Genomic DNA, 54,561 nt, shown 5'->3' on the forward strand with positions numbered 1-54,561 from the left:
TGACGGGGCAGGCTCGCGCCGAGGGCGTCGCGGTCGAGGTCCAGGTCGTGATGACCGACCGTGCACTGCTCGACGGCGCCGACGATCCCGCCACCGTCGCCGGCTACGGCACGGTGCCCGCCGGCTGGGCGCGGCGGCTGCTCGCCGACCTTGCTACCGGGGACAACCCGACCCGGCTCTGGTCGCGGCGGCTCTTCACCGCGCCGGCGAGCGGCCAGCTCGTGGCCATGGAGTCACGGCGGCGCACCGTGCCGCCCGGGCTGGCCCGCTTCATCGACATCCGGGACCAGACCTGCGCCACACCGTGGTGCGACGCCCCCATCCGGCACCACGACCACGTTGTCCCCGCCGCCGACGGCGGACCCACCTCGGCCCACAACCTCAAGGGGCTCTGCGAGGCATGCAACTACGCCAAGCAGGCACCCGGGTGGCGTGAGCGTGCCGGTCCGGAGGACGGGCCACGGCTGGTGACGACGCGGACGCCGACGGGCCACGAGTACCGTTCCGCGGCCCCCGCGCTCCCCGAGCACCGGCACGAACGTGCCGGTCCGGAGGACGACAGCCCCCTCGAGCGGTGGATGGTCGACGTGCGGTACGCGGCCTGAGGGGCCGGCCACCGTCCGAACCCGCCGCCTGCCCGGGCTCGCGGTCCAGGCTCGCCACCGGGAAGTTCATCAGATCAACTAGTTCATCCGATGTTACGGTGACGGTACCCGCCAGCCGCTCAGCCGACAGGACCGCACCCCTTGATGAACGACGCCGCCATGCCCTACGACGCCCTGCTGCTCTGCTCGTTCGGAGGCCCGAACGCCACCGAGGACGTCGTGCCGTTCCTCCGGAACGTCGTGCGCGGCAAGGGCGTGCCGGAGGAACGGCTCGAGGCGGTGGGGGAGCACTACTTCGCGTTCGGCGGCAAGAGTCCGATCAACGAGCAGAACATCGCGCTGCGCGACGCACTCGAGGCCGAGCTCGCCCGTCGCGGCGCCCGCCTACCGGTGGTGTGGGGCAACCGGAACTGGCACCCGTACACGACCGACACGCTGCGCGACGCCCACGCGTTCGGTGCCCGGCGGATCCTCGTGCTGGTCACCAGCGCGTACGCCTCGTACTCCGGCAGCCGGCAGTACCGCGAGCACCTCGCCGCCAGCCTGGCCGAGCTCGGCCAGGCCGGGGACGAGCTGGAGCTGGACGTGGTCCGGCCGTTCTTCAACGACCCCGGCTTCCTCACCGCCAACCTCGACGCGATCCGCGCCGCGGCCCAGGGTCTGCCCGGCGGCCTCGACGGCGCGCACATCGCCTACGTCACCCACTCCATCCCGACGACGATGCAGGACGCCTCGGCGGCCACCGGGCCCGGGTACCGCGAGCAGCACGAAGACGTGCGCGCGGTCCTCGACGCCGGTCTCCGCGCCGGCGGCGCGGCCGTGACGTCGACCTTGTCGTACTGCTCCCGCTCCGGCTCGCCGCACACCCCGTGGCTGGAGCCGGACATCAACCACCACCTCGACGAGCTCGCCGAGGTCGGCGTGACCAAGGTGGTCATCGCCCCGATCGGGTTCATCTCCGACCACATGGAGGTGGTGTGGGACCTCGACACCGAGGCCGCCGGCACCGCCCGCGAGCTCGGCCTTGACGTCGCCCGCGCGGCCACCGCGGGGATCGCCGAGCCGTTCGTCGCCGGCCTCGTGGACCTCGTCCTCGAGCGGGCCGCCCGCGAACGTGGCGAGGAGCCGGAGGTCCGGGTACGCGGCGAGCTCGGCGCGTTCCCCGACGACGCCCCGCCCGGCAGCCACCGGATGCGCCACGGCGAGGTCACCGGCATCCCGGTCGTCGCCGGCCGCGCCGACTAGCCCCGCCCCGACAGCAGACTTGTCCGCGACAGCAGACTTGTCCACGCCGCATCACCAGCCGACACCGACCCAGGAGCCACCGATGCACGACGTCGACACCGACTCGATCAACACCCAGTCCGCCTACCTCATGTACAGCGTGTTCCAGGCCTCGGCGCACCTGCCGGCCGACGACGCCGACCGCGCCGCGCTGGTCGACGACGTGCTCCGCCGGCTCGAGGGGCTCGACGGCCTGACGGTGCGCGGCTGGTACGACGTCTCGGGCTTCCGCGCCGACGCGGACCTCATGGTGTGGTGGTGGGCGCCGAGCGTCGAGACGCTCCAGGCGGCCTACCACCTGCTCCTCGGCAGCGCGCTGGGCGCGCACCTCACCCCGGTGTGGTCACAGGTGGGCATCCACCGGCCGGCGGAGTTCAACCGGTCCCACGTACCGGCGTTCCTCATGGGCACCGAGCCGGGGGACTACCTGTGCGTCTACCCGTTCGTCCGCAGCTACGAGTGGTACCTGCTGCCCGACGCCGAGCGCAGCACGATGCTGCGCGACCACGGCCTCGCGGCACGTGACTACCCCGACGTGCTGGCCAACACCGTCGCCGCCTTCGCGCTGGGCGACTACGAGTGGCTGCTCGGCTTCGAGGCGGGCGACCTCGGCCGGATCGTCGACCTCATGCGCGAGCTGCGCGCCACCGAGGCGCGCCGCCACGTGCGCGACGAGGTGCCGTTCTACACCGGGCCGCGTGCCCCGCTGGGGGAGATCGTGGACCGGCTGCCCCGGGCGTAGGGGCCGCAGCGGTGGGCGGCCACGGCGTCGTCGGTGCACGTCGTGGGAGAGTGTGCCGCGATGACCTCGACGCCGCGGTTCCCGCCCCCTGACCACAACGCGCCCGACGGCGTCGCTGCTGTGCCGCAGGGAGCCCGGCCTGCGGGCTCCCCGCCCGGGACGGGGCAGCGGTCGCCCGAACGGCGCCGGTCTGGTGGTCGAGGGATACCGGTAGTGGTGGCGGCGCTCGCACTCGTCGTCGGTATCGGCGCCGGGCTACTGCTCCACGACCCGCTGTTCGGGAGCTCGGGCGGGGGCAACGTCGACCTCGCCACCACCTGCGACTACGTCGAGCAGATCCCGGTACCGGTCACCGCTGACGACATCGAGATCGACGGGCCGCTGCTCTGGCAGCTGCAGGCGCTCGCCGGCCTCGCTGTCGCCGCCCACTACAGCGGTGCCGAGGAGGCCTTCATGGACGCCGGTCTCGACGTGATGGCAGGCCTCCAGCGCGTCGACGAGGACCTGCTCAACGAGGGGCTCGACGGTGTCCGGGCGGGGTGCCGGGCGCGGTAGGGCATGCACAGGCCGCGCGCGACACACGGTGACGCATCTCCCCCGACGGGTTCGGCACAGATGTCGCTGATCAGGCATACTGGGCTGGTGACCGCGTGACTTTCCGCGCCGTCCAGTCGTCGAGCTATGTGGGCAACACACGTGTTGCCAGCCCTGCAGCGGCGAGCTCCGATTCACCAGATGCCTGAAAGGCTCCCTTGACTTCTTTCGCTAGCTTCAATCTGCCTGCCCCCGTCCTTGCCGCACTCGAGGCGGACGGCAAGACCGAGGCCTTCCCCATCCAGTCCGCGACGCTCACGGACACCCTCGAGGGCCGCGACGTCCTCGGCCGCGGCCGCACCGGCTCCGGCAAGACGCTCGCGTTCTCGCTGCCGATGGTCGCCCGCCTCGCCGGTGGTCGCCGTCGCGCCTCCCGGCCCCGCGGGCTCGTGCTCGTGCCGACCCGTGAGCTCGCCAACCAGGTCGAGTCCGTTCTCGCTCCGATGGCCCAGAGCATGGGCCTGGTGAGCACCGTCATCTTCGGTGGCGTCAACCAGGCGCGCCAGGAGCGTGCGCTGTCCGCCGGCGTCGACATCGTCGTCGCCTGCCCCGGCCGCCTCGAGGACCTGCTCAACCAGCGTGTCCTGTCCCTCGACGACGTCGAGGTCACCGTGCTCGACGAGGCCGACCACATGGCCGACCTCGGCTTCCTGCCCGGCGTCAAGCGGATCATGGACCGCACCCCGGCCACCGGCCAGCGGCTGCTGTTCTCCGCGACGCTGGACAACGGCGTCGACATCCTCGTCAAGCGCTACTTGCACAACCCGCTGAGCCACTCGGTCGACAGTGCAGAGTCGCCGGTCGCCGCGATGACCCACCACGTCTTCATGCTCAACGGCGCCGACGACAAGAAGGACATCGTCAACGAGCTCGCGTCCGGCACTGCCAAGCGGCTGCTGTTCATGCGTACTAAGCACCAGGCGCGCAAGCTCGCCCGGCAGCTGACCGCCTCCGGGATCCCCGCCGTCGACCTGCACGGCAACCTCAGCCAGCCGGCTCGGGAGCGCAACCTCGCCGCCTTCCACAGCGGCGAGGCACGCGTCATGGTCGCCACCGACATCGCGGCGCGCGGCATCCACGTCGACGACGTCGAGCTCGTCGTCCACGTCGACCCGCCCGCCGAGCACAAGGCGTACCTGCACCGCTCCGGCCGCACCGCCCGCGCCGGCTCGGCCGGTGACGTCGTCACCCTCGTGCTGCCCGAGCAGGCGGCAGACATGAAGGTCCTCGCCCGCCGGGCCAAGATCAGCGCCGCCCCGGTGCGGATCCGCCCCGGCGACGCCGTGCTGACGCCGCTCATCGGCGACGTGGCACCGTACGTGACGCCCGCGCCGGTGCAGGTGGCACCGCAGGGTGGCGGCGGTGGCCGCAACCGTGGTCGTGGCAACGGCGGTGGCGGCGGTCGCGGCGGCAACGGCCGTGGCGCCTCGCAGGGCACCGGCGGACGCCAGTCGGCCGGCGGCACCGGTGGTCGCAACGGCTCCTCGGCCGGCGCACCCGGCGGCACCGGCGGCGGTCGCAACCGCCGCTCGCGCGGCCGTCGGCCCGCGAACGCCTGATGATCTGACACGGCCCCGGACAGTCCTCGACTGTCCGGGGCTTCGTCGTCCCCGCCGCTTTCGCCGCGCGGGCCTCGGCTGGTCGGTACCGTGGCTGATGGACACTCGACGACGAACCAAGGAGCAGCCGTGCATCCCACCGCCATGAGACCGCTGATCTGGGGGATCGTGCTGCTCCTCGTTGGGGCGCTCCTCGTGGCGTTCGGGCTGGAGATCCACACCTGGCTCGCCGGCACCGTCGGGAGCCCGGCCACCGACGTCGTCCTTCGGCTGGTGTCGACGGCCTCCTACGCGCTCACGCCACTCGGTGCTGCCCTCGTCGGTGCCGCCGTCGTCATCACCGCGCTGGCCCCACGGGTGCGGCAGCCCGCCGACGCGACCTGGCCATCGGCGGAGTAGCTACTCCTCGAGCGTCCGGATCACCCGCGCCGGGTTGCCCACGGCGACGACGTTCGCCGGCAGGTCCTTGACGACGACGGCGCCCGCGCCGACGACCGTGTTCTCCCCGATGCTCACGCCGGGGCAGACGATGACCCCGCCGCCCAGCCACACGTTGTCCCCGATGGTGATCGGCTCGGCTGCCTCCCACTTCTCGCGCCGCGGGCCGGGCTCCACCGGGTGGGTGGGGGTGAGCAGCTGGACGTTCGGGCCGATCTGGACGTCGTCGCCGATGGTGATCGTCGCGACGTCGAGCGCGGTGAGGCTGAGCTCGGCGAGCTCGTCGTCGTCGGCGATGTAGAGGTCGCCCGCGAGCATCCGTTCGCGCATCGTCCGGTGGTCGGTCGGGTCAGTCATCTGCGTCCTCCGTTGTGCTGGTCGCGTCGAGCCAGGCTTCGTCGACGGCGATGATCCGGTCGTCGTCTGGGGCGGGATCGCCGCGGAAGGTGTTGCTGGTCAGCAGCCACAGCCGGCCGTCCGGGGCGACCTCCACCGCCCGCAGCCGCCCGTAGTCGGTCTCGAGCAGCCGCTGCGGCTCGCCGACGCCGTCGGCCGCCAGCGGCACCCGCCACAGCGACTCCCCGCGCAGCGCCGCGACGTAGACGGCCTCCTCGCTGACCGCGAGCCCGCTGGGGGAGGCCTCGGCCGGGCGCCACTGCACGAGCGGGTCGACGAACCCGCCGGCGTCTGCGACCCCCTCGACCTGCGGCCAGCCGTAGTTCGCCCCCGCCTCGATGAGGTTGAGCTCGTCCCAGGTGTCCTGCCCGAACTCCGAGGCGAACATCCGCCCGTCGGCCGCCCAGCCGAGGCCCTGGACGTTGCGGTGGCCCGCCGACCACACCGGTGAGCCCTCGGTCGGGTTGCCCGGGGCCGGCGCGCCGTCCTCGTCCACCCGCAGGATCTTGCCGCCGAGCGAGTCTGGGTCCTGCGACACCGACGGCACCGCGGCGTCACCGGTCGCGACGTAGAGGTAGCAGTCCGGCCCGAACTCGATCCGGCCGCCGGAGTGGTAGGTCTCGCGCGGGATGCCGTCGAGGACGACGACGTCGGCACGCAGCTCGTCGCCGTCGCCGTCGAGCACCATCCGCAGCACCCGGTTGTCCGACGCCGTCGTCAGGTAGACGAAGACGTGGCCGTTCTCCGCGACGTCGGGGGAGACTGCGATGCCCAGCAGGCCGGACTCGTTCTCCGCGGCGACGCCGGGGACCGTGCCGAGCGCGTGCGGCTCCTCGCCGGGCACCAGTCGCAGCACCCGCGCGGTGTCCCGCTCGGTGACCAGGGCCGCGCCGTCGGGCAGGAAGCCCAGGCCCCACGGCACGTCGAGCCCGGTGAACAGCACCTCCGGCTCCTGGGCCTCGGTGTGCTCGTCGGTGGGCTCGGACGTCGGTTGCATCGCCGTGGGTGACGGCGCGGGCGTGGTGGCCGCCGCCGGCGTCGTGGTCGCTTCGGGCTCGTCGCCGCTGTCGCACGCGCCCAGGAGGACGACGACGCCGAGCAGCCACGCGTTCGCCCTCACGCGCGCCATGGCCGCTCCGTTCCGAAGACCGGCGTGTCGCCGGTGACGCCCACGACCGTACCCGAGACGTCGCAAGCGTCGTCGCTCGCGAGGAGTAGCGACGCGCGCCCTCCCTTCCGGCTCCGCTGTTCAGAGCCCGAAGCAGAACATGAGCGTTGCCAGGCAGATGAGGAACATCAACGTCGCGTTGAGGAAGAGGTTGCGACCGAAGTCGCGGGCGCGCACGTGCGCCGAGATGGCGAGCACGAAGTAGAGCACCAGGCAGGCGGACGCGGCGAGCCCGATGCCTGGTATCCAGATTCCGGCGATGAGTCCCGCGGCGGCCGCGAACTTGATCGGTGGCATCCACCGCCAGTATCGGTGCGGCAGGCCTACGTCGTCGAAGCAGTCGGCGATGAACTGCACCGGTTTGAGGCAGAGCACGCCGTCGACGACGCAGATCACGGCCAGCACGACGACGGGCCAGATCGGGTCAGGGAGGAGCGCCATCCCCTCACCGTACCATGCGGTATGGTGTGGTCATGGCAGCAAAGGATCGATGGATCGATGAAGGAATGACTGCGCTCACCGAGAGCGGCGTGGCCGGCGTCACGGTCGACGGGATCGCCGCGCGACTCGGCCTGACGAAAGGGTCGTTCCATCACCACTTCGAGGGCGTCGCGGACTACCGTGGGCAGCTTCTCGCGCGCTTCGAGTCCGACGCGGGCATCGCGCTCGAGCAGGCGATGTCCGCTGAGGAGTCGCTCACGCCTGAGGCGGTCATCGTGACGATCCCGGCTCGACACCCCTTCGATCGCCGACGCGAGGCAGCCGTCCGGGCCTGGGCGCTCCACGACCCCGAGGCTCACGAGACCCTTGCGCGAGTCGACACGGCGCGACTCGCGGCGCTGACGACGCTGTGGGAGCGGGTGATCGACGACGCCGACGACGCGTCAACGGCGGCCATGATTCCGTACCTCGTAGCCATCGGCGCGTCGATGGCTACGCCGCCGCCATCGGAACGAGCGCTGCTCAGGGTCTTCGCACTGCTCGCGGCGCTCGTCCCTGCGGTCGGCGAGGCCTCGGTGGTGCGGTCCGGTCAGAAGACCGGCTTGCCGCCGGTCACTCCCACCACGGTGCCGGAGACGTAGCTGGCGTCGTCGGTCGCGAGGAACACGAACGCGGGCGCGACCTCGATCGGTTGGCCGGCGCGGCCGAGCGGGGTGTCGGCGCCGAAGCTCGGCATCGACTCCGCCGGCTTGGTCGCCGGCTGCAGCGGCGTCCAGATCGGGCCGGGGGCCACCGCGTTGACGCGGATCCCGCGCGGGCCGAGCTCAGCGGCGAGGTTGACGGTGAGGTTGTTGATCGCCGCCTTGGTCGCGGCGTAGTCGATCAGCGTCTCCGAGGGCTGGAAGGCCTGGATCGAGGAGCAGTTGATGACGCTGGCGCCCTCGCCGAGGTCGTCGAGCAGCGCCTTGGTCAGCCACATCAGCGCGAAGACGTTGGTCTCGAAGGTCTGCCGGAGCTGGTCGGCGCTGATGTCGGCCAGCGACTCCTGCGCCATCTGGAACCCGGAGTTGTTGACCAGCACGTCGATCCCGCCGAGACCCTCGACCGCCGTGCGGGCCAGCTCGATGTTGGCCTCCTCGGTGCGCTGGTCGGTCGGGACGAGCACGCAGGTGCGGCCGGCGGCCTCGACGTGCTTGCGGGTCTCCTGGGCGTCGTCCTCCTCCTCGGGCAGGTAAGCGATCGCGACGTCGGCGCCCTCCTTGGCGAAGGCGATCGCGGTGGCCCGGCCGATGCCGGAGTCACCACCGGTGACGAGCGCACGCTTGCCCTCGAGGCGGCCGCGGCCGATGTAGCTCTCCTCGCCATGGTCCGGCCGTGGATCGAGCTCGTCGGTCCGGCCGGGCCAGCGCTGGCTCTGCTCGGGGATGTCCGTCATATCCTGCGTGTTGATGTCCATGTCCCCATGGTTCGGCAGGTGCGTGCGGCCCGCATCCCGGGCAGACGGCCGCGCCCCCGCCCGGGTGGACCGAGCGGGGGCGCAGTGGGTTGCTCACCGGCGGCACGGGTGCGGCTCACCCGCGGCGAGGGCGGGCGGTCGAGCCGAGCGACACGATCACCGTGATGCCCACCGCCACGTGCATCGCGGCGAGGCTGACGGCCGCAGCGGTTCCGGTGGCCTGGCCGAACGGCCCGACGAGCGAGAGCACGAGCACGGTGCCGGCGAGGGTGGTCCACACGCCACGGACGTGCTTGGTCAGCCGCTCGAGCAGTGCCAGCGAGGCCCAGCCGGCGAGCCCGGCGAGCAGGCCGGCGAACGCGACCGCCGCCGGCCCCACGAGCAGGACGCTCGTGCCGCTCCGGGCGGTCAGCTCGACGCCCAGCACGGGCACGGCGAGCACCCAGACGACAAGACCCGCGGCGATGGCCCCGACGACGCGCAGCGCCCGGTGGTCAGCCGCTCCGACGGTGCCGCGGCGGGCGGTGGTTGTGGTGTGTGAGGTAGTCATCTCTCCTCCTTCTGCGGTTCGGACGTCACTACCGTCGTGCCTCCCGGGTGCCTGGGGCATCGGCCGGTCGGCCACGGCTGCGAGCCGTCCGGACCGCCGCCACCTACTTTGGTCGGTACCGGCGCCGCGGCCCGCTCTCTACCCTCGGTGCCATGCCAGTCCTGCTCCCGAACCGACCACCTGCCGCCCGCTGGCGTCCCACGGTGTGGGCGATCATCGGCACCACCGGCGCGATGGCGGTGCTGAGCGCCCTGGCCCTCGTCGGTCAGCTCAGCTCCGCCTCGCCGGACGCCGCGCCGGTCGCCGTCGACGTCGTCGTCGCGGTCGTGGCGGTCGCCCTCGTCCCGCTGCTGTTCCGCCAGCCGGTGACGGCCGCGGTCCCGCTCGCCCTCCTCGCCGCCGTTGCACCGACCGCGACGCCGGCGGCGACGGCGGGCACCCTCGTCGTCGCCCGGACCGTCCGGTTCCCGACCGCCGTCGCGGTCGCCGTCCTGGGCGCCGCCGGGCACGTCGTCCGTGGGCTGTGGCGCCCGCAGCCGGGGCTCTCCTTCGGCTGGTGGGTCGTGCTCGTGCTCGTCGCGCACGCGGCGCTGCTCGCGTGGGGTGCGCTGTCGCAGTCGCGGACCGAGGTGCTGCTGGCGCTGGCCGAGCGTGCCCGGCGCGCCGAGGCGGACCGTGATCTCGTCGTCGCCGAGGCGCTCGCGGCAGAACGCGCCCGGATCGCCCGCGAGATGCACGACGTCCTCGCGCACCGGCTCTCGCTGCTCGCCACCTACGCCGGGGCGCTGGAGTACCGGCCCGACGCCGCGCCGCAGGATGTCACGCGGGCTGCCGGGGTGGTCCGATCCGGCGTCCACCAGGCCCTCGAGGAGCTGCGCGACGTCGTCGAGGTGCTGCGCGAGGATCCGGGTGACGGCGGTGTCCCGCCGCCGGCGCCCGGGATCGACCGGCTCGCCGACCTCGTCGGGGAGAGCCGCGCCGCCGGCACCGCCGTCGAGCTGGTCGTCGCGCTCGACGGCGCACCGACCGGGATCGTCGGCCGCACCGTCTACCGGGTGGTGCAGGAGGGGCTGACCAACGCGCGAAAGCATGCACCCGGGAGCCCGGTCCGCGTGAGGATCGCGGGCGCGCCGGGCAGCGGCGTCGAGGTCACCGTGACCAACCCGCGCGCCGCTGGGCCGGCCGACGTCTTGCCCGGCTCGGGGACCGGGCTGATCGGTCTGGCGGAGCGGGTGCGGATCGTCGGCGGCCGCCTCTCGCACCGGTCCGACGGCGCGGAGTTCCGGCTGGCCGCCTGGCTACCATGGCAGCCATGAGCGAGCCGGTCCGTGTCGCCGTCGTCGATGACGACGCCCTCGTCCGGTCGGCGCTGGTGATGATGCTCGACGGCGCCGACGGGATCTCGGTCGTGGCCGAGGCGGCCGACGGCGGCGAGGTGCCGGGGATGCTCGACCAGCACCCGGTCGACGTCGTACTCATGGACCTGCGGATGCCGCGGGTCGACGGCGTCACCGCCACCGCGCGGCTGCGCGCCCGGCCCGGTGCGCCGCAGGTGCTCGTGCTCACCACCTTCGACACCGACGAGGAGATCCTCGGGGCGCTGCGCGCCGGTGCCGGTGGCTACCTCCTCAAGGACACCCCGCCGCCGCGGATCGCCGAGGCGGTGCGCCGTGCGGCGGCAGGGGAGCCGACGCTCTCACCGTCGGTCCTGCGCCGGCTCGTCGAGCACGCCGTCGACCACGCCGGCACCGCGGACGCCGCCCGTGCGCGGCTGGCCCGGCTCAGCGACCGGGAGCGCGAGATCGTCGCGGCCGTCGGCCGGGGCCTGACGAACGCACAGATCGCCGCCGAGCTCTACGTCTCGGTGGCGACCGTCAAGGCCCACGTCTCGCAGGTGCTCACCACCCTCGACCTCGGCAACCGCACCCAGGTCGCGCTGCTCGCCCACGACGCCGGCCTGACCTAGCCACCCCCCGCACTCTTGCCGAGATACCCGATCTCGGCGAAAAACAGCCCGTTGGAGCCCTCGTTCCGCCCAGATCGGGTATCTCGGCGCAACGTGGGGAGGGGGTCAGGCTAGGCCGGCGGGTACCTCGTCGTCGGGGGCATCGGTGCCGCCGCCGGTCTGGCCCTCGAAGAGGCCGATGGCGTTGCCGTCCGGGTCCTCGAACACTGCCCACCAGCTCGTGGCGTCGATCTGCGACCTGGGGATGAGGGTCCGGCCGCCCTGCTCCTCCACCCGCCCGAGGGTCTCGTCGATCGAGTCGACCTCGACGTAGCTGCGCGGGGCCTCGAAGCCGTCGCCACGCGGCGCCAGCCCACCGCCGCTGATCTTGTTCGGTGCCTGCCACATCGGGTAGCCCTCGAAGCCCGGAATCTCCTGGATGTCCCAGCCGAACAGGGCGCCGTAGAAGGAGCTCGCCCGCGTCGTGTCGCTGACCGGGATGTCGATGTGGGTGATGTCGCCGTGTGCCATGGCACTGCTCCTCGTCGTCGACTGTCCCGCCCGGACGGTGGGCTCGGTGCCCAGCGTAGGAGGGTGTGGCCGCGCCGGGAAGAGGTGGGCCGCCACGGTTCGTGGGCGCGGGCTCAGAGCGCTCGGCGGCGCGCTCCCAGGGCCGCGAGCCCCAGGACGAGGAGCAGCGCCACGGCGCCGACGCTCGAGCCCAGGCCAGCCCCGGTGGCCGGGAGCTCACCCGACGGCGCTGCCGGTGCGGCGGTCGGCGGTGGCGTCGTGGCCGGCTCCGTCGGGCTGGGTTCCGTCGGGTCGGCGTCCGACGTCGGCTCCTCGGTCGGCAGGTCGGTCGGCGCGTCCGTCGGCAGCTCCAGCGGGGTGCTCACCAGGCGCCAGTTCTCGACGAAGAAGTCCGCCGGGTCGATGACGCCGCGGTCGGCGGCCCAGGCGACGAGCAGCTCGCGGATGTCGGTGTCGCCGGTGTGCAGCACCGGCGCCTGCGCCACGTGGGGGTAGCCGCCGGAGCCGGTGCGGCGGAAGTCGTTGAGCGCGAGGACGAAGCGGTCGTCGTCGGCCACGTCGATGCCGTCGCGATGGCGGAGCAGGACGATCCGCTCGCCGGCCGGCCGGCTGATGTCGATGACGTACTCGACGCCGGAGATCGCGTCGTAGTTGTAGTCGCCGATCCCGTCGGCGTTGGTGCCCGTCGCCGGGTCGAGCTCGGCCCCGGGTGCTACCTGGACGAAGTACCGGGCGGCGTTCTCGAGGTAGTCGCGCAGCTGAGTCCCGGTGACCTCCACGGCGTCGAGGGTGTTGGCGTAGATGTAGAGGCCCGCAATGTGCCCGGTGGTCACCATCCCCTCGGGGAAGACGGCGGTGCGCGTCAGCGGCGACGCCTGGGAGACGATCGGCAGGTCGGCCGCGGCCGTGCCGGCGATCGCGGCGCGCACCGCCTCGGTCTGGACGTGGTTGACGAAGTCGAGGATCGCGGTGTCCTCGTACCGGCTCGTGCGCGAGCGCATGAGCTCCGTCGACGGCGCCACCGGCTCGTAGATCCGCTCGACGTAGGCGATCGCCGCCTCGTGCGCCGCGGACAGCGCCGCGACGAAACCGGCATCGGCCCCGGCTGCCTCGTGGGCGTACCGGGCGCGGGCGGTCGGCTCGTTCCCCGCCGACCAGTCCACGGCCCAGTCCTCGCCGTCGGGCCGGAGCGTGAGGCTGACCTCGCTGAGGCCGCGCGCCCAGTAGTAGGGCTGCGTGACGATCACCCGGCCGCCGTCGGGCGCGTCATAGACCCGTGACGGCATGTCCCGGTGGGTGTGGCCCTGGACGATGACGTCGATGCCCGGGACGAGGGTGGCCAGGTTGCTGACGACGTCCTCGTTGCGGTCGGCCGGGTCGTACGACGAGCTCGGCACGGTGCCCTCGCCGGAGTGCGCGAGGACGACGACGACGTCGGCCCCGGCCTCGCGGACCGCCGGCACCCACTCCTGGGCGGCGGCGACGACGTCGGTCAGCTCCAGCCGACCGGCGAGCTCGTCGACCGCGAAGGTCTGCAGCGCCGGCGTCACCAGCCCCAGCACCCCGACCGTCACCTCCTCGCCGTCGATGGTGCGGTCGATGAGGGTGTAGGGCTGGTGGTACGGCTCGCCGGTCGCTAGGTCGATGACGTTGGCGCCGAGCAGGGGTGCCACCAGGTCCTCGGAGTAGGCCTCGAGGAGGTCGAGCCCGTAGTCGTACTCGTGGTTCCCGACCACCTGGGCGTCGTAGCCCAGGTAGTTGAACGCCGTCGCCATCGGGTGCTCCACCCCGGACTCCGTCACCGGCTCCGCCAAGCCGTAGAGCTCGGTCAGCGGCGTGCCCTGGATGGCGTCGCCATTGTCGAGCAGCACCACGGACTCGGCGCCCTCGGCGGCCCGGACCTCCTCGATCGTGCTCGCGAGCAGGCTCAGGCCCAGGGTGTCCTCGGGGATGTCGCCGGGCGTCTGGGCGAAGTAGTCCCAGTCGAGCACCCGGCCGTGGACGTCCGACGTCGCCAGCAGCGTGAGCTCGACGCCGGGCTCGTCGGTCGCCGCCGTGGCGGGAAGCGCGCCACCCCCGGCGCCGGCGAGGAGAAGAACCATGACGGCCAAGGCGGGGACGGTGCGACGCATGATGCTCCTCGAGCAGGACGACGGGAACGCCTCGATGCTAGGGCGCGGCGGACGCCCGGACCAGGGCCTGGCAGGATCGGTCTCATGCCGGTCCCCGAGTTCGTCACCGAGCTGCGCTCGCACGTCGGGACCGCGCCGCTGTGGCTGTCCGGGGTGAGCGCCGTCGTCCTCGACCCGAGTGACCGGGTGCTGCTCGGCCGGCGCAGCGACAACGGGCTGTGGTCGGTCATCAGCGGGATCCTCGACCCGGGGGAGCAGCCCGCGCCCGCCGCCGTCCGCGAGGTGCTCGAGGAGACCGGGGTGGTGGCCCGCGTCGTCGCGCTAGCGTCGGTGTTCAGCGGTGGCCCCGTGGCGTACCCCAACGGTGACCAGGCCCAGTACCTGTCGCTCACCTTCCTCTGTGAGTACGTGTCAGGGACCGCCCGCGTGGCCGACGACGAGTCGCTCGACGTCGGCTGGTTCGCCACTGACGCGCTGCCGCAGCCGCACTCGCCGTCCTCGGCCGACAGGATCGCCGACGCGCTCGCGGCACGCGCCGACCCGGGTACGGGGCCGAGGTTCGTGCGCTGAGCGCGGCGTGCCCGTCTGGCGCGGCCCGGGCCAGTCAGCCCTCGGCGGTCGCCGGCGGGAGCGTCGCGCCGACTGCCTCGGCCATCGACATCTCGTAGGTGCGCTCGCGGTCCCACGGCAGGGTCCAGCCGAGGAGGTCGAAGGTGTGGTCGAGGAGGTTCCCGGTGAAGCCCCACACCCAGCCGCCCTGGGCGGCGAAGCCCGCGCTGCCGTGGTCGTGGATGGTCACCGTCGCGCGCGATGCCGGGTCGAGCAGCGAGCTCACCGGCAGCCGCAGCGTGTGCAGCACCTCGCCGGCGTCGACGTCCTCGAGCCCGGCCGCGTCCCACGCCCAGCCGAGCACCGGTGTGACGACGAAGCTGCTCACCGGCACCGCCATCTCCGGCAGCCGGCCGAGCACCTCCACCCGCTCCGGCGGTAGGCCGATCTCCTCGTGGGTCTCGCGCAGCGCCGCGGCCTCGATGCCGGCGTCCGTCGGGTCGACGCGGCCGCCGGGCAGCGCGATCTGGCCGGGGTGGTGGCGCAGCAGCGGGGAGCGCTGCACGAGGAAGAGGTCGACCCCCGGGTCGCCCGGGACCGTCGACGGGGTGAAGAGCAGGAGGACGGCGGCGCTCCGGTAGCCGGCCACGGTCGTGGGATCGAGCCGGTGGATCGTGGCGACCGGCGGCAGCTGGCCGAGGGCCGCGCGATGAGCTAGGCCACGCAGCGCGGTACGCACCGGTTCGAGCGTCGAGGTCACCGCCCCACCATAGGCCGGTGCTGCGTGCCGCTCGGTGGGCGTGCCGCGACGAGCGTCGTCGTCGTCCGCGCTACGCTCGCGCGCCATGGAGCCATTCGTGCTGGGCGACGGGGACCTCGAGCTGAGCATCCCGACGGCGGCGGACATCGACCGGATCACCGACCTGTGCCAGGACCCGGACATCCAGCGGTGGACGACGGTCCCCTCGCCCTACGCCCGCGTGGACGCGGAGCGGTTCGTCCACGACGCCGTCGTCGCGGGCTGGCATCGCGGCGTCCCGACGTGGGCCGTCCGCCGCCGTGACGACGACGGCGGGACGCTGCTGGTCGGCATGATCGACCTCCACGGCGCCGAGCACGGCGGCGCGGAGGTCGGCTACTGGCTCGCGCCGGACGCCCGTGGGGCGGGCGTCATGCACCGCGCGGTGGGCCTGGTGCTCGACGCCGGCTTCGACCGGCTCGGCCTCGAGGTGGTGCAGTGGCGCGCCGACGTCGGCAACTGGGCCTCGTGGCGGGTGGTGTGGCGCCACGGCTTCCGCAAGGAGGGCACGGTCCGCCGGCTCGGGCTGAGCCGGGGGCGGACCGTCGACCAGTGGATCGGCACCCTGCTGCCCGGCGACCCCCGCGAGCCGGCCGCGCCGTGGGACGGCCCGGGGGCGGCTGGCGGGGCGCTGTCCGACTCGCCCGGCCGTGACCCGTGGGCCCTGGTCCGCGAGTTCCACGAGGTGTTCTCGGTCCCGGTCGCCGACGACGGCCCGAGCGTCGACCGCGACCGGGTCGCGCTGCGGATGGCGCTCATCGGGGAGGAGCTCGCGGAGCTGGTCACCGCCGTCTACGGCGCGCGGGCGGGCGAGATCGTCGAGTCCGCCGTCGCCGAGGCGGTCGCCGCCGACGACGGCACGCGCGACGTCGTCGGGGCGGCGGACGCCCTGGGAGACCTCGTCTACGTCATCTACGGCATGGCCAACGAGTGCGGCATCCCGCTGCCGGAGGTGATCGCCGAGATCCACCGGGCGAACCTGTCCAAGCTCGACGCCGGCGGCCGGCCGTTGTACCGGGAGGACGGCAAGGTCCTCAAGGGCGCCGCCTACCGCCCGCCCGACATCGCCGGCATCCTCGCCGCCCACGGGCGCGACCCTCGGTAGCCCCGCCCCACGGCTGCCCCGCCCCTTTCGATCAACGCTCGCCACTGCCTGCGGTGCCGAACTGAGCGAGAGGGGCGAGCCGACGCGCAGCGGTTCGGCCGTGGACAATGGAGCCATGACCAACGAGCCCACCACCCTGCCGGCGGACAACCCCCTCGCCGCACCGTCGACCCTGCCCTACGAGCTGCCGGACTTCGCCGCCATCCGGCGCGAGCACCTGCGCCCGGCCGTCCTCGCCGGCCTCGCCGCGCAGCGCGCCGAGTGGGAGGCGATCGCGACCGACCCGGCCACGCCCGCCGTCGACAACACCCTCGAGGCGCTCGAGCGCTCCGGGGAGCTGCTCGGGAGGGCCGCCGCGGTGCTCGACACGCTCACCTCCTCCTGCGCCGACGACGAGCTCCGCGACCTCGAGGCCGAGCTCGCGCCACTGCGCTCCGCCCACCACGACGCCCTCTACCTCGACCGCCGCATCTTCGCGCGGCTCGAGTCGATCGACGCCGACGGCCTCAGCGACGAGACCTCCTGGCTGCTGCACAACTACCGCAAGGACTTCGTCCGCGCCGGGGTCGAGCTCGATGATGCCCAGCAGGACCGGCTGCGCGCGATGAACACCGAGCTCACCACGCTGGAGACCGAGTTCGCCCAGCGCGTGGTCAAGGGCCTCGACGCCGGCGCGGTGGCGGTGACCGACGAGTCCGAGCTCGCCGGGCTGGGAGCCGACGTCGTCGCCGGCCTCGCCCAGGCCGCCGCCGACCGCGGCCGCGACGGTCACCTCATCACCCTCCAGCTGCCCAGCCAGCAGGCGCTGCTCGCGCAGGTGACCGACCGGGGGCTGCGAGAGCGGCTGCTCACCGCCTCGCTCACCCGCGGCCTCGGCGGCGACGACGCCAGCGACACCCGCGCCACCCTGCTGGCGATCGCCCGGCTGCGCGCCGAGCGTGCGCAGCTGCTCGGCTACGAGCACCACGCCGCCTACGTCGCCGAGGACGGCACCGCCGCCACCACCGCCGCGGTGAACGCGATGCTCGGCCGGCTCGTGGGGCCGGCCGTCGCCAACGCCCGGGCCGAGGCCGCCGAGCTGCAGGCCGGGCAGCAGGAGCCGGTCGCCCCGTGGGACTGGTCGTTCCTCGCCGAGCGGGTCCGTCAGGAGCGGTTCCAGCTCGACGACACCGTGCTGCGGCCCTACCTCGAGCTCGAGCGGGTGCTGCACGACGGCGTCTTCTTCGCGGCGGGCGAGCTCTACGGCATCACGCTGACCGAGCGCACCGACCTCGTCGGCTACACCGACGGGGTGCGGGTGTGGGAGGTCGCCGAGGCAGACGGCGCGCCGCTCGGCCTGTTCGTCGGCGACTTCTACGCCCGCGAGGGCAAGCACGGCGGGGCATGGATGCACAACCTCGTCGACCAGTCCCACCTGCTGGGGCGGCGCGCCGTCGTCGTCAACAATCTCAACATCACCCGGCCGGCCCCCGGTGAGCCGACCCTCCTCACCTGGGACGAAGTCATCACCGCGTTCCACGAGTTCGGCCACGCGCTCCACGGGCTGTTCTCCGACGTGCGCCACCCGTCGCTGTCCGGCGCCAACGTGCCGCGGGACTTCGTCGAGTTCCCCTCGCAGGTCAACGAGATCTGGGCGACCCACCCGGCGATCATCGAGCGCTACGCCCGCCACCACGCCACCGGCGAGGTGCTGCCCGCCGAGCTGCGCGAGACGCTCGTCGGCTCCGCGCAGTACGGCGAGGGCTTCGCCACCACCGAGTACCTCGGCGCCGCGCTGCTCGACCAGGCCTGGCACCAGGTCCGCGCGGAGGACCTGCCGACCGACCCGTCCGCCGTCGAGGCCTTCGAGACGGCCGCGCTCGCCCGGGTGGGCGCCGACGTCGAGCTGGTCCCGCCGCGCTACCGGTCGACGTACTTCAACCACACCTTCGGCGGCGGCTACGACGCCGGCTACTACTCCTACATCTGGAGCGAGGTGCTCGACGCCGACGCCGTCGAGTGGTTCCGCACCGAGGCGGTGAAGGACGGCGACGGCGGGCTCAACCGCGAGGCCGGGCAGCGCTTCCGTGACGCGCTGCTGTCCCGCGGGCACAGCGCGGACCCGCTGAGCTTCTACCGCGAGCTGCGCGGCCGCGACGCCGAGCTGCAGCCGCTGCTCGAGCGGCGGGGACTGACGGGGGAGTAGCCGACCGGCCGTCGCGATGGTGCGAGATGGCCAGCCGGGCGGGCGCGATGAGTTTCGCACCCGCCCGCGGTCATCAGGAGTAAGAGATCCGCACCGCGAAAGGGCCAGCCATGAAGCTCACCGTCCACGAGTTCGTCAGCCTCGATGGCGTCATGCAGGGGCCCGGCGGTCCCGACGAGGACACCAGCGGCGGCTTCGACCGCGGCGGCTGGATCGTCCCCTACGTCGACGACGCCTTCGGCCGCATCGTCGACGACTGGTTCGCGAGGACGAGCGAGCTGCTCTTCGGCAGGACGACGTACGACGTGATGACCGCGTACTGGCCACAGGTGACCGACCCGGGCGACGCCGTCGCCGCCACCCTCAACGCCCGGCCCAAGCACGTGGTTTCGACGACGCTCACCGATCCGCAGTGGCAGCACACCGCCTCGGTCATCACCGACGACGTCGTGGCGGCTGTCCGCGCCCTCAGGGACCGGCCCGGCGACGAGCTGCAGGTCCACGGCTCCTGGCAGCTGGTCCAGACGCTGCACGACGCCGGCCTCGTCGACGAGTACCGCCTCATCGAGTTCCCGGTCGTCCTCGGCGCCGGCAAGCGGCTGTTCCGCGACGGCGGCGCCGCCACCGGGTTCACCGTCGTGCAGACGGAGGTCACCGGTACCGGCGCGGTGTACCGCGCGGTGCGGCCGGTCCCGTTCCGCGCGGGCAGCCACGCGGTGGAGGAGGGGAAGGACGTCGCCAGCCTCGGTGGCTGAGGCGCCCGGACCTGCGCGGGAGTGCCAGCCGTTAGGGTCGGCGCATGGCCTCTGTCACCGACCTCGCCGCCGCTCGTGCCACGCCTGCCCCGACCCACGAGGTCGTCGAGATCTGCCGGCGCCTCATCCAGCTGGACACCTCCAACTTCGGTGACGGCTCCGGGCCGGGGGAGCGGCAGGCCGCGGAGTACGTCGCGGAGCTGCTCACCGAGGTGGGCTGGCAGCCGCAGCTGTTCGAGTCCGCGCCTGGGCGTACCTCGGTGGTGCTGCGCATCGAGGGCACCGACCCGAGCCGCCCAGCGCTGGTCGTCCACGGTCACACCGACGTCGTCCCCGCGCAGGCCGCGGACTGGCAGGTTGACCCGTTCGCCGCGGAGGTCCGCGACGGGATGATCTGGGGCCGCGGCGCGGTCGACATGAAGGACATGGTCGCGATGATCCTCGCCGTCGTGCGGGACATGGGGCGCACCGGCTGGCGCCCGGCCCGCAGCCTCGTCGTCGCGTTCTTCGCCGACGAGGAGGCCGGCGGCGACCTCGGCGCCCGGTGGCTGGTCGACAACCACCCCGAGCTGTTCGAGGGGGCCACCGAGGCGATCAGCGAGGTCGGCGGCTACTCCGTGGACATCGACGGCCGCCGGGTGTACCTGCTGCAGACGGCCGAGAAGGGGCTGGCCTGGCTGCGGCTCGTGGCCGACGGCACCGCCGGCCACGGATCGCAGGTGAACACCGACAACGCCGTCACCCGCCTCGCCGGCGCGGTCGCCCGGATCGGTGCCCACTCGTGGCCGCGCCAGCTGACGCCCACGGTCCGCCGGCTGCTCACCGGGGTCGCCGACCTCACCGGCCTGCCGTTCGACCCCGAGGACCCCGACGGCGTCGACGCCCTCGTCCGGGCGCTCGGCCCGGCGTCGAAGTTCGTCGGTGCGACGCTGCGCGCCGGCGCCAACCCCACGCAGCTCGACGCCGGCTACAAGGCCAACGTCATCCCCGGCACCGCGAGCGCCGCCATCGACGTCCGCTACCTGCCCGGGCAGGAGGAGTCGGTGCGACGCACCATCACCGATCTGGCCGGCCCCGGCGTCCGGATCGAGCCGATCCACGAGGACATCGCCCTCGAGTTCGCGTTCGAGGGAGACCTGGTCGACCACATGATCGCCGCGCTCGACGCCGAGGACCCCGGCGCCACCGTGCTGCCCTACATGCTCTCCGGCGGCACCGACAACAAGTCGCTGTCGCGGCTCGGCATCACCGGCTACGGCTTCGCCCCGCTGCGGCTGCCTGCGGACCTCGACTTCGCCGGCATGTTCCACGGCGTCGACGAGCGGGTCCCGGTGGACGCGCTGAAGTTCGGTACCCGGGTCCTCGAGCGGCTGCTACGCACCGCCTGAGCCGAGCGTGCTGCGGGCGCGGATGATCTTGCGCCGCAGCCACACCCGGCGGGTGCCGCCCTGGTAGATGAGCGTGCGGGCCAGCTCCCAGCGGCCGTACTCGGCCTCCTCGGTGAGCAGCTGGCGCACCTCGGAGCGGCTCGTCGTGGGGGACATCGTCAGCACCCGGAACTCGTACTGGGCCGGCCGCCCGGTGCGTGACGGGCGCGTATCAGGCATGGACCAGACCATGGGCGGTGGTGCTCCCTCCGGTGAGAATTTCCGAATGTGTCATTCCTACCAGGCGCGGTACGGTCTCCCCATGGCTACCGACCCGCGCGCCGCGCTTGATCGCTTCATCGCCGCGCTCGAGGCGCACTTCGAGATCGCCCGCACCCTGCAGGACCCGGACGCGCCGGCGGTGGACGACGCCGCCGGGGCCGTCGAGGACGCATTCTTCACCTACGACGACTCGCTGTACACGAACTTCCACGTCGAGGTCCCGCTGGAGTCCTACGGCGATGATGACGACGACGATGACGATGACGACGACATCGAGGACTTCGACCTCCGCGCCGAGGACTGAGCCACCGGTCAGCCCGCCGTCAGCACCTGCCACTCCTCGACGACGTCGACCCCGGCGTCACGGATGAGGTTGAGCAGCGGGCAGCGGCGCGCGACGAGCCGCTTGAGCTCCTCGAGGTCGGCCTCCGGCGTGGGGGTCTGCAGCGTCAGTGCCAGCGTCAGCCGCTGGAAGTGCGGTGAGACGTCCGCCGTGCCCAGGAATCCGCGCAGATCGATGGTGCCGGCGGGCCGGACGTCGAGGGCCGTGACGGTGATGCCGAGCTGCTGAGCAACGGTCTCGACGACGACGCTCACGCAGCCGGCGAGCGACCCCAGCAGGTACTCGATCGGGTTGGGTGCGGCGTCGGTACCGCCGAGAGACTCTGGCTCGGCGACGACGAACTCGAACTGGCGCGTGGTGACGCGGGTGGCGAGGCTGCCCTCCCACCGCCCGTCGACCGAGAAGTCGGCGAGTCTCGGGGTGGGGTCGGTGGTTGCTGATGTCGTGGTTGTCATGACGACGACGATGCCGAGGCGGCCCGCCGGCGGCTCGTGCGGCCCGTCCGGTGAGAGTCGCACGGCGTGGCATCTCGCCTGCCGAGACCTGAGAGTCCTCCGAGGGAGGTGCCTCAGCGCAGCCGGTACAGGGCGATCAGCGTCGCTCGGGATAGCCCAGGGCGGGCGCGGTGACGTCGTCGAGCGCGTCCCGGATGGCGTCGGGCAGCGTGAGGTCGCCGGCCGCGAGGGCTCCGCGAAGCTGGTTGAGCGTCCGGGCCCCGACGATCGCCGAGCTGACGCCCGGCGCGTCCCGTACCCAGGCGAGGGCCACCTCGAGGGGGGAACGTCCCAAGCCGCCGGCGGCCGTCGCTACCGACTCCACGATGCCGGCGGCCCGGTCGTTGAGGTAGGGCTCGACGAAGCCGCGCAGGTGGGGCGAGGCGGCGCGGGAGTCGGCCGGCACGTTGCGGCGGTACTTCCCGGTGAGCACCCCGCGCCCGAGCGGGGACCAGGCGAGCGCGCCGGCGCCCAGTGCCTCGGCGGCCGGCAGCACCTCGCGCTCGATGCCCCGCTCGAGCAGCGAGTACTCCACCTCGACCGCGGCCAGCCCCGTGCCGTCGTCGGCCAGCGCGGCCGCGGCGTAGCCGGTGAGCCAGGCGGGATGGTTGGAGAGCCCGACGTAGCGGGTCCGGCCCGAGGCCACGGCACGGCGCAGCGCGTCGAGGGTCTCGTCGGGGGCGACGGCGAGGTCGGGCGCCTGGACCAGCCACAGGTCCAGCCGGTCGGTGCCGAGCCGGGCGAGGGTGGCGTCGAGGGTGTCGAGCAGGTTGGCGCGCGAGGCGTCCACCCGGCTGCCGTGGACGCCGCGGCGGATCCCGGACTTGGAGCACAGGACGACGTCGCGGCGGTCCGTCCGGGTCAGCAGCGTGCCGAGCAGCTCCTCGGCGGCGCCGTCGCCGTAGGAGGCAGCGGTGTCGACAAGGGTGCCTCCGGCGTCGAGGAAGGCGGTGAGCTGCTCCTCGGCGTCGTGCTCGTCGGTGTCCCGGCCCCAGGTCATGGTGCCCAGGCCGACGGCGGAGACGGTGAGCCCGGTGCGGCCGACCCTGCGATGTTCCATGGCGGTCACGGTACCGGCGTGGCGGCCGGCTCCGGTACGCCACCGGTGGCGCGGACGCCTAAGGTGGTGCCTCGTGACTTGGTGGGAAGCAATTGTTCTCGGAGTGGTGCAGGGACTCACGGAGTTCCTGCCGATCTCTTCCAGCGCGCACCTGCGGATCGTCGGGGAGCTGCTGCCCGGTGGTGGTGACCCGGGGGCGGCGTTCACCGCGATCACCCAGCTCGGGACCGAGACCGCGGTGCTCATCTACTTCCGCAAGGACATCGCCCGGATCATCCGGGCGTGGTTCGGTGCGCTGCCGGTGGGGCCGTGGCGGGGCACTGTGCCGAAGGCCGACCCGGACGCCCGGATGGGCTGGTACATCATCCTCGGCTCGGTGCCGATCGTCGTTCTCGGGCTGCTGTTCCAGGACGCGATCGAGACCTCGCTGCGCCACCTGTACATCACCGCCACGATGCTCGCGCTCTTCGCGATCGTGCTCGGGGCGGCCGACCGGTGGGGCGCCAAGCGCAAGCTGCTCGGCGAGCTCACGCTGCGCGACGGCCTGCTGTTCGGCCTCGCGCAGTCGCTCGCGCTCATCCCGGGCGTCTCGCGCTCCGGCGGCACCATCACCATGGGGCTGCTGCTGGGCTACACCCGCGAGGCGGCGGCCCGCTACTCGTTCCTCCTCGCGATCCCCGCGGTGTTCGGCTCGGGCTTCTACCAGCTGATCAAGGCCGATCCCACCCCCGGGGCACCTGGTGCCGGCGCCACCGCGATCGCCACGCTGGCGGCCTTCGGCGTCGGGTTCGTCGTCATCATCGCGTTCCTCAAGATCGTCTCGACCTACTCCTACATGCCGTTCGTGGTCTACCGCCTGGTGCTCGCGGCGTTCGTCGTCTACGCGCTCTGGACCGGCCTGCTCGCCCCCCTCGGTGCGTCGGCGCCCGTGCCGTAGCGGGGGTGTGGCCACCGGCACCGTGGACAATGGTTGACGCCTCAACTATGGTGGGGGCATGAACCAGATGCTCCGCACCGCTCGTCCAGCACAGCCCGGGACCGACGCCACCGCCGTCGCGAACCTCGACGTGCTCGCCGCTGACACCGCGATGGGTCCGGTCACGCTCCTCGTCGGTGACCTCGACGCGCTGACCACGTACTACACGCAGGGGCTGGCGCTCACGGTCCTCAGCGCGGTCGGCAACGAGGTCGTCCTCGGCCGTGGTGCGGTACCGATCATCGTGCTGCGCCACGACCCGACCCTGCCGCGCGGCACCCGCCGCAGCGCGGGCCTGTTCCACAGCGCCATCCTGTTCGAGGACGCGCCGGCGCTGGCCTCGGCCGTCGCCTCGCTCGCGCAGCTCGCCCCTACGAGCTTCGTCGGCAGCTCTGACCACCTCGTCTCCGAGGCGTTCTACTTCACCGACCCCGAGGGCAACGGCATCGAGCTCTACCTCGACCGGCCGCGCGACACCTGGACGTGGACCGACGGTCAGGTGGCGATGGACACCACCCACCTCGACCCCAACGCCTACCTCGGTCAGCACCTCGACGCCGGCCGCCTGCAGCAGGCGACGACGGACCCCGCCGTCGTCGGGCACGTGCACCTCCAGGTGGGGGACACCGCGACCGCTCGTGAGTTCTACGTCGGCGCCCTCGGCTTCGAGGCGACCTTCGAGATGCCGTCCGCGCTGTTCGTGTCGGCCGGCGGCTACCACCACCACATGGCGATGAACACCTGGAACAGCGCGGGCGTGGGCCCGCGGGTGCCGGCGCTCGGCCTCGGCCGCGTCGACATCGTGCTGCCCGGTGGCGACGACCTCGGTGCGCTGACCGACCGGCTCACCGCCCGTGGCCTGCAGTTCCGCGACGACGGCCGCACCGTGGAGGTCGATGACCCGTGGCGCAACCTGGTCCGGGTCGCGGTTGCCGGTCCAGCGGCCTGACCTGCCGGGTTAGGCTGCGGACGTGCACTCCTGGACGACTCCCGACCTCCCTTCGCTCCCGGGCTCGGGCCGCCGGGTGCGGCTGACCGAGAGCGCGACCGGTGACCTCGTCGCCACCGACGACTCGGGACCGGCGACCCTCTACGTCTGCGGGATCACGCCCTACGACTCCACCCACCTGGGGCACGCCAACACGTACCTCGGCTTCGACCTGCTCGTCCGGGCCTGGCGGGACGCCGGACGTGAGGTCAACTACGTCCAGAACGTCACCGACATCGACGACCCGCTCCTCGAGCGCGCGACGGCGACCGGCGTCGACTGGCGCGCGTTGGCCGAGGAGCAGACCGACCTCTTCCGCGGCGACATGACGGCGTTGCGGGTGCTGGCGCCCACCGAGTACGTCGGCGCCGTGGAGTCGATCCCGCTCGTCGTCGACGCGGTGACCGAGATGCTCGCCAGCGGCGCCGCCTACCGGGTGGCCGTGCCCGACGCCGACGGCGCGGGAGTCGGTGACGTCTATGCCGACACCGCTGCCGACCCCGCCTTCGCAGTGGACACCGGCCTCGACGACGCCGACCTGCACCGGTTCTTCGCCGAGCGCGGCGGCGACCCCGACCGTCCCGGCAAGCGCGCGCCGCTCGACCCGCTGCTGTGGCGGATGGCCCGTGACGGGGAGCCGGACTGGGACGGCGGTGAGCTCGGCCGCGGCCGTCCCGGCTGGCACATCGAGTGCGCCTGCATCGCGCGTGAGCACCTCGGGGTGCCGTTCGAGGTCCAGGGCGGCGGCAGCGACCTCGTCTTCCCCCACCACGCCTGCAGCGAGTCCCACCTGCGGATGATCACCGGCGAGGCGCAGCCGGTCGCCATCCGGGCGCACGGCGGGATGGTCGCCTACGCCGGCTCCAAGATGAGCAAGTCGCTCGGCAACCTCGTGCTCGTCTCCCAGCTGACCGCCGTCGGCGTCGACCCGATGGCGATCCGCCTCGTGCTGCTGGGCCACCACTACCGCGAGGACTGGGAGTACACCGGCGCACAGCTGGAGGCCGCCACCGCCCGGCTGGCCCGCTGGCGCACCGCGATGACCGCCCCCACCGGGCCCGACGCCAGCCGGATGCTCGACGCCGTCCGGGTTGCCATGGCGCGCGACCTCGACGCGCCCGCCGCCATCCGCGCGGTGGACGACTGGGTGGAGTCCGCCGGCATCCACGTCGGCCTCGCCGGGAACCTCGGCCCGCAGCTCGCGCGCGACACCGTCGACGCGCTGCTCGGCATCAAGGTCTGACCGGCTACACCACCAGCCACAGCACCGCGGCGACGGCAAAGATCGCCAGGCCGAGGGTCGTCTCGAGCACCGTCCACGTCCTCAGCGTCGTCTTCTCGTCCATCCCGAAGAAGCGGCTCACCAGCCAGAACCCCGAGTCGTTCACGTGGGAGAGCACGGTGGAGCCCGCGGCGATCGCGAAGACCAGCAGTGAGATCTGGACGGCGCTGAGATCCTGGGCGGTCACCTGGGCCGAGATGAGGCCGGCGGTGGTGGTCAGCGCCACCGTGGCCGAGCCCTGCGCCACCCGTAGCGCGGTGGCGAGCAGGAACGCCTGGGCGAGGACCGGGATGCCGAGGTCGGAGAGCGAGTCGGTGAGCGAGGCGCCGATGCCGCTGGCCCGCAGCACGCCGCCGAACATCCCGCCGGCGCCGGTGATGAGGATGATCGCGCAGATCGGCCCGAGAGCGTCGTCGAGGATCTTGCTCGTGCTGCCCCGCGGGAACCGCCCAGGTGCCAGCACCGCGAGCGCGACGAGCACCGTGATGAGCAGCGCGATCGGCGTCTGCCCGATGAGGTTGAACGCGTCGGCCCACTCGGCGTCCTCGGAGACCGTGCCTGTGGTGCGCAGCGTGTTGACGACGGTGTTGGCCGAGATGAGGATGAGCGGCAGCAGGAGCAGCAGGAGCACGGTGATGAACGACGGCGCCTTGACCTTGGTGGCCAGGCCGCCGCTGCCCGCCGAGCCGTCGCCGCCCGCGTCGGTGGCGCCGGTGCCGGTGTTCATCTCCCCGAACAGCGTCGTCGGGATCTCGACGTGCACCCGCATGCCCATCCGCCGGGCGACGAAGTAGCCACCGACCACCCAGGAGACGATGGCGACCGGGATGCCGAGGAGGAGGGTGAGCCCGACGTCGCCGCCCATGAGGTCGACGGCGGCGACCGGGCCCGGGTGCGGCGGCACCACGGCGTGCATCACCGCGAACGCGGCGGCGGTGGGCAGGCCGTAGAGGAGGATCGAGCCGCCGAAGCGCCGCGCCACGGTGAAGATGATCGGCAGGAACACCACGAGGCCGGCGTCGAAGAAGATCGGGAAGCCGAAGATCAGCGCGGCGACGCCGAGTGCCAGCGGGGCACGTTTTTCGCCGAACCGGCTGATGAGGGTGTCGGCCAGCACCTGCGCGCCGCCGGTGAGCTCGAGCAGCCTGCCGACCATGACGCCGAACGCGACGAGCAGCGCGACGGAGCCCAGGGTGCCGGCGAAGCCGGACATGAGAGCGTCGGGGACGTCGGCGATCGGGATGCCGGCGGCGACCGCGGTGATCACGCTGACCAGCACGAGAGCCACGAAGGCGTGCATCTTCGCGGCCATGATGAGCACGAGGAGCAGGGCGACAGCACCGGCGGCGATCAGCAGCAGGGCGGTGGTGCCGAGTACGGGTTCGATGGTTTCCATGGCAGGACCTCCTCATCCTGGCCGGGCGAGCTCCCCGGGCAAGGTCAGCGTAGTGACCACGGGGCGCGGGGCAACCGGAACGGCCGCCGTGACATCCTGAGACCTGACCTCGGCCGCGACCGGGGGTGCGCGCCGAGGTCAGGCGGTGCGTTCGGCGAGGTCGCGCAGGGTGTGGAGCTGCTTGCGCATCATGGGGAGGTCGCCCCAGGAGAGCAGACGCCGTCGCACCCGGTTGAGCGGGCCTCGGCCGGCGCCGAAGCGCAGCACGGCGACGAGGCGCGACCCGTCGCCCTCGGGCACCACCCGGTAGGTCACCCATACGTCACCGAACAGCGCGAACCGGCGACCGGGGCGGGTGCGCACGGTGACGTCGGTCCCCGGCGTCACGTCCTCGACCGCGAAGATGTACATCACCTTCTGCCCGGTGCGGAACGGACCCAGCTCCGGCATCGGCCGGCGGGGAGACCGGCGGCCCAGGTTGTCGATCCAGTCGTAGCTGTACGGTGCGACCCGCAGGTTCCCGAGCCACGTGTAGACCTCGTGCGCCGGCGCAGCGACCCGGACGGCCCGGACGAGGCGGTCGTCGTCGGGGCCGGCGAGGTCGTCGCAGGGGTAGGCGGCCATCACCTCCTCGCGGGTCGCACCCCACACCCATGGCATACCGGCCCGGCGGCCCTCGTTCTGTCCGTTCATCTCTGCGTAACCGATCTCGGAACAACTTTCTGTAAGGTCGCCGCGACCGACGGTGATCGTGAGCCGTCCGGCGACACGTACCAAGGGGGAACATGACGGCCGTAGTGGACACGGGTGCGGAGCCCATCGACGGAATCATGCCGCTCCTCGAGCAGGCCAGGAGCCTCGCCCAGGGGCTGGAACGAACCCTTCACCTCGTCGACGCGCCGCCCTTCGCGGCGGCGGACGTCGAGGCGATCGACACCCGTGGCCTGAAAGAGATCGCCGCGGCCCGGTCGACGATCGAGATGGTCGCCACGGCCCGGCTCGCCGGGACGGGGGCCACCCGGCCCATCGCCCGGGCGCTCTACGGCGCCGCGGCCCGTGGCGTGCGCGTGACGGTCCTGCTGGGCCCGCACGACCTCAGCGCGCCGGGGACGAGCACCTCGCTGCGCTGGTTCCGGGCGGCGGGCGCCAGGGTACGTATCGCGATGCACGCGCCCCCGCTCACCCTGCTCGTCATCGACCGGAGCCTGGCACTCGTGCGCCCGGTCGACCCGGCCGAGGCCGGGCTCGTCATCACCGGGGCCCCGGCCGTCCCGGCGCTCGCCCACCTCGCGCTGGCCTACTGGGTGCGCAGCACCGTGCCGCCGCAGGAGCGGTCGCCCGACGGTGACCTGGCGAAGTTCACCGCGCACGATCGCCACCGGCTCCTCGGCTTGCTCGTGTCCGGCGTCAAGGACGAGGCGGCGGCCCGGGAGGTGGGGGTGTCGCTGCGGACCTATCGCCGCCACGTCCGCCAGCTGAGGGACGAGCTCGGCGCGCGGTCCAGGTTCGAAGCAGGTTTCCTCGCCGGTGAGCGGGGCTGGTACACGTCCTCGCCTGCGGCCTTGGCGGTCGCGCGCCGCTAGCGAGGAGTTCACTCGTGCTCCGGCAGGGAGCCGAGGAACGTCAGCAGGGCGGCCCGGTAGCCCTCCGGCGACCTCTTCACGGTGTCGAGGTGGCTGCCCGGCAGCATGACGGCCGTGGCGTTGGCGTACATGTCGGCTAGTGCCCGGCCCTCGCCCGGGGGCACGATGGGATCCTCGCTGCCGTTGATGAAACAGCATGGGGGTGGTGCTCAGCCCGCCGAGCCCAAGCTCGATCTCGAGGATGTGGCTCACGAGGTCCAAGATGTCGTCCCGGACCTCGTCGATGGTAACTGTCATGGCTGTCCTGCCCTTCGGAAGTGGTGATGTCGGCGGGGGCCCGGTAGGCGGGCGTTCCCGACGGGAAGTCTTCCGGCCGTGGGCCAGGGGTCAACGGTGACGACCAGAAGGTGCAACGTGTGCGGCGCCGAGCCCACCGGCTTGCAGCAACCGGTCACGCCCGCCATGGCATCCTGGGTGGTGAGGATGGCGACGCGGAGGGAGCAGCGGTGCTCGTTGTCGGCGTCGTCATCATCGGCGTCTGCGCCGCGATCCTGCTGCGGCGGTGGGCACCGACCCGGGACGGGCTGAGCACCGCCTCGTCGACGATCCTCGCGGTCGGCGGCGCCGTCGTCGTCGGGTCGGTCGTCATGGCGTCCCTCACCGACCCGTGGCGGCCGTGGGCCACCCTGCTGGCAGCCACCGTCGCCGCCGTCGGCCTCCCGCTCGGCGGCGCGTGGGTCAACCGGCACGCCATCGACCGCCTGCGGGGCCGACGGCGGAGCTCCGGGCCCGGGATCGTCGCCCGGCTCGAGAACTGGGCAGAGTCACGGCCGGCCGGCTGGGCCGGCGGGCCGGTCGCCGTCGTCGTGCGCTCGTGGCACCGGGCGACAGCCGTCCGGGTGACCGGCCTGGCCGCCGAGATGACGTACTACGGCCTCATCTCCCTCGTGCCGCTCCTCACGGCGCTGGGCTCGAGCCTCGGCTACCTCGGCCGGATCGTCGGGGCGGAGCAGGTCGACCGGATCGAGGAGGTCCTCGTCGACGCTGTCTCCCAGGTGTTCGCCGAGCAGGTCGCTGCCGACGTGCTCGCCCCGCTCATCGAGGGGCTGCTGCGGCAGCAGCGTGCCGGGTTCGCGATCGGCAGCGTGCTCATCGCGCTGTGGCTCGCGAGCAGGATGTTCCGAGCAGCGATCCGCGCCCTCGACGACGCCTACCGCGTCCCGGAGCGGCGCAGCCTCGTCGGGCAGTACGTGCTCGGCCTGGCGCTGGCCGTCGGGGCCGTCGTCACGCTCGTCGTCATCCTCACGCTGGTGGTCGTCGGACCGCTGCTCGGTGACGGCCAGGAGCTCGCGGCGAGGCTCGGCCTGGGGGCCGTGTTCGAGTTCGCGTGGTCCGTCCTGCGGTGGCCGACCGTCGGCGTCGTCACCGGGGCCTATCTCACGTTGCTCTACCGCTACGGGCCCAACGTCAGCACCACGTGGGTCCGGTGCTTGCCCGGTGCTGTGCTCGGCACCCTCGGTCTGGTCCTCGTGGCAGCAGGGTTCAGCGTCTACCTCAGCCTGGCCGGGCTGAGCGCGCCTGACGTGGGCGGGATGCAGACCGCCGCGGTGACCGGGGCGGCACAGGCGATCGGGATGGTCCTCGCCGGCGTCCTGTGGCTGTGGCTGAGCAGCATCGCGCTCCTGCTCGGCGGCGTCCTCAACGCCGAGCTCGATACGTCGGTCCGCCGGCCGGCGGACCGACCGAGCGCCGACGAGGAGACGGTCGAGCGGCGCGAGGAGCCGGCCGGCTCGGGGGAGCGGCCGGCTGGGCTACCAGCCGGCGGCGCCTGAGGTCGGCGGGCCGCCGCCCTTGTCCCGGCGGCGCAGGTACCGCTCGAACTCCTGCGCGATCGCCTCGCCGGTGGCCTCCGGCAGGTCGGCGGTGTCCTTGGCCTCCTCGAGCTGGCGCACGTACTCGCCGATCTCCGGGTCCTGCTCGGCGAGCTCGTCGACGCCGGCCTGCCAGGCACGGGCGTCCTCGACGAGGTCGCCGAGCGGCAGCGGCTCGCCGACGAGCTCCTCGAGCGCGGTGAGCAGCGCCAGGGTGGCCTTGGGTGACGGCGGGGACGCGACGTAGTGCGGTACCGCGGCCCACAGCGACAGCGCGTGCAGACCGCGGCCCTGCGCCAGCTGGGCCAGCACGCTGACGATGCCCGCCGGGCCCTCGTACTCCGAGCCCTCGACGTCGAGCACCGCCTGCACCCGCGGGTCGTCGCTGGTGACCTGGCTGGGGATGGGGCGGGTGTGCGGGACGTCGGCGAGCAGCGCGCCGATCGACACCACGGTGCGCACGTCCCAGCCGTCGGCGACGTCGAGGATCTCCTCGCAGTAGTCGAGCCACCGGAACGACGGCTCCAGGCCCTGGACGATGAGGACCGTGCGACCGGCGACCGGGGTCGTGGCCACCGAGACCGACGTCGTCGGCCACTTGAGGATCCGGGTGCCGTCCTCGTCACGCACGCTCAGCGGGCGGTTGACCTGGAAGTCGTGGAACTTCTGCGGGTCGAGCTCGTGGAGGCTCTTGGCGTCCCACGCGTCGGCGATCATCTCCAGCGCGTGGCTCGCCGACGAGCCGGCGTCGTTCCACCCCTCGAACGCGGCGAGGAGGATGGCGGGCGTGGGGTCGTCGAAGCTGCTGCTGTCCGACGTGCCGGCCGGTTCGTCCTCGTGCGGTTCAGTCATGACCTCAGCCTATGCGCCGTGTCGAACCGCCTGGGCCGGTGCCCGCTGCCTCGGCTTAGACTCGGGACGATGCCTACGATCCCCGCCGCCGCGACCATCCCGCCCGAGTCCGCCGCCACCCCGCTGCCGCAAGCCGTGCTGTGGGACATGGACGGCACCCTCGTCGACACCGAGCCCTACTGGATCGGCTCGGAGATCGCGCTCGCCGAGGAGCACGGCGGTTCGTGGAGCCACGAGCAGGCGCTGCGGCTCGTGGGGCACTCCATCACGACGTCGGCGAGGATCCTGCGCGACGAGGCCGGCGTCCAAGGCACCGACGACGAGATCGCGACGACCCTCGTCGGACGCGTCGCCGATCGGGTGCGCACCGACGGGCCGCCGTGGCGACCGGGGGCCCGTGAGCTGCTCGACGCGCTGCGGGAGGCCGGCGTGCCCTGCGCGCTGGTGACGATGTCCTACACCGAGCTGGCCGCCGCCGTGCTCGACACGCTGCCCGCCGGGACCTTCGCCGCCGTCGTCACCGGCGACGAGGTCGTGCAGGGCAAGCCGCACCCCGAGCCGTACCTCACGGCCGCGGCACGGCTCGGCGTCGACATCACCGCCTGCGTCGCCATCGAGGACTCGCCCCCGGGTGTCGCGTCGGCCGAGGCCGCCGGCGCCGCGACGATCGCGGTGCCACTGATGATCGACATCCCGGCTGCGCCCGGGCGCAGCCTGCTGCGCACCCTCGAGGGCGTCACCCTCGACGACCTGGCCACGATCGCCGCCGGGACTCCGCTGCAGCGGGGCTAGGCACCGTGACGACTCCCTTCACCGGCATCGACCCCGCGAGCCCGGCGCCGCCCTACGAGCAGCTGCGCGACCAGGTCGAGGCGATGGTGGCCGCGGGCGAGCTGCGGCCGGGGGACCGGCTGCCGACCGTGCGCCGGCTTGCCGGCGACCTCGGCATCGCGCCCGGGACCGTCGCGCGGGCCTACCGGGAGCTCGAGCAGCGCGGGCTGCTCGAGGGGCGCGGCCGGGCGGGCAGCTTCATCGCGGACGACGACGCCAACCGGGCCGCGCAGGCAGCCGCCCATGCCTACCTCGAGCGGGTGCGGGCGCTGGGGCTGTCCGGCGCGGAGGCGGTCTCCTACGTCCAGCGGCTCATCGGTGGTGCCGGGACCGCGTAGCCACCCGCCGAATGGCACCTGGTGGCCGGTGGTCGATGGCTGGCTACGCAGCTCCGGGGCCGGCGGCGAGCAGCCGGTCGAGGCCCTCCTGGGGCACCGGCGGCGGGGTGCCCTCGAAGGCCGGGCACAGCGACTGGAAGCTGCACCAGCCGCACAGCTTGGACGTGCGCGGCTGGAACCGGCCGGTGCTCGCGGCGCGGGTGATGGCCGCCCAGATCTGCTCGAGCTGGTCCTCGGTGGCGAGCAGCTCGTTCTCGGTGGGGTCCAGCGTCAGCACCTGGCTGTCGCCGAGGTAGACCAGCTGCAGCCGCCGGGGCGGGGTGCCGGTGAGCCGCCACAGCATGAGGCCGTAGAAGCGCATCTGGAACATCGCCTCCGACGCGTACTGCGGGCGCGGGGACTTGCCGGTCTTGTAGTCGACCACCCGCACGTCGCCGCTCGGGGCGACGTCGAGCCGGTCGACGAAGCCGCGCAGCAGGATCCCCGACGCGAGCTCCACCTCGACGAGCTTCTCCCGCTCGGCCGGCTCCAGCCGCTGCGGGTTCTCGATCTGGAAGTACCGCTCGACGAGCTCGCGGGCGCTGGTGAGCCAGTCGGCCAGCTCGCTCGGTGCCGCGAACATCTCCTCGATCTCCGGACGCTCGGCGCGCAGCTCCTCCCACGCCGGTGCGAGCAGCGCCGTCGCCGCACCCGCCTCACGCTCGGCAGCGGGCAGGTCGTAGAGCCGCTCGAGCACGGTGTGCACCAGCGTGCCGCGCGCCGCGGCGGGGCTCGGCGGCTCCGGCAGCCGGTCGACGGTGCGGAACCGGTAGAGCAGCGGGCACTGCATGAAGTCCTTCGCCCGGGACGGCGAGAGCGCCACCCGGCGCAGCGGGGCCGGCGGCAGCGGCTCCGGCGTCTCGGTCACCACGAGCGGTTCGATGCTGCTTGCTGACATGCCTCCACTGTAGGTCCGCCCACCGACACCCCTGACGGCACTCGCCGACCTGGGGGAAGCACCCGCCTGAGGACGTAAGGTGCAGGAATGGCACGCCTGGGTGAGCACACCCCCTCCGGCTGGGTGATCGGTCACATCCGGCGCACACCCGTGGTGTTCGCACCGTCATGGTTCCTGCTGGCCATCGTGCTCGGCGCCATCGTCGCCCCGACCATCACCCGCGTGGTGCCCGACGTCGGCGCGCTCACCACGATCCTTGCCGCGGCGAGCGTGCCACTCATGCTCCTGCTGAGCGTGCTCGCCCACGAGCTGTGCCACGGCATGGCGGGGCACGCCGTCGGCGCCCCGCCGCGCGAGTACGTCCTCACGCTGTGGGGCGGGCACACCCAGTTCGTCACCGACATGCGCACCCCCGGCGCCTCCGCGCTCGTCTCGGTGGCCGGGCCGGCGGCGAACGCGGTGCTCGCGCTCGGCGCCTGGCTGGTGCTCGGGCAGACCACCGAGCCGCTCGCGTTCGTGCTGTGGCAGATCGCGGCGCTGAGCAACGGCGTCGTCGCCGTCTTCAACCTGCTGCCCGGGCTGCCGCTCGACGGCGGGCGGGTGCTCGAGGCCGCGGTCTGGAAGCTCACCGGCAACCGTGACACGGGGACGCTCGCCGCCGGGTGGGGCGGGCGCGCCGTCGTCGTGCTCCTCGCCGTCGTCATGCTGGGGCTGCCGCTGCTGCGTGGCGGCCGTCCGACGATCATCAGCGCGCTGTGGGTGGTCGTGCTCGGCAGCTACCTGTGGGCGTCCTCCGGCCAGGCGGTCCGCCTGGTCCACGCCCGGCGCCGCGCGGCCGGCATCGAGCTGCGCGCGCTCGCCGAGCCGGCGGTCGCGATGCCCGACGCCGCACCCGTCGCCACCCTCGACGACCCGGCGCTCGCGGGACGTCGGGTGGTGCTGCTCGACGACGCCGGCCGGGTCAGCGGGCTCGTCGAGCCGTCGAGCGCCGGCCAGGTCCCGCCGGACGCCCGCGGAACGACGCCGCTGTCAGCCGTCGCCGTCGCGCTGCCGGCGACGAGCGTCGTCACCGTGCTCAGCGGCGCCGCCGCCGTCTCGGCCGCCGCGCACGCCGCCCGTTCCACACCGGTGGTGGTGCTCGCCGACGGCGCGGCGGGCGTCGTCGGCGTGCTCGCGATCGCGCGCCTCGAGCAGGCCCTCGCGGACCGCTCCCGGGGACGCTGACGTGGCCCACCCGCAGATGTTCGACGACGCCGACCCGTTCCTCGCCCGGCTGCGGCCGATCGTGCTGGGGTTCCCCGACGCCGTCGAGGTCGTCGCCCACGGCCGGCCGACCTTCCGGGTGACGAAGATGTTCGCCGTCTACGGCTCCTCGACCACCGGCGGTGCCCGGCAGCGGGTGGCGTACTCCCGCGGGCTGGTCGTGCTGCCCGACGAGGACGACCGCACCGCCCTCGAGCAGGACCCGCGGACCTTCGTGCCCGCCTACCTTGCGCCGGCCGGCTGGCTCGGCATCGACCTCGAGGCCGGCGGGGCCGGGCCCGCGGACGTCGACTGGCAGGAGGTCGCCGAGCTGCTCGACGCCTCCTACCGGCGCATCGCCGGGCCACGGCGGGTGGCGCGGCTCGAGGCCGAGGGCGGGCCGGCCGGGCGCGGCCCCGCCACCGGCTGACCGACGGGTCTTCCCACCGGCCGCGACCGGTGCCACGCTTGAAGCATGTGCCGCAACATCCGACCGCTCAACAACTTCGCGCCGCCGGCCACCCACGACGAGGTCCACGCCGCCGCCCTGCAATACGTGCGGAAGGTCGCCGGGACGACCAAGCCGTCGAAGGCGAACGCCGAGGCCTTCGACCGGGCGGTCGAGCAGGTGGCCGCCGCCACCGTCGAGCTGCTCGGCGCGCTCGTGACGACGGCGCCGCCCAAGGACCGCGAGGTCGAGGCCGAGAAGGCCAAGGAACGCAGCCGACGCCGCTTCGAGACCGAGCCCGCCGCCTGACGCCCACCGGCACCGACCCGCTGCGGTTCGGACCTCGCCGACGGGGCACCGTCCCGACAACCTAGACTCTCCGCTCGTGACCTCCGAACCCGAACAGCCCGCGACCGCCACCGACCTCCCGCTCGGCCCGGCCCGCCGCCGCGGCCCGCTGACCGTCGGTGAGCGTGTCCAGCTGACCGACCCCAAGGGCCGGATGCACACCATCACGCTGGACCCCGAGGCCACCTTCGGCACCCACCGCGGCTACCTGCGCCACGCCGACCTCATCGGCGGCCACGAGGGAGTGGTGGCGACCACCACCGGTGGCACCGACTTCCTCGTGCTGCGACCCCTGCTGGCCGACCACGTGCTGTCGATGCCGCGCGGCGCCGCCGTGGTCTACCCGAAGGACGCGGCGCAGATCGTCGCGATGGCCGACATCTTCCCCGGCGCCCGCGTCGTCGAGGCCGGCGTCGGCTCCGGGGCGCTGAGCATGTCGCTGCTCCAGGCGATCGGGCCGGAGGGCAGCCTGCTGTCGGTGGAGCGTCGCGCCGACTTCGCCGAGATCGCCGAGGCCAACGCCCGCGCCTGGTTCGGCGACGACCACCCGGCATGGCGCGTCGTCGTCGGGGACCTCGCCGACGTCATGGCCGAGCAGGTCGCCCCCGGCAGCGTCGACCGCGTCGTCCTCGACATGCTCGCCCCCTGGGAGAACCTCGAGGCCGCCGCCGAGGCGCTCGCCCCCGGCGGTGTGCTCATCGCCTACGTGGCCACGACCACCCAGATGTCCCGGTTCGTCGAGGACGCCAAGGAGTCCGAGCTGTTCACCGAGCCCCGTGCGTGGGAGACCATGCTGCGCGGCTGGCACCTCGAGGGGCTCGCGGTGCGCCCCGACCACCGGATGGTGGGCCACACCGGATTCCTCGTCACCACCCGCCGGATGGCGCCGGGCATCACGCCGCCGCTGCGCCGGCGCCGCCCGGCCAAGGGTGCCTACCCGGTCGAGGAGGACTGGGCCGAGGACCTCGGCGAGCTGCCGGTCTCGGCCAAGAAGCTGCGCCGGGTCCGCCGGGACCTCGTCCGCGCCGAGGACCTGCGCAGCGGCGGGGCGCCAGCCGCCGACGATGCGCCCGCCGCCGAGGACGAGGCCCAGGCACCCGCCGTCGTCGACGATGCGCCCGCCACCGACTGAGCCCAGCGCGCAGCGGCGGTCGGGCGTGACCTACCGTGGGACCGTGCCGAGCATGGAAGGGGCCGAGATGGCCGAGGCGGGGATGGACGCGTTCAGGCAGGAGCGGGTGCGCGAGCTCGAGCAGCAGGGCATCAGCCTGGCGACGAAGAACGAGCGGCTCGTGACGGCGCTGACCGCCGCGCGTGAGCAGCTCAATGCGCTCCAGGAGCAGCTCGCCGAGTACAGCCGCCCACCGGGCAGCTATGCCACCGTGCTCGGCGTCGACATCGCCGCCCGCGAGGCCGACATCGTCACCGCCGGCCGCAAGATGCGGGTGGCGGTCGCGCCCTCCGTGCCGCTCGGCGCGCTGCGGCCGGGTCAGCAGGTGCGGCTCAACGAGGCCTACGTCATCGTCCGCGCAAGCGCCTTCGAGGACGTCGGCGAGCTGGTCGCCGTCAAGGAGGCGATCGGTACCGACCGGGTGCTCGTCGTCGCCCGCGGCGACGACGAGCGCGTGCTTCGCCTCGCCGGCCCGCTGCTGACCGAACGGGTCCGGGTGGGCGACACCGTGCTCGCCGACCTGCGCTCCGGGTTCGCCCTCGAGCACATCGAGCGCGCCGAGGTCGAGGACCTCCTCCTCGAGGAGGTGCCCGACGTCGCCTACTCCGACATCGGTGGGCTCGGCGAGCAGATCGAGCAGATCCGCGACGCCGTCGAGCTGCCGTTCCGCCACCCCGAGCTGTACCGGGAGCACGGCCTCAAGCCGCCCAAGGGGGTGCTGCTCTACGGCCCGCCCGGCTGCGGCAAGACGCTCATCGCCAAGGCGGTCGCCACGTCGCTCGCCGGCGTGGCGGCCGAGGGCCGCGCCGACGACGGCACACCGGAGACGGTCGCCGCCGACGAGCACCGCGCCCGCAGCTACTTCCTCAACATCAAGGGCCCCGAGCTGCTCAACAAGTACGTGGGCGAGACCGAGCGGCAGATCCGGGTGATCTTCGCCCGTGCCCGCGAGAAGGCCTCGCTCGGCATCCCCGTCGTCGTGTTCTTCGACGAGATGGACTCGCTGTTCCGCACCCGGGGCACCGGGGTCTCCAGCGACGTCGAGACCACCGTCGTGCCGCAGCTGCTCGCCGAGATCGACGGCGTGGAGAAGCTCGAGAACGTCATCGTCATCGGCGCCTCCAACCGGGAGGACATGATCGACCCGGCGATCCTGCGCCCGGGCCGGCTGGACGTGAAGATCAAGATCGAGCGTCCCGACGTCGACGGCGCCGCGCAGATCTTCGGCAAGTACCTCACCGCCGACCTGCCGCTGCACCCGGCCGAGCTCGCCGTCCACGACGGCGACCGGGAGCGCACCGCCGCCGCGATGATCGACGCCGTCGTCCGGCGGCTCTACCGGGTCGACGCGACCAACCGCTTCCTCGAGGTCACCTACGCCAGCGGCGACAAGGAGGTGCTCTTCTTCAAGGACTTCGCCTCCGGCGCGATGATGGAGAACATCGTCGACCGGGCGAAGAAGTCGGCGATCAAGGCCTTCATCGCCACCGGTGAGCGCGGCCTGCGCACCGAGCATCTCATCGACGGCTGCGCCGCGGAGATGCGCGAGAACGAGGACCTGCCCTCGACCACGAACCCCGACGACTGGGCACGGGTGGCCGGCAAGAAGGGCGAGCGCATCGTGTTCATGCGCACCCTGGGCGGCAGCGGGGGCGACGAGGACGCGCACGAGCCGCCGCGGGCCATCGAGACCCGCGACTACCTGTGACGGGAGACGTCCGATGACCGTCCGGCGCATCATGGGCATCGAGACCGAGTACGGCGTGCTCGAGCCCGGCAACCCGATGGGCAACCCGATGGCGCTGTCGGCGGCCGTCGTCGCCGCCTACCGCGACGTCGTCGGGGCCGCGGCGACGGCGCGTTGGGACTACGAGGGGGAGGACCCGCTCGCCGATGCCCGAGGGTTCCGGCTGGACCGGGCCGCCGCGCACGAGAGCCAGCTGACCGACTCCCCGGCCGACCGGCTCGCCGCGCTGGGGCCGCTGCACCGCCGTCGCCCGGAGCCCGGCCCGGAACGGTCCCCGATCACGTCGGTGGTGCTGACCAACGGCGCACGGCTGTACGTCGACCACGCGCACCCGGAGTACTCCAGCCCGGAGGTCAGCGGGCCGCTGGACGTCGTGCGCTGGGACCGCGCCGGCGAGGAGATCATGCGCACCGCCGCCGCCGCGCTCGCCGCCGAGCCGGCGATGCCGGACGTCGCGCTGTACAAGAACAACGTCGACGGCAAGGGCCAGTCCTACGGCACGCACGAGAACTACCTGATGGACCGGGCGGTGCCGTTCGGCGACATCGTCCAGTACCTCACCCCGTTCCTCGTTACCCGACAGGTGTTCTGCGGCGCCGGCCGGGTCGGCATCGGGCCGCGGTCGGAGCATCCCGGCTTCCAGCTGTCCCAGCGCGCGGACTACATCGAGAACGACGTCGGCCTGGAGACCACCTTCAACCGGCCGATCATCAACACCCGCGACGAGCCGCACGCCGACGCCGAGCGGTACCGGCGGCTGCACATCATCGCCGGCGATGCCAACCTCCTCGAGGTGTCCACCTACCTCAAGGTGGCCACCACCTCCCTCGTGCTGTGGCTGCTGGAGCAGGAGGCGGTCCCGCTCGCGCTGGACGCCGTCGCGCTCGACGACGCCGTCGCCGAGAACCGGCTCGTCAGCCACGACACCACGCTCACCCACCGGCTCACCCTCGCCGACGGCCGGCAGCTGACGGCGCTGGAGATCCAGCGCTGCTACCTCGAGGTCATCCGGGACGCGCTGGAGGCCCGCGGCCAGACCGACGAGGAGACCCGCGACGTCCTCGACCGCTGGGAGTCCGTGCTCGACCGGCTCGGCCAGGACCCGGCGCTGTGCGCGGGCGAGGTCGAGTGGGTCGCCAAGCTCCGGGTGCTGGACGCGATGCGGCGCCGGGACAACATCGGCTGGGACGACCCGCGGCTCGCCGCCCTCGACCTGCAGTGGTCCGACGTGCGGCCAGAGCGCAGCATCTTCCAGCGGCTGGCGGGCGCCGGCGCGGTGGAACGCCTCGTCCCCGACGACGCCGTCGCCGATGCCGTCACCAGGCCCCCGACCGACACCCGGGCCTACTTCCGCGGTGAGGCCATCCGGCGTTACGGGGCAGGGGTGGCCGGGGCCGGCTGGGCATCGGTCGTGCTGGACGACCCCGCCGCCGAGCACCTCGTGCGGCTGCCACTCGTGGAGCCGCGGCGCGCGACCCACGAACGGGTCGGCGCCGCCCTCGACGCGAGCCCCGACGTCGCCACCCTCCTCGAGCAGCTCCGCCGCCACCCCACCCCCTAACCCCATCGCCCAGAGCGGGATTACCCGCGAGAGCGGGATTGTCCCCGACAGCGGGATTGTTGCCGAGAGCGGGATTGTCACCGACAGCCGGATTGTCCGCGAGAGCGGGATTGTCACCGACAGCCGGATTACCGCCGAGAGCGGGATTGTCTGCGAGAGCGGGATTGTCCGCCTACGCCGGCCGGGGGAGGACCACCGCGGCCCCCGGCGTGTTCCAGGCGAACAGCGTGAGGTGCCACAGCCCGGGCCGTTTGCGAGACGGGTCGATGAGGCCGTCCGCCCCGAGGCTCAGCAGCCGCTCGCGAACCTGCCAGGAGCGCGGCCGGCCACCTCGCGCGACGACCTCCTGCCAGGGCGCCGCGGCGTCTGCCGGGTCGACCCCGGCGCGGAACGCAGCGTCGGGGTCGCGCAGGTCGAGGATCCGCTCAGCCCGGACGTCGAAGCTCACCACCTCGAGGTCGAGGCTGCGGGCATCGTGGTGCGCGAGCATCGCGGCGGCCACCCCGTCGGGCGACGAGCTCAGGTAGAGCGTTGGCGCGCCCGGCGGGGAGTAGCGGCCGGCGCCGCGCGAGCCCATCAGGGCGGCATCGCGGAAGGCAGGATCGACGGCGCGGAAGAACTCACCCGCCACGCGGCTGAAGACGGCACCGGTGCGGTGGGCGAGTGGCTGCTCAGGATCGTGCACGCGTCAAGTATCGTCCGGGCCCCGAGTCGGGCCGCCGAATCGGGCCGCAGGCGGTCGGCGAACTAGAATCGAAGGACATCGCACAAGGAGGCAGCATGGCGCGTCAGGAACAGCAGCACAGGAGCGAGCGGGAGCCCGAGGACGTCAGTCCGCCGCCACCGCCCCCGACCGGCGCGGCAGCACAGGCGCAGCAGGCGGACCTCGACTCGCTGCTCGGTGAGATCGACTCCGTGCTCGAGACCAACGCCGAGTCCTTCGTCCGGGGGTTCGTCCAGAAGGGCGGCCAGTGACCCTCGCCCCCCGCATCTTCGGCCTCGAGACCGAGTACGGGATCACGATCGCCGGAGCGGGCCGCACCGACGGCGGCCCGCCGATCGGTGCTGACGAGGCCGCCCGCTACCTGTTCCGCAAGGTTGTGGAGTGGGGGCGCTCGTCGAACGTGTTCCTCGGCAACGGTGCCCGGCTGTACCTCGACGTCGGCTCCCACCCGGAGTACGCGACGGCCGAGTGCGACGACCTGCGTGACGTCGTCGTCCAGGACCGCGCAGGGGAAGCGATCCTCAACGACCTCGCCGAGGAGGCCACCGACCGGCTCGCCGCCGACGGGCTCGGCGGCCGCATCCACCTGCTGAAGAACAACGTCGACTCCGTGGGTAACTCCTTCGGCTGCCACGAGAACTACCTCATCCGGCGCCGCCGGGAGTTCCAGCGCACCGTCGACCAGCTCATCCCGTTCTTCGTCACCCGCCAGATCCTCACCGGCGCCGGTGGCGTGCGGACCGCGGCCGGCGGCAGCACCTACTGCTTCTCCCAGCGCTCGGAGCACCTGTGGGAGGCGATGAGCTCGGCGACCACGCGCTCCCGCCCGATCATCAACTCCAGGGACGAGCCCCACGGCGACCCCGAGCTCTACCGCCGCCTCCACGTCATCTCCGGGGACTCCTCGGTCGCCGAGACCACCACCCTGCTGAAGATGGGGATGACGGCGTTCGTCATCGACCTGCTGGAGTCCGGCGGCCGCCTCGACGACCTCCTGCTGAGCAACCCGATGCAGGCCATCCGCGACATCTCCCGTGACCTCACAGCCACCACCACTGTGGAGCTGGCCAACGGGCGACGCCGCAGCGCGCTGGAGCTGCAGGAGGAGTACCTCGAGCGGGTGCTGCAGCACACCGCCGGCATGCGGCTCGACGCCACCCAGCAGCAGGTCCTCGAGCTGTGGGAGCGCGGCCTGCGGGCGCTGCGATCCGGCGATCTGTCGCTCGTCGACCGGGAGCTGGACTGGGCGATCAAGCTGCGGCTCATCGACCGCTACCGGTCGGCGCGCCCGATGGCCCTTGACGACGTCCGCGTCTCCCGGCTCGTGCTGGCCTACCACGACATCTCCCCGGTGGACGGGCTGGCCGCCAAGCTCACCGCCCGCGGCCTCATGGCCCGGGTGGCCACCGACGAGGAGATCGAGCGCGCGCGGACCGTCCCGCCGCAGACCACCCGGGCCAAGCTGCGCGGCGACTTCGTCACCGCCGCGCAGGCCCGCCGCCGGGACCACACGGTGGACTGGGTGCACCTCAAGCTCAACGACTCCACCCAGAGCACCGTGCTGTGCAAGGACCCGTTCGCCAGCACCGACGGGCGCGTCGACGCCCTCATCGCCGCGATGGGCGACCCGGTCGGGGGAGGCTGACGTGCGCCGACTTCGACTCCTGCTCGCCCTGCTGCTGCTGAGCACCGGGCTGACCGCCTGCGCGGAAGAGACCGAGCCCGAGGAGCCGGCGCCGGCCATCACCGTCAGCGGTGCCTTCGGCCGGGTCCCGGTGGCGACCTTCGACGTCCCGCTGGCGATGGCCGAGACGGAGAGCGAGGCTCTCGTCGAGGGGGAGGGCCGCGAGCTCGTGGCGGACGGCCCGGCGCTGGTCGCGCTCACCGCCTACGACGGCGAGACCGGCGACCTCCTCGCCGACCGTGGTGCGGGCGAGGCACGGACGCTGCTGCTCAGCCCCGAGGAGGTCGGTGAGGACGTCTACCCGGTGCTGCTCGGCGCCCGGGAGGGCAGCCGGATCCTGCTCACCCAGCCGGTGACCGCGCAGGGCACCGACCGGATGCTCGTGCTCGTAATCGACGTGCTGTACACCAGTGCCCAGGGGGAGGAGCTCGAGCCCCGGGCCAGCTTCCCCGGCATCACCGTGACCGAGGACGACGGCGGCGTGCCGACGGTGGCGCTGCCGGACACAGACCCGCCGGACACCCTCGAGGTGGGCACGATCATCCGCGGCGATGGGCGCCAGGTGCGGCCCGAGCACGCGGTGACCATGCAGTACGTCGCCGTGGTGTGGCCGGGCGGGGAGGTCTACGACTCCACCTGGGCCGACGGACAGGTCCCCAGGACCGTCGAGCTCGCCGGCACCTTCGACGGGCTGCGGGACGGTCTCGTCGACCAGACCGTGGGCTCGCGGGTGATCGTCGTCGTGCCGCCGGCGCTCGGTACCGGCAGCCAGACGCTGGTGTTCGTCGTCGACATCCTCGCCGTGTCCGACCCCGCGCTCGAAGGGCAGGACGGCGCGCCGTCGGACGAGTCGACCGAGGAACCGACCGACGCGCCCAGCGAGGAACCGATCGACTGAACCGGCCCGCCGCTCAGCTCGCGGCGAGGAACTCCCGGAACGCGGCGACCTCGGCCGGCCGGCCGGTGAGCTCGACCTGGGCGTGCGGGGAGCGGCCGGTGACGAGCAGTGCCAACTCGAGCGGCGTGCCGGCGACGGCGACGCTGTCGGCGCCCCGGCGGGCGACCAGCCGGCGGCCGCCGGCGGTGTCGACGAGCACGACGCCGGTCGGGCTGCGGCGCAGCGCTAGGGTCGCGAAACCGCGCAGCTGCTCGAAGATGGCCTCCTGCATGGCGGCCGGGAGGCTGCGCGGCGGTGCCGGGGTGTCGGCCGCCCGCCGCAGGTCCTCGTGGTGCACGACGTACTCGATGAGGTTGGCACGGTCCTTGAGCAGCCGCACCGGGCGCAGCCCCGCGGCCTCTTCGAAGGTGTCGACGAGCGCGGCGTAACCGGCCGGCGTCGCGGCCCGGGCAGCGAGGGCCGACTGCCGCGGCTCCTCACCAGGTCGCGGCTTGCCGAGCTTGTCCAGCCCCTGACGCCAGGGCGCACGCTCCCGCAGCTCGACGTGCGCCAGGAGGTCGCGCGACCGCCAGCCCTCGCAGAGCGTTGGCGCGTCGGGTCCGACCTGGCGGAACGTGGCGGCGAGGGCGTGACGCTCGGCTTCGCTCCAGGGCACTGGGGGCACGGGTTCTCCTCGGCGTTGCGGTTGTCCGACCGGCAGTTGCGGCGGCGTAGGGTCCTGCCTATGCCAGATGCAACCGGGTCCGCAAGTGCTGAGGTCGGCGGCGGGACGGTGGGGGACTTCCAGGTCCAGCTCGCCGCGGCCGCCAGCGACCGGGCGGCCACGTGGGAGGCCGTCGCCGATGTCCTCGCGGTGCCGGACGCCGGCCGGACGGAGCGGCTGCGTGCCGGCGCGCACCCCGCCGCCTGGCTGCGGCACTGCCGCTGGCTCGGTGCCGACTCCGACATCCTCGCCGGCCCGGCGACGAGCCTCGAGGCGTACGCCCGCGCCTCGCGCCGCCGTGACGCGGGTGACGACCTCGCTGCGCTGACCGCCGACCACACCGCACTCGTCGGCCCTGCCGGCCCCAGCCTCGCGGTCTCCGCACTCGCCGTCGCCGACCTCTGCCGGGCCGAGGCCGCGGCCTGGTCTGCGGGCGACATGGCCGGTGGCAAGGCCGCGCGGGTGGACCAGCGCCAGATCATCGACGCCGAGATCGTGCCCGCGCTGGTACCGATCGCCGGCCGTCTGGCGACCGAGGCCGCCGCCCACGTGTGGCGCTCGCTGGGGCGCGCGCTGCTCGCCGTGCTGTCCGTGGAGACCGGCACCGACCACACCGACCTCAGCAGGTAGCAGCGGGCGGCGCGCCGTGGACAATCCAGCTCTCGGCGCAAAGGGGAGGGGGCTTGGCGCATGGCAGCGCCGCACGGATTGCTGTGGACAATCCCGCTCTCGGCGCAAGGGGGCCGTGGACAATCCCGCTCTCGGCGCAAGGGGGGAGGGCGCGAAAAGGGGTGGGGGTCAGCGGACCGGGATGCCGGCGGCGCGCATGTCGGCCTTGACGTCCTCGATGGTCAGCGTGCCGAAGTGGAACACCGAGGCGGCGAGCACGGCGTCCGCGCCGGCCTGGGCCGCCGCGGTGAAGTGGGCAGCGGCGCCGGCACCGCCGGAAGCGATGAGCGGCACGGTGAGCCGCGGCCGCACCGCACCGAGCATCTCGAGGTCGTAGCCGGAGGTCATGCCGTCGGCGTCGATCGAGTTGAGCAGCACCTCGCCGGCGCCGCGCTCGGCGGCCTCCACCGCCCACTCGACGGCGTCGATCCCGGTGCCCTGACGGCCGCCGTGGGTGGTGACCTCGTAGCCCGACGGCGTCGTCGTGCCCGCGGGGCACCGGCGCGCGTCGACCGACAGGACGACCACCTGGCGCCCGAACTGCTCGGCAATCTCCTCGAGCAGCTCCGGGCGGGCCACCGCCGCGGTGTTCACCCCGACCTTGTCCGCCCCGGCCCGCAGCAGCCGGTCGACATCATCAACCGACCGCACCCCGCCGCCGACGGTCAGCGGCACCGAGATCTCCTCGGCGGTGCGGGCGACGACGTCGAGCGTCGTGGCGCGTCCCTCCGTCGAGGCCGAGACGTCGAGGAAGGTGATCTCGTCCGCGCCGAGCGAGTCGTAGCGTCGCGCCAGCTCCACCGGGTCACCGGCGTCGCGCAGGTTCTCGAAACGCACGCCCTTGACGACGCGCCCACCGTCGACGTCGAGGCAGGGGATGACACGCACGGCCAGACTCATCAGCTCTCCAGGTCTTTCGTCGTCCTTCGCTCGGCCTGAGGATATCGGTCGAACTAGGGTGGCCGGGACGCAGGAGGTGCCTGCCACGCCGGAGGAGATCCATGAAGCAGCGAGTGCTGGGCCGCACCGGCCGCGAGGTGTCCGTCGTCGGGCTGGGGACCTGGCAGCTCGGCGCCGACTGGGGCGACGTGGACCCCGCCGACGCGCTCGGCGTCATCGACGCGGCCGTGCAGTCCGGCGTGACGTTCCTCGACACCGCCGACGTCTACGGCGACGGTGCCAGCGAGCAGCTCATCGGTCAGTACCTCGCCGCGCATCCCGGCCACGGCCTGACGGTGGCGACCAAGATGGGCCGCCGGGCCGAGCAGCGCCACGAGAGCTACACCCCGGAGAACTTCCGGGCCTGGGTCGACCGGTCGCGGCGCAACCTCGGCGTCGACACCCTCGACCTCGTCCAGCTGCACTGCCCGCCGTCGAGCGTGATCGCCGCCGACGCCACCTACGACGCGCTCGACGACCTCGTCGCCGACGGCGCCATCGCCGCCTACGGGGTGAGCGTCGAGACCTGCGCCCAGGCGCTGGACGCCATCGCCCGGCCGAACCTGGCGAGCGTGCAGATCATCCTCAACGCCTTCCGGCTGCGTCCGCTCGACGAGGTGCTGCCCGCCGCGGCCGCCGCCGGCGTGGGCATCATTGCCCGGGTGCCGCTGGCGTCGGGCCTGCTCAGCGGCCGGTACACCGAGCAGACCACCTTCGCCGCCAACGACCACCGCACCTTCAACCGCGACGGCAGCCACTTCGACGTCGGGGAGACCTTCGCCGGGGTCGACTTCGCCACCGGTGTGGCCGCCGCCCGCCAGCTCGCCGCCGCGGTGCCCGACGGCGTCACTCCCGCGCAGGCCGCGATCGCCTGGGTCGCCGCGCAGCCTGGCGTCAGCTCGGTCATCCCCGGTGCCCGCACCCGGCAGCAGGCCCGCGCCAACAGCGCCGCAGCCGGCCACCTCGACGTCGCCGCCGCGCTGGACCCGCACGTGCGCCAGACCTACGACGAGCACATCCGCGCAGCCGTCCACGGACGGTGGTGATCCGGGCCGACCGGTCAGGTAGCGTCGAGCGCGTGTCCGACATCGATCGCGTCCTCGACCTGCTGCCGGCGAGCGCAAGCCGGCCCTTCGTGCTCGGGATCGACGGCCGCTCCGGCGCCGGCAAGTCCGAGCTCGCCGCCGCCGTCGTCGAGCGCGTGCCCGGCGCCCAGCTGATCCACCTCGAGGACGCCTACCGCGGGTGGGACGGTCTGCGCGCCGGCCTCGAGACGGTCGCCGACGGCGTGCTCCGCCCGCTGCGCGAGAGCCGCGGCGGCAGCTTCCAGCGGTACGACTGGCACCGCGGCGAGCTCGGCGAGACCGAGGAGATCCCCGCGGCCGGCGTCGTCGTCGTCGAGGGCTGCGGCGCGGGGTCGGTGGTGCTCGCGCCATACATCGACGCGCTCGTGTGGCTGGACGCGCCGGAGGCGACCCGCCACCGGCGCGCGATGGACCGCGACAGCGACAACTGGATCGACCAGTGGTCCTCCTGGGCAGCCCAGGAGGACGAGATCCTCGCCGAGCACGACGCCCGCGCGGCGGCCGACCTCCTCCTCGACACCAGCGACTGACGCTCTTCCCCGCCGTCGTGAGACGATGATGGGCGGTCCAGGTGCCAGTCAGACAGCGAGGAGCAAGCCGTCGTGCCGCAGAGCAAGACCCGGGCACGGCCCTTCGAGCCCGGCCCCGGGCCGCGGCCCTACCGGCTGCCCGGCGGCACGCTGCGTCGCTCGCTCACCCTCATGGCCCGCGGCATCAAGGACTCCCGGCGGACGTCGACCCTCGCGATCCTCGTCTCCGCGCTCTACGGCCTGGGCACGGTTGCCTCCGGACTGCTGCTCGGAGAGGTCACCGACCGAGTGATCACTCCGGCCGTGGTCGGTGACGGCGTCCCCACCTCCCACATCTGGTTCGGCGGGCTCGCGCTGCTGCTCGTGTCCCTGCTCACCGCCGCCGCGGTCGCCGGCCGGCGGGTGTGGGCCGGCGCCGCCGTCTTCGAGATCCAGGCGGCCCACCGGCTGCGCGTCACCCGCCAGTACCTGCGGCTGCCGATGTCCTGGCACCGCCGCCACCCCGCCGGACGGCTGCTGTCCAACGCCAACGCCGACGCCGAGGCCGCCTCGGGCGTGTTCATGCCGCTGCCGTTCGCGATCGGCGTCATCGTCATGCTGCTCGTCGCTGGGACGGCGATGATCGCCTCGGACCCCGTCATGGGCCTCGTCGGCGTCACCGTCCTCCCGGTGGTGGTCATCGTCAACGCGGTCTTCCGCCGCCAGATGGCGCCCAAGGTGGCCGCCTCGCAGCGGCTGCGCGCGGCCGTCGCCGACGTCGCGCACGAGTCTTTCGAGGCCTCCCTGCTGGTGAAGTCGCTGGGCACCGAGAGCGTCGAGGAACGCCGGTTCGACGACGTCACCACCCGGCTGCAGGACGCGAACATCGCGATGGGCAAGGTCCGCTCGGTCTTCGACCCGATCATGGAGTTCCTGCCCACGGTGGCCACGCTCGCCGTCGTCGCCGTCGGCACCCACCAGATCAGCCAGGGCGACGCCGCCGCCGGCGACCTGGTGATGATCGCCTACCTGCTCACGCTGCTGACCTTCCCGGTGCGCGCGATCGGCTTCGTGCTCGCCGAGCTGCCCCGCTCGAGCGTCGGCCACGACCGGCTCGCCTACGTCGTCGACGCCACCGGCTCGATGCCCGCAGGGGACAGTGCCAATGGTGGCGAGGGTGGTCTCGACGTCCGGCTGACGGCCGTGACGCACGAGGTGCCCGCCCGGCTGGTACCGACCGCGGAGGACGCCGAGCCCGCCCCCGCCGGCCGGGCCACCGGCACCGTCGCGCTGCTGCGCGACGTGTCCCTGCACATCCCCGCGGGCACCACGTTCGCCGTCGTCGGCCCGACCGGCGCCGGTAAGTCCACGCTCACCTCCGTCGTCGCCCGGCTGGTCGACCCGACGAGCGGCCAGGTGCTGCTCGACGGCACCGACGTGCGCGAGCTCAGCCACGAGTCACGCACCGCGCAGGTCGCGCTCGTCAGCCAGTCGACCTTCGTCTTCGACGACACCGTCCGCGGCAATGTCACGCTCGATGACACCGGCCGGATCAGCGACGACGAGGTGTGGCAGGCGCTGCGCACCGCCCGCGCGGAGGACTTCATCCGTGCGCTGCCCGACGGCCTCGACACCCGGGTGGGGGAGCGCGGCGCCACCCTTTCCGGCGGGCAGCGGCAGCGGCTGGCGATCGCACGGGCGCTCGTGCGCCGGCCGCGCCTGCTCATCCTCGACGACGCCACCAGCGCGGTGGATCCCGTCGTCGAGCAGCAGATCCTTGCCGGGCTCGGGGCGACCACGGGCGGGGGCGGCGCGATCACCGTGCTCCTCGTCGCCTACCGGACGGCGACCATCGCGCTGGCCGACCAGGTCCTGCACCTCGACCGGGGCCGGGTCGTGGACGTCGGCGGCCACGCCGAGCTCATGGCGCGTGACCGCGGCTACGCCGAGCTCAGCACCAGCTACGCGCGCCGCGCCGCCGAACGGGAGGGCTGATGAGCTCGACGATCTCCTCCGCGAGCGAGCTCGGGGTCTTCGCCACCGTCCGGCGCGGCCTCCAGCTCTCCCCGGCGATGCTCCAGGGCATCGGGTGGACCCTGGTGCTCGCGGCCGTCGCCACCGGCGGACGCGTCGTCGTCCCGATCGTCATCCAGCAAGTGACCGACCGGGCGATCGTCGACGACGGCGGCGCCGGCCTCGGCGCGGTGCTGCCGATCGTGCTCGGCGCGCTCGGCGTCGTCGTGGTCGCCGGCATCGCCAGCTCGCTGGTCAACATCCGGCTGTTCCGCAGCAGCGAGCGCGGCCTCGCGCAGCTGCGCACCGCGACCTTCCGGCACGTCCACGACCTCGCCGAGCTCACCCAGGCCGCCGAGCGCCGCGGCTCGCTCGTCTCGCGGGTGACGAGCGACGTCGACACCGTCTCGCGCTTCGTCCAGTTCGGCGGGCTGCAGCTCATCCTCAACATCGGCCAGCTGCTCGCCGCGACCGTCGCGATGCTGTTCTACTCGCCGCTGCTCGCCGGGGTGGTGTGGCTGTCCTTCGCGCCGATGTTCCTCCTCGCGCCGCGCGCGCAGCGGGTGATCTCCCGCGCCTACGGCACGGTGCGGGTCAACGTCGGCACCATGCTCGGGGCGATCTCCGAGTCGATCGTCGGCGCGGAGACGATCCGGGCCTACGGCTCGGCACGGCGCACCCAGCAACGGATCGACGACGCCGTCAACGAGCACCGCCACGTCGCGATCCAGGCGCAGACCTTCACCGCGGTGGCGTTCTCCACCGGCATGGCGTTCTCCGGGGTCGCGCTCGGCGCCACCGTGGTCATCGGCACCTTCCTCGCCATGGACGGTGCGCTGACCATCGGGCAGCTGCTCGGCTTCCTCTTCCTCGTGCAGATGTTCACCGGCCCGGTGCAGAACGCCACCGAGACGCTCAACGAGCTGCAGAACGCGGTGGCCGGCTGGCGCCGGGTGATCGCCGTGCTCGAGACCCCGCTGGAGATCACCGACCCGCCGCACGCGGTCGAGCCGCGAACCACCCCCGCCGACGGCGTCTCCCGGGCGGCCGCCGTCGACTTCGCCGGGATCCGGTTCGCCTACCCCGGCGGGCCGGAGGTGCTGCACGGCATCGACCTGCACGTGCCGGCCGGTGCCTCGGTGGCGATCGTCGGCGAGACGGGCTCGGGCAAGACGACGCTCGGCAAGCTGCTCGCGCGGCTGATGGACCCCAGCGCCGGGCAGGTGCTGCTCGACGGCACCGACCTGCGCGACCTCCCGCTGGCCGAGCTGCGGCGGCGGGTCGTCCTCGTGCCGCAGGAGGGCTTCCTGTTCGACACCACCATCGCCGAGAACATCGCCTACGGCCGGGTGTCGCACGACCGTGCCGACGTCGACCGCGCGGTGCGCGAGCTCGGCCTCACCGACTGGGTGGCCACCCTGCCCGACGGCGTCGACACCCCGGTGGGGCAGCGCGGCGAGTCGCTGTCGGCGGGGGAGCGCCAGCTCGTCGCCATCGCCCGCGCCTACCTCGCCGACGCCGACGTCCTCCTCCTCGACGAGGCCACCTCCGCCGTCGACCCGGCCACTGAGGGGCGCATCGCCGACGCGCTGGCGCGGGTCGCGGCCGGCCGGACCTCGGTGGCGATCGCGCACCGGCTCTCCACCGCCGAGGCGGCGGACCTCGTCGTGGTGGTCGACGCCGGGCACGTCGTCGAGACCGGGTCGCACGACGAGCTCCTCGCGGGGGGCGGGGTGTACTCGCGGATGCACGCGAGCTGGGTGAGCCAGACCCACTGAGCGCCGCGTATCGCCTCGACGTCGTCGTAATTACGTAGTAGCGTAATTCCCATGACGAACGACGATCGACTGACCGCCCTCGAGCGCCGGATGACGGAGCTCGAGGCGCGAGTACCACCGCCGGGCAGCCGAGCCGCCGAGCTCGCTCCCGCGCCGGACAGCGAGGTGTTCTGGGCGCTGCAGGGTCTGCGGGACCGCGTCGAGGCGCCGGGCGCGGTCATGCTCGTCGGGCAGGTGAGCACGCCGGACGGCCGCGAGGCGCAGTGGCAGGAGGGCGCAGCGGTCGGCGACCTCCTCGCCGACGACTGGGCCGACGCCGTCGAGGTCCTCGCGGCGCTGGGCCACCCGGTGCGGCTGAGGCTGCTGCACCGCGTGCTGTCCGGCGCGGCGACGGTCAACGAGCTGATGGCCACCGACGGGGTCGGCACGAGCGGGCAGGTCTACCACCACCTGCGCCAGCTGGTCGCCGCCGGCTGGCTCCGGGCGGTGGGTGGGGGCCGGTACGAGGTGCCGGTCGCCCGGGTCGTGCCGCTGCTGACGACGATCGTCGGGGCGCGGCGATGAGCGCGGCGATGAGGCGCGCGATCGCCCGGTGGCAGAGCTGGTGGGTGCGGCTGTTCGTGGTCGCGGTGCTCGCCGGCGTCATCCTCGACATCCCGCGCCCGCTCGACCTGGTGCTCGTCGCCACGCCGTTCCTGCTGTTCCTCGTGCGCCCGCCCGCCACCGACCGCGCCCCGGTCGAGCTGGCGCCGCCGGTGCGCGGGCGGTGGGTGGCGATCAACAGCCCCGGCTCCGCGGTGCCGAGCCACGGCGTGAAGGCTTACGGGCAGGCGTACGCCGTCGACCTCGTGCAGCCCAGCGACGGGCCGACGGCGCCGCTCGGGTGGCTGCGGACCCGCCGGTCGGAGACCTACCCGGCCTTCGGGCAGCCCGTCCGAGCGATGGCGCCGGGCGCCGTCGTACGGGTGAGGAACGGGTGGCGCGACCACCGCGCCCGCGACACCTGGCCGGCGGTGCTGTGGATGCTGTCCGTGGAGGGGTTCATCCGCGAGCTGGTCGGGACGTCAGGCCTGTTCGGCAACCACGTCGTCGTCGCGCACGACGACGGGACCTACGCCGCGTACGCGCACCTGCGACGTGGCTCGGTGGGCGTCCGCCCAGGGGAGCGGGTCGCCAGCGGGACGACGATCGCGGAGGTGGGCAACACCGGCAACAGCTCCGAGCCGCACCTGCACGTCCAGGTGATGGACGACGCCCGCCCCACCGCCGCGGCGGGGATCGCGATGAGCTGGACCGGGCTGGCGGTGGACCCGACCGAGCAGGAGGCGCGCTGGCGCACCGGCGACCCGAAGCCGGGCGCGCAGGCGGGCTTCCCGCAGAACGGCCAGGTCTTCGAGGCGACCGGCCGGCCCGCTGCCGACCCGACGACGAACCGCGAGATGAGCGGCGGCTAGAGGCGTTCGATCCGCGGGCTGTCGAGGCTGACCCGCATCCGGACCCCCTGGCCGAAGTCGACGATGATCGAGCTCTCGCCGTCGAGCGCGACGACCTTGCCGACGCCGTGACGCTCGTGCGAGAGCATCGATCCGACGGGGATGGGATCAGCGGGCACGACCTTGCGAGCCTCGTTGAACGGACTCTTCGCCAGGTGGTTTCGGGGACCGTTCGTGGAAGGGGACATACCCCCATCATGCGCCCCTGGCGCCCAGAGTGGTAGCCGCCCCGCGCAACGGCCGCGCCGTGGCAAGATCGTGCGGTGCCTAATTTCCCCGAATCCACGCTCGATCCGGCCGTCGCGGAACGACTCACGCGCGACGCCGCCGGACTGGTCTGCGCCGTCGTCCAGGACGACCTGAGCCACGAGGTGCTCATGGTCGGCTGGATGGACGACGAGGCGCTCGCCCGCACGCTGCGCACCGGCCGGGCGACGTACTGGTCGCGCTCCCGGCAGGAGTACTGGCGCAAGGGGGACACCTCCGGGCACGTGCAGCACGTGCGCTCCGTCGCGCTCGACTGCGACGGCGACGCGCTGCTCGTGCGGGTCGAGCAGGTCGGTCCGGCCTGCCACACCGGTGCCCGCACCTGCTTCGAGGCCGGCGGTGACCTCGGCGCCCACGTCGGCTCCGCCCCGGACACGCCGGGAGGTGCCGCGTGACCGTCTCGACGCTGCCCTGGGGAGCGACCTGGCCCGAGCTGCCCACCTTCCGCGAGCTCGCCGCGGACCGTCGCGTGGTGCCGGTCGTCCGCCGCCTGCTCGCCGACGACGTCACCCCGGTGGGGCTCTACCGCCAGCTCGCGCAGGGCCGGCCCGGCACCTTCATCCTCGAGTCCGCCGAGCACGGCGCCTGGGACCGCTGGTCCTTCATCGGGGTCAACTCCCGGGCGTCGCTGCAGGCCCGCGGCGGGCAGGCGCGATGGACCGGCGACGTCCCGGTGGGCATCCCCGCGCAGGGCCCGGTCCTCGAGGTCCTCGCCGCCACCCTCGAGGCGTTGCACACCCCGGCGCTGCCCGGCCTGCCGCCGCTCACCGGTGGTCTCGTCGGGTCGCTCGGCTGGGACGTGCTGCGCCAGTGGGAGCCGCGGCTGCGCGCCAACGCGCCCGACGAGCTCGACACCCCCGAGGTCGCGCTGTGCCTGGCGACCGACCTCGCCGCCGTCGACCACAGCGACGGCAGCGTCTGGCTGATCGCCAACGCCATCAACTTCGACGACACCGACGAGCGCGTCGACGACGCCCACGCCGACGCCGTCGCCCGGCTCGACGCGATGGCCGCCGCCCTGCAGCGCCCGGCCCGGTCGCACGCCGCGGTGAGCGTCGGGGACGTCGCCGCCGACGCGGGGCTGCGGTTCCGTACCAGCCGGGAAGACTTCGAGAACGGCGTCCGCGCCGCGAAGCAGGCGATCCGCGACGGCGAGGTGTTCCAGCTCGTGCTGTCCCAGCGGCTCGACATCGACTGCACGAGCGACCCGCTGGACGTCTACCGGGCGCTGCGCACCATCAACCCGAGCCCGTACATGTACTACCTCCAGCTGCCCGACGAGGACGGTCCGGGGGAGGCCGGCAGCTTCGCCGTCGTCGGCTCCAGCCCCGAGACGCTGGTCAAGGCGAGCGGGGGCACCGTGGTGACCTTCCCGATCGCCGGCTCCCGGCCCCGCGGCGGCAGCGCGCAGGAGGACCACGAGCTCGCCGAGGAGCTGCTCGCCGACC

Annotated in this window: 59 protein-coding genes and 1 pseudogene (2 of these 60 cut by a window edge); 40 read left to right on the forward strand and 20 right to left on the reverse strand. The window is 73.3% G+C overall.

Features of this window, described 5'->3' with window-relative positions; genetic code table 11:
* The 6 genes and pseudogenes from V2J52_RS00530 to V2J52_RS00555 all read left to right on the forward strand — a co-directional run.
* A pseudogene (locus V2J52_RS00530) lies at nt 1-605 on the forward strand (HNH endonuclease); it begins 711 nt to the left of the window's first position.
* Between the two features lie 144 nt (nt 606-749).
* Nucleotides 750-1,850, forward strand: a complete 1,101-nt coding sequence (locus V2J52_RS00535) for a ferrochelatase (protein ID WP_331225713.1) — start codon at nt 750-752, stop codon at nt 1,848-1,850.
* An 82-nt stretch (nt 1,851-1,932) separates the two neighbouring features.
* Complete coding sequence (hemQ, locus tag V2J52_RS00540) at nt 1,933-2,631, forward strand: hydrogen peroxide-dependent heme synthase (RefSeq protein WP_331225714.1); 699 nt, start codon at nt 1,933-1,935, stop codon at nt 2,629-2,631.
* A 216-nt stretch (nt 2,632-2,847) separates the two neighbouring features.
* Entirely contained in the window at nt 2,848-3,186 is a 339-nt protein-coding gene (locus V2J52_RS00545) for a hypothetical protein (RefSeq protein WP_331225715.1), read from the forward strand.
* Nucleotides 3,187-3,383: 197 nt separating this feature from the next.
* Nucleotides 3,384-4,784 (forward strand): DEAD/DEAH box helicase, encoded by a 1,401-nt coding sequence (locus V2J52_RS00550; RefSeq protein WP_331225716.1) that lies wholly within the window; start codon nt 3,384-3,386, stop codon nt 4,782-4,784.
* 144 nt (nt 4,785-4,928) lie between these two features.
* The gene (locus tag V2J52_RS00555; protein WP_331225717.1) at nt 4,929-5,183 is read left to right on the forward strand and encodes a hypothetical protein; all 255 of its coding nucleotides are present in this window, start codon (nt 4,929-4,931) and stop codon (nt 5,181-5,183) included.
* Here the strand turns inward: V2J52_RS00555 and V2J52_RS00560 are convergent, their stop codons facing one another.
* The 3 genes from V2J52_RS00560 to V2J52_RS00570 form a co-directional block, all read right to left on the reverse strand.
* A complete protein-coding gene (locus tag V2J52_RS00560) occupies nt 5,184-5,579 on the reverse strand; it encodes a DapH/DapD/GlmU-related protein (RefSeq protein ID WP_331225718.1) in 396 nt (131 codons plus the stop codon). It abuts the gene before it with no gap.
* Nucleotides 5,572-6,747, reverse strand: coding sequence for a PQQ-dependent sugar dehydrogenase (locus tag V2J52_RS00565; protein ID WP_331225719.1), 1,176 nt, complete (start codon nt 6,745-6,747; stop codon nt 5,572-5,574). Before V2J52_RS00565 ends, V2J52_RS00560 begins: the two co-directional genes overlap by 8 nt.
* 120 nt (nt 6,748-6,867) lie before the next feature.
* On the reverse strand, nt 6,868-7,227 hold the full coding sequence (locus V2J52_RS00570; RefSeq protein ID WP_331225720.1) for a DoxX family protein: 360 nt from the start codon (nt 7,225-7,227) through the stop codon (nt 6,868-6,870).
* Between the two features lie 32 nt (nt 7,228-7,259).
* Here V2J52_RS00570 and V2J52_RS00575 point away from each other — a divergent pair, with 32 nt between their 5' ends.
* The gene (locus tag V2J52_RS00575) at nt 7,260-7,868 is read left to right on the forward strand and encodes a TetR/AcrR family transcriptional regulator (protein ID WP_331225721.1); all 609 of its coding nucleotides are present in this window, start codon (nt 7,260-7,262) and stop codon (nt 7,866-7,868) included.
* Here V2J52_RS00575 and V2J52_RS00580 read toward each other — a convergent pair.
* Nucleotides 7,817-8,683, reverse strand: coding sequence for an SDR family oxidoreductase (locus tag V2J52_RS00580; protein WP_331225722.1), 867 nt, complete (start codon nt 8,681-8,683; stop codon nt 7,817-7,819). The genes V2J52_RS00575 and V2J52_RS00580 overlap by 52 nt on opposite strands.
* Nucleotides 8,684-8,798: 115 nt before the next feature.
* On the reverse strand, nt 8,799-9,233 hold the full coding sequence (locus tag V2J52_RS00585; protein ID WP_331225723.1) for a DUF6069 family protein: 435 nt from the start codon (nt 9,231-9,233) through the stop codon (nt 8,799-8,801).
* Between the two features lie 152 nt (nt 9,234-9,385).
* Here V2J52_RS00585 and V2J52_RS00590 point away from each other — a divergent pair, with 152 nt between their 5' ends.
* Together V2J52_RS00590 and V2J52_RS00595 are read left to right on the forward strand one after the other, a co-directional pair.
* A complete protein-coding gene (locus V2J52_RS00590; protein WP_331225724.1) occupies nt 9,386-10,549 on the forward strand; it encodes a sensor histidine kinase in 1,164 nt (387 codons plus the stop codon).
* Nucleotides 10,537-11,199, forward strand: coding sequence for a response regulator transcription factor (locus tag V2J52_RS00595; RefSeq protein WP_491062093.1), 663 nt, complete (start codon nt 10,537-10,539; stop codon nt 11,197-11,199). Before V2J52_RS00590 ends, V2J52_RS00595 begins: the two co-directional genes overlap by 13 nt.
* A gap of 105 nt (nt 11,200-11,304) precedes the next feature.
* Here V2J52_RS00595 and V2J52_RS00600 read toward each other — a convergent pair whose 3' ends face one another.
* Together V2J52_RS00600 and V2J52_RS00605 are read right to left on the reverse strand one after the other, a co-directional pair.
* Entirely contained in the window at nt 11,305-11,709 is a 405-nt protein-coding gene (locus V2J52_RS00600) for a VOC family protein (RefSeq protein WP_331225726.1), read from the reverse strand.
* A 113-nt stretch (nt 11,710-11,822) separates the two neighbouring features.
* Entirely contained in the window at nt 11,823-13,841 is a 2,019-nt protein-coding gene (locus tag V2J52_RS00605) for a bifunctional metallophosphatase/5'-nucleotidase (protein ID WP_331225727.1), read from the reverse strand.
* Nucleotides 13,842-13,925: 84 nt separating this feature from the next.
* On the opposite strand from V2J52_RS00605, the gene V2J52_RS00610 reads away from it, so the two are divergent.
* A complete protein-coding gene (locus tag V2J52_RS00610) occupies nt 13,926-14,411 on the forward strand; it encodes an NUDIX hydrolase (RefSeq protein ID WP_331225728.1) in 486 nt (161 codons plus the stop codon).
* 34 nt (nt 14,412-14,445) lie between these two features.
* Here the strand turns inward: V2J52_RS00610 and V2J52_RS00615 are convergent, their stop codons facing one another.
* Nucleotides 14,446-15,237, reverse strand: a complete 792-nt coding sequence (locus tag V2J52_RS00615) for an NUDIX hydrolase (RefSeq protein ID WP_331225729.1) — start codon at nt 15,235-15,237, stop codon at nt 14,446-14,448.
* Here V2J52_RS00615 and V2J52_RS00620 point away from each other — a divergent pair.
* The 4 genes from V2J52_RS00620 (at nt 15,236) to V2J52_RS00635 (ending at nt 20,622) form a co-directional block, all read left to right on the forward strand.
* Nucleotides 15,236-16,294: a bifunctional GNAT family N-acetyltransferase/nucleoside triphosphate pyrophosphohydrolase family protein gene (locus V2J52_RS00620; RefSeq protein ID WP_331225730.1), complete on the forward strand. Its 1,059-nt coding sequence runs from the start codon at nt 15,236-15,238 to the stop codon at nt 16,292-16,294. The genes V2J52_RS00615 and V2J52_RS00620 overlap by 2 nt on opposite strands.
* A gap of 115 nt (nt 16,295-16,409) precedes the next feature.
* On the forward strand, nt 16,410-18,479 hold the full coding sequence (locus V2J52_RS00625) for a M3 family metallopeptidase (RefSeq protein WP_331225731.1): 2,070 nt from the start codon (nt 16,410-16,412) through the stop codon (nt 18,477-18,479).
* 110 nt (nt 18,480-18,589) lie between these two features.
* Nucleotides 18,590-19,234, forward strand: a complete 645-nt coding sequence (locus V2J52_RS00630) for a dihydrofolate reductase family protein (protein ID WP_331225732.1) — start codon at nt 18,590-18,592, stop codon at nt 19,232-19,234.
* Between the two features lie 44 nt (nt 19,235-19,278).
* Nucleotides 19,279-20,622: a M20/M25/M40 family metallo-hydrolase gene (locus tag V2J52_RS00635; RefSeq protein WP_331225733.1), complete on the forward strand. Its 1,344-nt coding sequence runs from the start codon at nt 19,279-19,281 to the stop codon at nt 20,620-20,622.
* On the opposite strand, the gene V2J52_RS00640 is transcribed toward V2J52_RS00635, so the two are convergent.
* Complete coding sequence (locus V2J52_RS00640) at nt 20,608-20,841, reverse strand: DUF5703 family protein (protein WP_331225734.1); 234 nt, start codon at nt 20,839-20,841, stop codon at nt 20,608-20,610. The two genes, V2J52_RS00635 and V2J52_RS00640, sit on opposite strands and share 15 nt — an antisense overlap.
* An 82-nt stretch (nt 20,842-20,923) precedes the next feature.
* Here V2J52_RS00640 and V2J52_RS00645 point away from each other — a divergent pair, with 82 nt between their 5' ends.
* On the forward strand, nt 20,924-21,187 hold the full coding sequence (locus V2J52_RS00645) for a DNA primase (RefSeq protein ID WP_331225735.1): 264 nt from the start codon (nt 20,924-20,926) through the stop codon (nt 21,185-21,187).
* Between the two features lie 8 nt (nt 21,188-21,195).
* Here the strand turns inward: V2J52_RS00645 and V2J52_RS00650 are convergent, their stop codons facing one another.
* Together V2J52_RS00650 and V2J52_RS00655 are read right to left on the reverse strand one after the other, a co-directional pair.
* Entirely contained in the window at nt 21,196-21,744 is a 549-nt protein-coding gene (locus V2J52_RS00650; protein WP_331225736.1) for an OsmC family protein, read from the reverse strand.
* Nucleotides 21,745-21,817: 73 nt separating this feature from the next.
* The gene (locus V2J52_RS00655; RefSeq protein ID WP_331225737.1) at nt 21,818-22,780 is read right to left on the reverse strand and encodes an aldo/keto reductase; all 963 of its coding nucleotides are present in this window, start codon (nt 22,778-22,780) and stop codon (nt 21,818-21,820) included.
* A gap of 73 nt (nt 22,781-22,853) precedes the next feature.
* Between V2J52_RS00655 and V2J52_RS00660 the strand changes: the two genes are divergently transcribed.
* The 3 genes from V2J52_RS00660 (at nt 22,854) to mshC (ending at nt 25,987) form a co-directional block, all read left to right on the forward strand.
* Nucleotides 22,854-23,717 carry an undecaprenyl-diphosphate phosphatase gene (locus V2J52_RS00660; protein WP_331225738.1) on the forward strand — a complete coding sequence of 288 codons (864 nt, stop codon included), beginning with the start codon at nt 22,854-22,856 and terminating at the stop codon, nt 23,715-23,717.
* A 67-nt stretch (nt 23,718-23,784) separates the two neighbouring features.
* Nucleotides 23,785-24,705, forward strand: coding sequence for a VOC family protein (locus V2J52_RS00665; RefSeq protein ID WP_331226468.1), 921 nt, complete (start codon nt 23,785-23,787; stop codon nt 24,703-24,705).
* Nucleotides 24,706-24,727: 22 nt separating this feature from the next.
* Entirely contained in the window at nt 24,728-25,987 is a 1,260-nt protein-coding gene (gene mshC, locus V2J52_RS00670; protein ID WP_331225739.1) for a cysteine--1-D-myo-inosityl 2-amino-2-deoxy-alpha-D-glucopyranoside ligase, read from the forward strand.
* Between the two features lie 4 nt (nt 25,988-25,991).
* Here the strand turns inward: mshC and V2J52_RS00675 are convergent, their stop codons facing one another.
* On the reverse strand, nt 25,992-27,422 hold the full coding sequence (locus V2J52_RS00675; protein ID WP_331225740.1) for a GntP family permease: 1,431 nt from the start codon (nt 27,420-27,422) through the stop codon (nt 25,992-25,994).
* A gap of 138 nt (nt 27,423-27,560) precedes the next feature.
* Nucleotides 27,561-28,115 carry an SRPBCC family protein gene (locus V2J52_RS00680; RefSeq protein WP_331225741.1) on the reverse strand — a complete coding sequence of 185 codons (555 nt, stop codon included), beginning with the start codon at nt 28,113-28,115 and terminating at the stop codon, nt 27,561-27,563.
* 92 nt (nt 28,116-28,207) lie between these two features.
* Here V2J52_RS00680 and V2J52_RS00685 point away from each other — a divergent pair, with 92 nt between their 5' ends.
* Entirely contained in the window at nt 28,208-29,005 is a 798-nt protein-coding gene (locus V2J52_RS00685) for a hypothetical protein (RefSeq protein ID WP_331225742.1), read from the forward strand.
* 8 nt (nt 29,006-29,013) lie between these two features.
* Here the strand turns inward: V2J52_RS00685 and V2J52_RS00690 are convergent, their stop codons facing one another.
* A complete protein-coding gene (locus V2J52_RS00690) occupies nt 29,014-29,169 on the reverse strand; it encodes a hypothetical protein (RefSeq protein ID WP_331225743.1) in 156 nt (51 codons plus the stop codon).
* 342 nt (nt 29,170-29,511) lie between these two features.
* Here V2J52_RS00690 and V2J52_RS00695 point away from each other — a divergent pair, with 342 nt between their 5' ends.
* Nucleotides 29,512-30,837 (forward strand): YihY/virulence factor BrkB family protein, encoded by a 1,326-nt coding sequence (locus V2J52_RS00695; protein ID WP_331225744.1) that lies wholly within the window; start codon nt 29,512-29,514, stop codon nt 30,835-30,837.
* Here V2J52_RS00695 and V2J52_RS00700 read toward each other — a convergent pair.
* Nucleotides 30,817-31,728 (reverse strand): PAC2 family protein, encoded by a 912-nt coding sequence (locus tag V2J52_RS00700; protein ID WP_331225745.1) that lies wholly within the window; start codon nt 31,726-31,728, stop codon nt 30,817-30,819. The two genes, V2J52_RS00695 and V2J52_RS00700, sit on opposite strands and share 21 nt — an antisense overlap.
* A gap of 69 nt (nt 31,729-31,797) precedes the next feature.
* On the opposite strand from V2J52_RS00700, the gene V2J52_RS00705 reads away from it, so the two are divergent.
* Nucleotides 31,798-32,520 (forward strand): HAD family hydrolase, encoded by a 723-nt coding sequence (locus V2J52_RS00705; protein WP_331225746.1) that lies wholly within the window; start codon nt 31,798-31,800, stop codon nt 32,518-32,520.
* Nucleotides 32,521-32,525: 5 nt separating this feature from the next.
* Nucleotides 32,526-32,897, forward strand: coding sequence for a GntR family transcriptional regulator (locus tag V2J52_RS00710; protein ID WP_331225747.1), 372 nt, complete (start codon nt 32,526-32,528; stop codon nt 32,895-32,897).
* Nucleotides 32,898-32,940: 43 nt separating this feature from the next.
* Here the strand turns inward: V2J52_RS00710 and V2J52_RS00715 are convergent, their stop codons facing one another.
* On the reverse strand, nt 32,941-33,834 hold the full coding sequence (locus V2J52_RS00715; protein WP_331225748.1) for a RecB family exonuclease: 894 nt from the start codon (nt 33,832-33,834) through the stop codon (nt 32,941-32,943).
* A gap of 87 nt (nt 33,835-33,921) precedes the next feature.
* On the opposite strand from V2J52_RS00715, the gene V2J52_RS00720 reads away from it, so the two are divergent.
* The 6 genes from V2J52_RS00720 (at nt 33,922) to dop (ending at nt 40,351) form a co-directional block, all read left to right on the forward strand.
* Nucleotides 33,922-35,058, forward strand: coding sequence for a site-2 protease family protein (locus V2J52_RS00720; RefSeq protein ID WP_331225749.1), 1,137 nt, complete (start codon nt 33,922-33,924; stop codon nt 35,056-35,058).
* 1 nt (nt 35,059) lies between these two features.
* Nucleotides 35,060-35,506, forward strand: a complete 447-nt coding sequence (locus V2J52_RS00725) for an MmcQ/YjbR family DNA-binding protein (protein ID WP_331225750.1) — start codon at nt 35,060-35,062, stop codon at nt 35,504-35,506.
* A gap of 45 nt (nt 35,507-35,551) precedes the next feature.
* Nucleotides 35,552-35,833, forward strand: coding sequence for a DUF2277 domain-containing protein (locus V2J52_RS00730; RefSeq protein WP_331225751.1), 282 nt, complete (start codon nt 35,552-35,554; stop codon nt 35,831-35,833).
* A gap of 76 nt (nt 35,834-35,909) precedes the next feature.
* Complete coding sequence (locus V2J52_RS00735) at nt 35,910-37,004, forward strand: tRNA (adenine-N1)-methyltransferase (protein ID WP_331225752.1); 1,095 nt, start codon at nt 35,910-35,912, stop codon at nt 37,002-37,004.
* 52 nt (nt 37,005-37,056) lie between these two features.
* A complete protein-coding gene (gene arc / locus V2J52_RS00740) occupies nt 37,057-38,751 on the forward strand; it encodes a proteasome ATPase (RefSeq protein ID WP_331226469.1) in 1,695 nt (564 codons plus the stop codon).
* A gap of 13 nt (nt 38,752-38,764) precedes the next feature.
* Complete coding sequence (gene dop, locus V2J52_RS00745; RefSeq protein ID WP_331225753.1) at nt 38,765-40,351, forward strand: depupylase/deamidase Dop; 1,587 nt, start codon at nt 38,765-38,767, stop codon at nt 40,349-40,351.
* A gap of 172 nt (nt 40,352-40,523) precedes the next feature.
* Here the strand turns inward: dop and V2J52_RS00750 are convergent, their stop codons facing one another.
* Nucleotides 40,524-41,036 carry an RES family NAD+ phosphorylase gene (locus V2J52_RS00750; protein ID WP_331225754.1) on the reverse strand — a complete coding sequence of 171 codons (513 nt, stop codon included), beginning with the start codon at nt 41,034-41,036 and terminating at the stop codon, nt 40,524-40,526.
* A 95-nt stretch (nt 41,037-41,131) separates the two neighbouring features.
* Here V2J52_RS00750 and V2J52_RS00755 point away from each other — a divergent pair, with 95 nt between their 5' ends.
* Genes V2J52_RS00755 through V2J52_RS00765 form a run of 3 tightly spaced genes read left to right on the forward strand, consistent with a single transcriptional unit; the run spans nt 41,132 to nt 43,657 of the window.
* Nucleotides 41,132-41,326, forward strand: a complete 195-nt coding sequence (locus V2J52_RS00755; RefSeq protein ID WP_331225755.1) for a ubiquitin-like protein Pup — start codon at nt 41,132-41,134, stop codon at nt 41,324-41,326.
* Nucleotides 41,323-42,720, forward strand: a complete 1,398-nt coding sequence (gene pafA / locus V2J52_RS00760; protein WP_331225756.1) for a Pup--protein ligase — start codon at nt 41,323-41,325, stop codon at nt 42,718-42,720. The genes V2J52_RS00755 and pafA overlap by 4 nt, the downstream gene beginning before the upstream one ends.
* A 1-nt stretch (nt 42,721) precedes the next feature.
* Nucleotides 42,722-43,657, forward strand: coding sequence for an FKBP-type peptidyl-prolyl cis-trans isomerase (locus V2J52_RS00765; RefSeq protein ID WP_331225757.1), 936 nt, complete (start codon nt 42,722-42,724; stop codon nt 43,655-43,657).
* Nucleotides 43,658-43,670: 13 nt separating this feature from the next.
* Here V2J52_RS00765 and V2J52_RS00770 read toward each other — a convergent pair whose 3' ends face one another.
* On the reverse strand, nt 43,671-44,321 hold the full coding sequence (locus V2J52_RS00770; protein WP_331225758.1) for a TIGR03085 family metal-binding protein: 651 nt from the start codon (nt 44,319-44,321) through the stop codon (nt 43,671-43,673).
* A 60-nt stretch (nt 44,322-44,381) separates the two neighbouring features.
* Here V2J52_RS00770 and V2J52_RS00775 point away from each other — a divergent pair, with 60 nt between their 5' ends.
* A complete protein-coding gene (locus V2J52_RS00775) occupies nt 44,382-44,990 on the forward strand; it encodes a hypothetical protein (RefSeq protein ID WP_331225759.1) in 609 nt (202 codons plus the stop codon).
* 168 nt (nt 44,991-45,158) lie between these two features.
* Here V2J52_RS00775 and hisF read toward each other — a convergent pair whose 3' ends face one another.
* Nucleotides 45,159-45,929, reverse strand: a complete 771-nt coding sequence (gene hisF, locus V2J52_RS00780; RefSeq protein ID WP_331225760.1) for an imidazole glycerol phosphate synthase subunit HisF — start codon at nt 45,927-45,929, stop codon at nt 45,159-45,161.
* 101 nt (nt 45,930-46,030) lie between these two features.
* Between hisF and V2J52_RS00785 the strand changes: the two genes are divergently transcribed.
* From V2J52_RS00785 to V2J52_RS00810, 6 genes are all read left to right on the forward strand, one after another.
* Nucleotides 46,031-47,014, forward strand: coding sequence for an aldo/keto reductase (locus tag V2J52_RS00785; RefSeq protein ID WP_331225761.1), 984 nt, complete (start codon nt 46,031-46,033; stop codon nt 47,012-47,014).
* Nucleotides 47,015-47,046: 32 nt separating this feature from the next.
* Nucleotides 47,047-47,583 carry a nucleoside/nucleotide kinase family protein gene (locus tag V2J52_RS00790; RefSeq protein WP_331225762.1) on the forward strand — a complete coding sequence of 179 codons (537 nt, stop codon included), beginning with the start codon at nt 47,047-47,049 and terminating at the stop codon, nt 47,581-47,583.
* A 72-nt stretch (nt 47,584-47,655) separates the two neighbouring features.
* Nucleotides 47,656-49,557: an ABC transporter ATP-binding protein gene (locus V2J52_RS00795; RefSeq protein ID WP_331225764.1), complete on the forward strand. Its 1,902-nt coding sequence runs from the start codon at nt 47,656-47,658 to the stop codon at nt 49,555-49,557.
* A complete protein-coding gene (locus V2J52_RS00800; RefSeq protein ID WP_331225765.1) occupies nt 49,557-51,353 on the forward strand; it encodes an ABC transporter ATP-binding protein in 1,797 nt (598 codons plus the stop codon). Before V2J52_RS00795 ends, V2J52_RS00800 begins: the two co-directional genes overlap by 1 nt.
* A 51-nt stretch (nt 51,354-51,404) precedes the next feature.
* Entirely contained in the window at nt 51,405-51,917 is a 513-nt protein-coding gene (locus V2J52_RS00805; protein ID WP_331225766.1) for an ArsR/SmtB family transcription factor, read from the forward strand.
* Between the two features lie 8 nt (nt 51,918-51,925).
* Entirely contained in the window at nt 51,926-52,807 is an 882-nt protein-coding gene (locus tag V2J52_RS00810) for a M23 family metallopeptidase (RefSeq protein ID WP_331225767.1), read from the forward strand.
* Here the strand turns inward: V2J52_RS00810 and V2J52_RS00815 are convergent.
* Entirely contained in the window at nt 52,804-53,034 is a 231-nt protein-coding gene (locus V2J52_RS00815; protein ID WP_331225768.1) for a hypothetical protein, read from the reverse strand. The two genes, V2J52_RS00810 and V2J52_RS00815, sit on opposite strands and share 4 nt — an antisense overlap.
* A gap of 75 nt (nt 53,035-53,109) precedes the next feature.
* Here V2J52_RS00815 and hisI point away from each other — a divergent pair, with 75 nt between their 5' ends.
* The gene (gene hisI, locus V2J52_RS00820) at nt 53,110-53,508 is read left to right on the forward strand and encodes a phosphoribosyl-AMP cyclohydrolase (RefSeq protein ID WP_331225769.1); all 399 of its coding nucleotides are present in this window, start codon (nt 53,110-53,112) and stop codon (nt 53,506-53,508) included.
* Nucleotides 53,505-54,561, forward strand: the 5' portion of a protein-coding gene (locus V2J52_RS00825; protein WP_331225770.1) for an anthranilate synthase component I. The gene runs 506 nt beyond the window's last position; the window shows 1,057 of its 1,563 coding nt (coding positions 1-1,057); the start codon lies at nt 53,505-53,507; its stop codon lies off the right edge, out of view. Before hisI ends, V2J52_RS00825 begins: the two co-directional genes overlap by 4 nt.

The organism is Georgenia sunbinii (assembly GCF_036421875.1).
GTDB classification, from domain to species: Bacteria; Actinomycetota; Actinomycetes; order Actinomycetales; family Actinomycetaceae; genus Georgenia_B; species Georgenia_B sunbinii.

Bases quoted from the DNA above. Each gene is read 5' to 3' on its own strand.
- V2J52_RS00535 (WP_331225713.1), top strand. From the start codon at position 750: ATGAACGACGCCGCCATGCCCTACGACGCCCTGCTGCTCTGCTCGTTC.
- hemQ (WP_331225714.1), top strand. From the start codon at position 1,933: ATGCACGACGTCGACACCGACTCGATCAACACCCAGTCCGCCTACCTC.
- V2J52_RS00555 (WP_331225717.1), top strand. From the start codon at position 4,929: ATGAGACCGCTGATCTGGGGGATCGTGCTGCTCCTCGTTGGGGCGCTC.
- V2J52_RS00560 (WP_331225718.1), bottom strand. From the start codon at position 5,579: ATGACTGACCCGACCGACCACCGGACGATGCGCGAACGGATGCTCGCG.
- V2J52_RS00565 (WP_331225719.1), bottom strand. From the start codon at position 6,747: ATGGCGCGCGTGAGGGCGAACGCGTGGCTGCTCGGCGTCGTCGTCCTC.
- V2J52_RS00570 (WP_331225720.1), bottom strand. From the start codon at position 7,227: ATGGCGCTCCTCCCTGACCCGATCTGGCCCGTCGTCGTGCTGGCCGTG.
- V2J52_RS00575 (WP_331225721.1), top strand. From the start codon at position 7,260: ATGGCAGCAAAGGATCGATGGATCGATGAAGGAATGACTGCGCTCACC.
- V2J52_RS00580 (WP_331225722.1), bottom strand. From the start codon at position 8,683: ATGGACATCAACACGCAGGATATGACGGACATCCCCGAGCAGAGCCAG.
- V2J52_RS00585 (WP_331225723.1), bottom strand. From the start codon at position 9,233: ATGACTACCTCACACACCACAACCACCGCCCGCCGCGGCACCGTCGGA.
- V2J52_RS00590 (WP_331225724.1), top strand. From the start codon at position 9,386: ATGCCAGTCCTGCTCCCGAACCGACCACCTGCCGCCCGCTGGCGTCCC.
- V2J52_RS00595 (WP_491062093.1), top strand. From the start codon at position 10,537: ATGGCAGCCATGAGCGAGCCGGTCCGTGTCGCCGTCGTCGATGACGAC.
- V2J52_RS00600 (WP_331225726.1), bottom strand. From the start codon at position 11,709: ATGGCACACGGCGACATCACCCACATCGACATCCCGGTCAGCGACACG.
- V2J52_RS00605 (WP_331225727.1), bottom strand. From the start codon at position 13,841: ATGCGTCGCACCGTCCCCGCCTTGGCCGTCATGGTTCTTCTCCTCGCC.
- V2J52_RS00610 (WP_331225728.1), top strand. From the start codon at position 13,926: ATGCCGGTCCCCGAGTTCGTCACCGAGCTGCGCTCGCACGTCGGGACC.
- V2J52_RS00620 (WP_331225730.1), top strand. From the start codon at position 15,236: ATGGAGCCATTCGTGCTGGGCGACGGGGACCTCGAGCTGAGCATCCCG.
- V2J52_RS00615 (WP_331225729.1), bottom strand. From the start codon at position 15,237: ATGGCGCGCGAGCGTAGCGCGGACGACGACGACGCTCGTCGCGGCACG.
- V2J52_RS00625 (WP_331225731.1), top strand. From the start codon at position 16,410: ATGACCAACGAGCCCACCACCCTGCCGGCGGACAACCCCCTCGCCGCA.
- V2J52_RS00630 (WP_331225732.1), top strand. From the start codon at position 18,590: ATGAAGCTCACCGTCCACGAGTTCGTCAGCCTCGATGGCGTCATGCAG.
- V2J52_RS00635 (WP_331225733.1), top strand. From the start codon at position 19,279: ATGGCCTCTGTCACCGACCTCGCCGCCGCTCGTGCCACGCCTGCCCCG.
- V2J52_RS00640 (WP_331225734.1), bottom strand. From the start codon at position 20,841: ATGCCTGATACGCGCCCGTCACGCACCGGGCGGCCGGCCCAGTACGAG.
- V2J52_RS00645 (WP_331225735.1), top strand. From the start codon at position 20,924: ATGGCTACCGACCCGCGCGCCGCGCTTGATCGCTTCATCGCCGCGCTC.
- V2J52_RS00655 (WP_331225737.1), bottom strand. From the start codon at position 22,780: ATGGAACATCGCAGGGTCGGCCGCACCGGGCTCACCGTCTCCGCCGTC.
- V2J52_RS00665 (WP_331226468.1), top strand. From the start codon at position 23,785: ATGCTCCGCACCGCTCGTCCAGCACAGCCCGGGACCGACGCCACCGCC.
- V2J52_RS00675 (WP_331225740.1), bottom strand. From the start codon at position 27,422: ATGGAAACCATCGAACCCGTACTCGGCACCACCGCCCTGCTGCTGATC.
- V2J52_RS00680 (WP_331225741.1), bottom strand. From the start codon at position 28,115: ATGAACGGACAGAACGAGGGCCGCCGGGCCGGTATGCCATGGGTGTGG.
- V2J52_RS00685 (WP_331225742.1), top strand. From the start codon at position 28,208: ATGACGGCCGTAGTGGACACGGGTGCGGAGCCCATCGACGGAATCATG.
- V2J52_RS00700 (WP_331225745.1), bottom strand. From the start codon at position 31,728: ATGACTGAACCGCACGAGGACGAACCGGCCGGCACGTCGGACAGCAGC.
- V2J52_RS00705 (WP_331225746.1), top strand. From the start codon at position 31,798: ATGCCTACGATCCCCGCCGCCGCGACCATCCCGCCCGAGTCCGCCGCC.
- V2J52_RS00715 (WP_331225748.1), bottom strand. From the start codon at position 33,834: ATGTCAGCAAGCAGCATCGAACCGCTCGTGGTGACCGAGACGCCGGAG.
- V2J52_RS00720 (WP_331225749.1), top strand. From the start codon at position 33,922: ATGGCACGCCTGGGTGAGCACACCCCCTCCGGCTGGGTGATCGGTCAC.
- V2J52_RS00730 (WP_331225751.1), top strand. From the start codon at position 35,552: ATGTGCCGCAACATCCGACCGCTCAACAACTTCGCGCCGCCGGCCACC.
- arc (WP_331226469.1), top strand. From the start codon at position 37,057: ATGGAAGGGGCCGAGATGGCCGAGGCGGGGATGGACGCGTTCAGGCAG.
- dop (WP_331225753.1), top strand. From the start codon at position 38,765: ATGACCGTCCGGCGCATCATGGGCATCGAGACCGAGTACGGCGTGCTC.
- V2J52_RS00755 (WP_331225755.1), top strand. From the start codon at position 41,132: ATGGCGCGTCAGGAACAGCAGCACAGGAGCGAGCGGGAGCCCGAGGAC.
- V2J52_RS00775 (WP_331225759.1), top strand. From the start codon at position 44,382: ATGCCAGATGCAACCGGGTCCGCAAGTGCTGAGGTCGGCGGCGGGACG.
- hisF (WP_331225760.1), bottom strand. From the start codon at position 45,929: ATGAGTCTGGCCGTGCGTGTCATCCCCTGCCTCGACGTCGACGGTGGG.
- V2J52_RS00785 (WP_331225761.1), top strand. From the start codon at position 46,031: ATGAAGCAGCGAGTGCTGGGCCGCACCGGCCGCGAGGTGTCCGTCGTC.
- V2J52_RS00800 (WP_331225765.1), top strand. From the start codon at position 49,557: ATGAGCTCGACGATCTCCTCCGCGAGCGAGCTCGGGGTCTTCGCCACC.
- V2J52_RS00805 (WP_331225766.1), top strand. From the start codon at position 51,405: ATGACGAACGACGATCGACTGACCGCCCTCGAGCGCCGGATGACGGAG.
- V2J52_RS00810 (WP_331225767.1), top strand. From the start codon at position 51,926: ATGAGGCGCGCGATCGCCCGGTGGCAGAGCTGGTGGGTGCGGCTGTTC.
- V2J52_RS00815 (WP_331225768.1), bottom strand. From the start codon at position 53,034: ATGTCCCCTTCCACGAACGGTCCCCGAAACCACCTGGCGAAGAGTCCG.